Annotated in this window: 33 protein-coding genes and 2 tRNA genes; 24 read left to right on the plus strand and 11 right to left on the minus strand. The window is 68.2% G+C overall.

Annotated features, from left to right (window positions below; translation table 11 throughout):
- Positions 1 to 63 precede the first annotated feature (63 nt).
- From CA237_RS13700 to CA237_RS13720, 5 genes are all read left to right on the plus strand, one after another.
- Complete coding sequence (locus CA237_RS13700) at positions 64 to 2,178, plus strand: phage tail protein (protein ID WP_126014390.1); 2,115 nt, start codon at positions 64 to 66, stop codon at positions 2,176 to 2,178.
- On the plus strand, positions 2,175 to 2,675 hold the full coding sequence (locus CA237_RS13705) for a DUF2793 domain-containing protein (RefSeq protein WP_066690131.1): 501 nt from the start codon (positions 2,175 to 2,177) through the stop codon (positions 2,673 to 2,675). Before CA237_RS13700 ends, CA237_RS13705 begins: the two co-directional genes overlap by 4 nt.
- A 108-nt stretch (positions 2,676 to 2,783) precedes the next feature.
- A complete protein-coding gene (locus CA237_RS13710) occupies positions 2,784 to 3,902 on the plus strand; it encodes an OmpA family protein (RefSeq protein WP_066690133.1) in 1,119 nt (372 codons plus the stop codon).
- 281 nt (positions 3,903 to 4,183) lie between these two features.
- Positions 4,184 to 4,498, plus strand: a complete 315-nt coding sequence (locus tag CA237_RS13715; RefSeq protein ID WP_232307947.1) for a chloride channel protein — start codon at positions 4,184 to 4,186, stop codon at positions 4,496 to 4,498.
- Positions 4,499 to 4,506: 8 nt separating this feature from the next.
- The gene (locus CA237_RS13720; RefSeq protein ID WP_066690138.1) at positions 4,507 to 6,414 is read left to right on the plus strand and encodes a BCCT family transporter; all 1,908 of its coding nucleotides are present in this window, start codon (positions 4,507 to 4,509) and stop codon (positions 6,412 to 6,414) included.
- 100 nt (positions 6,415 to 6,514) lie between these two features.
- On the opposite strand, the gene CA237_RS13725 is transcribed toward CA237_RS13720, so the two are convergent.
- Positions 6,515 to 6,607: transfer RNA gene (locus CA237_RS13725), tRNA-Ser, on the minus strand.
- Between the two features lie 166 nt (positions 6,608 to 6,773).
- Between CA237_RS13725 and CA237_RS13730 the strand changes: the two genes are divergently transcribed.
- Entirely contained in the window at positions 6,774 to 7,499 is a 726-nt protein-coding gene (locus tag CA237_RS13730; protein ID WP_066690169.1) for a DUF1134 domain-containing protein, read from the plus strand.
- 263 nt (positions 7,500 to 7,762) lie between these two features.
- On the opposite strand, the gene CA237_RS13735 is transcribed toward CA237_RS13730, so the two are convergent.
- Positions 7,763 to 9,094 (minus strand): dihydroorotase, encoded by a 1,332-nt coding sequence (locus tag CA237_RS13735; protein WP_066690140.1) that lies wholly within the window; start codon positions 9,092 to 9,094, stop codon positions 7,763 to 7,765.
- A 45-nt stretch (positions 9,095 to 9,139) separates the two neighbouring features.
- Here CA237_RS13735 and CA237_RS13740 point away from each other — a divergent pair, with 45 nt between their 5' ends.
- Complete coding sequence (locus CA237_RS13740) at positions 9,140 to 9,883, plus strand: folate-binding protein YgfZ (RefSeq protein ID WP_066690142.1); 744 nt, start codon at positions 9,140 to 9,142, stop codon at positions 9,881 to 9,883.
- Between the two features lie 43 nt (positions 9,884 to 9,926).
- Positions 9,927 to 11,150, plus strand: coding sequence for a threonine synthase (locus CA237_RS13745; RefSeq protein WP_066690143.1), 1,224 nt, complete (start codon positions 9,927 to 9,929; stop codon positions 11,148 to 11,150).
- A gap of 1 nt (position 11,151) precedes the next feature.
- Here the strand turns inward: CA237_RS13745 and CA237_RS13750 are convergent, their stop codons facing one another.
- Positions 11,152 to 11,541: a MerR family transcriptional regulator gene (locus CA237_RS13750; RefSeq protein ID WP_066690145.1), complete on the minus strand. Its 390-nt coding sequence runs from the start codon at positions 11,539 to 11,541 to the stop codon at positions 11,152 to 11,154.
- A 103-nt stretch (positions 11,542 to 11,644) separates the two neighbouring features.
- Here CA237_RS13750 and CA237_RS13755 point away from each other — a divergent pair, with 103 nt between their 5' ends.
- Positions 11,645 to 12,334, plus strand: a complete 690-nt coding sequence (locus CA237_RS13755) for a glutaredoxin (RefSeq protein WP_126014405.1) — start codon at positions 11,645 to 11,647, stop codon at positions 12,332 to 12,334.
- 32 nt (positions 12,335 to 12,366) lie between these two features.
- Here the strand turns inward: CA237_RS13755 and CA237_RS13760 are convergent, their stop codons facing one another.
- On the minus strand, positions 12,367 to 12,999 hold the full coding sequence (locus tag CA237_RS13760) for a TetR/AcrR family transcriptional regulator (RefSeq protein WP_066690149.1): 633 nt from the start codon (positions 12,997 to 12,999) through the stop codon (positions 12,367 to 12,369).
- Positions 13,000 to 13,087: 88 nt separating this feature from the next.
- On the opposite strand from CA237_RS13760, the gene CA237_RS13765 reads away from it, so the two are divergent.
- From CA237_RS13765 to CA237_RS13775, 3 genes are all read left to right on the plus strand, one after another.
- Positions 13,088 to 14,551, plus strand: a complete 1,464-nt coding sequence (locus CA237_RS13765) for an efflux transporter outer membrane subunit (RefSeq protein ID WP_126014392.1) — start codon at positions 13,088 to 13,090, stop codon at positions 14,549 to 14,551.
- A complete protein-coding gene (locus CA237_RS13770) occupies positions 14,544 to 15,668 on the plus strand; it encodes an HlyD family efflux transporter periplasmic adaptor subunit (protein ID WP_126014394.1) in 1,125 nt (374 codons plus the stop codon). Before CA237_RS13765 ends, CA237_RS13770 begins: the two co-directional genes overlap by 8 nt.
- 148 nt (positions 15,669 to 15,816) lie before the next feature.
- Positions 15,817 to 17,343: a DHA2 family efflux MFS transporter permease subunit gene (locus tag CA237_RS13775; protein ID WP_126014395.1), complete on the plus strand. Its 1,527-nt coding sequence runs from the start codon at positions 15,817 to 15,819 to the stop codon at positions 17,341 to 17,343.
- Here CA237_RS13775 and CA237_RS13780 read toward each other — a convergent pair.
- The 3 genes from CA237_RS13780 to CA237_RS13790 are packed head-to-tail and all read right to left on the minus strand — an operon-like array spanning position 17,340 to position 20,799.
- Positions 17,340 to 18,611: a DUF3526 domain-containing protein gene (locus tag CA237_RS13780; RefSeq protein WP_066690157.1), complete on the minus strand. Its 1,272-nt coding sequence runs from the start codon at positions 18,609 to 18,611 to the stop codon at positions 17,340 to 17,342. The two genes, CA237_RS13775 and CA237_RS13780, sit on opposite strands and share 4 nt — an antisense overlap.
- Positions 18,611 to 20,047, minus strand: coding sequence for a DUF3526 domain-containing protein (locus tag CA237_RS13785; RefSeq protein WP_066690159.1), 1,437 nt, complete (start codon positions 20,045 to 20,047; stop codon positions 18,611 to 18,613). The genes CA237_RS13780 and CA237_RS13785 overlap by 1 nt, the downstream gene beginning before the upstream one ends.
- Positions 20,044 to 20,799 (minus strand): ABC transporter ATP-binding protein, encoded by a 756-nt coding sequence (locus tag CA237_RS13790; protein WP_066690161.1) that lies wholly within the window; start codon positions 20,797 to 20,799, stop codon positions 20,044 to 20,046. The genes CA237_RS13785 and CA237_RS13790 overlap by 4 nt, the downstream gene beginning before the upstream one ends.
- Before the next feature lie 124 nt (positions 20,800 to 20,923).
- Here CA237_RS13790 and CA237_RS13795 point away from each other — a divergent pair, with 124 nt between their 5' ends.
- Positions 20,924 to 23,023: a TonB-dependent siderophore receptor gene (locus CA237_RS13795; RefSeq protein WP_126014397.1), complete on the plus strand. Its 2,100-nt coding sequence runs from the start codon at positions 20,924 to 20,926 to the stop codon at positions 23,021 to 23,023.
- Between the two features lie 162 nt (positions 23,024 to 23,185).
- Here the strand turns inward: CA237_RS13795 and CA237_RS13800 are convergent.
- Positions 23,186 to 23,261 (minus strand) — tRNA-Thr (locus CA237_RS13800).
- Positions 23,262 to 23,421: 160 nt separating this feature from the next.
- Here CA237_RS13800 and CA237_RS13805 point away from each other — a divergent pair.
- Positions 23,422 to 24,549: a hypothetical protein gene (locus CA237_RS13805; protein WP_066688959.1), complete on the plus strand. Its 1,128-nt coding sequence runs from the start codon at positions 23,422 to 23,424 to the stop codon at positions 24,547 to 24,549.
- Between the two features lie 102 nt (positions 24,550 to 24,651).
- Entirely contained in the window at positions 24,652 to 29,265 is a 4,614-nt protein-coding gene (locus CA237_RS13810; RefSeq protein WP_066688958.1) for an NAD-glutamate dehydrogenase domain-containing protein, read from the plus strand.
- Between the two features lie 239 nt (positions 29,266 to 29,504).
- On the opposite strand, the gene CA237_RS13815 is transcribed toward CA237_RS13810, so the two are convergent.
- Positions 29,505 to 31,103 carry an alpha-L-fucosidase gene (locus tag CA237_RS13815; protein ID WP_232307877.1) on the minus strand — a complete coding sequence of 533 codons (1,599 nt, stop codon included), beginning with the start codon at positions 31,101 to 31,103 and terminating at the stop codon, positions 29,505 to 29,507.
- A gap of 173 nt (positions 31,104 to 31,276) precedes the next feature.
- On the opposite strand from CA237_RS13815, the gene CA237_RS13820 reads away from it, so the two are divergent.
- The 4 genes from CA237_RS13820 to CA237_RS13835 all read left to right on the plus strand — a co-directional run bounded on the left by CA237_RS13820 (position 31,277) and on the right by CA237_RS13835 (position 37,403).
- Positions 31,277 to 32,911 (plus strand): DUF5597 domain-containing protein, encoded by a 1,635-nt coding sequence (locus CA237_RS13820; protein WP_232307876.1) that lies wholly within the window; start codon positions 31,277 to 31,279, stop codon positions 32,909 to 32,911.
- Positions 32,911 to 35,763: a TIM-barrel domain-containing protein gene (locus tag CA237_RS13825; protein ID WP_066688952.1), complete on the plus strand. Its 2,853-nt coding sequence runs from the start codon at positions 32,911 to 32,913 to the stop codon at positions 35,761 to 35,763. Before CA237_RS13820 ends, CA237_RS13825 begins: the two co-directional genes overlap by 1 nt.
- A 119-nt stretch (positions 35,764 to 35,882) precedes the next feature.
- Positions 35,883 to 36,935 carry an aldose epimerase family protein gene (locus tag CA237_RS13830; RefSeq protein ID WP_066688950.1) on the plus strand — a complete coding sequence of 351 codons (1,053 nt, stop codon included), beginning with the start codon at positions 35,883 to 35,885 and terminating at the stop codon, positions 36,933 to 36,935.
- Between the two features lie 84 nt (positions 36,936 to 37,019).
- A complete protein-coding gene (locus CA237_RS13835; protein WP_066688948.1) occupies positions 37,020 to 37,403 on the plus strand; it encodes a hypothetical protein in 384 nt (127 codons plus the stop codon).
- A gap of 352 nt (positions 37,404 to 37,755) precedes the next feature.
- Here the strand turns inward: CA237_RS13835 and CA237_RS13840 are convergent, their stop codons facing one another.
- Positions 37,756 to 38,679 carry a TraB/GumN family protein gene (locus tag CA237_RS13840; protein ID WP_241215493.1) on the minus strand — a complete coding sequence of 308 codons (924 nt, stop codon included), beginning with the start codon at positions 38,677 to 38,679 and terminating at the stop codon, positions 37,756 to 37,758.
- A gap of 165 nt (positions 38,680 to 38,844) precedes the next feature.
- Between CA237_RS13840 and CA237_RS13845 the strand changes: the two genes are divergently transcribed.
- Together CA237_RS13845 and CA237_RS13850 are read left to right on the plus strand one after the other, a co-directional pair.
- Entirely contained in the window at positions 38,845 to 41,991 is a 3,147-nt protein-coding gene (locus CA237_RS13845) for a helicase-related protein (protein ID WP_066688943.1), read from the plus strand.
- 41 nt (positions 41,992 to 42,032) lie between these two features.
- On the plus strand, positions 42,033 to 42,797 hold the full coding sequence (locus CA237_RS13850) for an SDR family oxidoreductase (protein WP_066689037.1): 765 nt from the start codon (positions 42,033 to 42,035) through the stop codon (positions 42,795 to 42,797).
- A 116-nt stretch (positions 42,798 to 42,913) separates the two neighbouring features.
- On the opposite strand, the gene CA237_RS13855 is transcribed toward CA237_RS13850, so the two are convergent.
- Complete coding sequence (locus CA237_RS13855; protein ID WP_056456550.1) at positions 42,914 to 43,201, minus strand: 4a-hydroxytetrahydrobiopterin dehydratase; 288 nt, start codon at positions 43,199 to 43,201, stop codon at positions 42,914 to 42,916.
- 47 nt (positions 43,202 to 43,248) lie between these two features.
- Here CA237_RS13855 and CA237_RS13860 point away from each other — a divergent pair, with 47 nt between their 5' ends.
- The 3 genes from CA237_RS13860 to CA237_RS13870 form a co-directional block, all read left to right on the plus strand.
- Positions 43,249 to 43,644 (plus strand): metallopeptidase family protein, encoded by a 396-nt coding sequence (locus CA237_RS13860; protein ID WP_126014401.1) that lies wholly within the window; start codon positions 43,249 to 43,251, stop codon positions 43,642 to 43,644.
- On the plus strand, positions 43,641 to 44,204 hold the full coding sequence (gene ccmA, locus CA237_RS13865; RefSeq protein WP_066688939.1) for a heme ABC exporter ATP-binding protein CcmA: 564 nt from the start codon (positions 43,641 to 43,643) through the stop codon (positions 44,202 to 44,204). The genes CA237_RS13860 and ccmA overlap by 4 nt, the downstream gene beginning before the upstream one ends.
- On the plus strand, positions 44,201 to 44,721 hold a 521-nt coding region (locus CA237_RS13870; RefSeq protein WP_126014403.1), incomplete at its 3' end, for a heme exporter protein CcmB. The genes ccmA and CA237_RS13870, both read left to right, overlap by 4 nt.

Below are 44,721 nucleotides of genomic sequence, written 5' to 3' on the forward strand. Positions count from 1 at the left end.
GGCCGCCGCCGTAGGCGGTCCTGCGCCGTTGGGTGTCATGGCAGGCCGGTCAGGGGGACGAGGGTGCTGCCGACGCTGGGCGGCTCTGTGGCGGGGCCGGTCGGCGCGGCGCTGGGGCGTGTGGCGGGCGGGGCGGTGGACGGCGCGATCTTCGGCGGACAGGCGCGGCAGGGGCCGAGGCTGCGCGAATTGCAGGTGCAGCTGTCGAGCTATGGCGCGCAGATCCCCAAGCTGTTCGGCACGATGCGGGTGGCGGGGACGGTGATCTGGGCGACCGACCTGCGCGAGGCGGCGTCGACCAGCGGCAAGGGCGCGGGGCGGACGATGCAGTTTAGCTATAGCGCTTCGTTCGCGGTCGCGCTGTCGGGGCGGCCGATCCGGGGCATTCGCCGCATCTGGGCCGAGGGGAAGTTGCTGCGCGGGGCGGCAGGCGACTGGAAGACGCGCACCGGCGGCTTTCGCTGGTATCCGGGCGACGAGGCGCAGATGCCCGATCCGCTGATCGCGAGCCGGGTCGGGATCGCCGACGCGCCGGCCTATCGCGGCATCGCCTATGCGGTGTTCGAGGATCTGGCGCTCGCCGATTTCGGCAACCGCATCCCGTCGCTGACCTTCGAGGTGGAGGCGGATGCCGGGCCGGTGGCGGTCGGGACGATCGTCGAGGCGCTGGGCGGGGGCGCGATCCGTGCCGAGGATGCGGGTCCGCTGTTCGCCGGCTATGCGGCCAGTGGCGCGCAGGTGCGTGACGCGATCGAGGCGATCGTCGAGCCGCTGGGCGGGTGGTATGCCGCCGCGGACGACGGCACGGCGCTGCGGATCGGGGCGGGGCCGGCGCGGGCATTGCGCGATGCGCCGCTGCCGACCGATGCGCCGACGTGGCGTCGTCCGCCGATTGCGCCGGCCGATATCGTCATCGCCTATCACGATATCGCACGCGATTATCAGGCGGGGGTGCAGCAGATTTTGCGCCTTGGCGGCACGGCACGGGTGGTCCGGATCGAACTGCCCGCCGCGCTGGATGCGGCGACGGCGGCGCGGATCGCCGGCGATGTGGCGGCGCGGGAGACGGCACTGGGCGATGTCCGGACGGTCGCGCTCGACTGGCGGTCGATCGATGTGGCGCCGGGCGAGCGGGTGACGCTGTCGGACGTACCGGGCCTGTGGCGGGTGCGGCGGACGCGGATCGAGGCGATGCGGATCACGCTGGAACTGGTGCGGATCGCGGGTGCCGGCCATGCCGCGCGGCCGGCGACCGGGGTGCCGCAGCTGGCGGCGGACGTGCCGGCGGGACGGACCGTGATCCGGCTGGTCGAACTGCCCGGCGAAGATGCGGGGGCTGTCCCGGTAGTCCATGCCGTCGCCGCCGGCACAACGGCGGGCTGGCGGCAGGCGATGCTGTCGATCGGCGGCGATGCGACCGGCTGGCGCGAGATCGGCAGTACTGCCGCCGGCGGGGTGATCGGGTCGGTGACGGTGCCACCGGCGGCGGCGACATCGCTGGTCGAGGATCGGGCCTCGGCGATCGAGGTCACGTTGCTGCACGATGCGATGACGCTGGAGAGTATCGATGCGGCGGCGATGGATCGTGGCGGCAATGCCGCGCTGGTCGGTGAGGAGATCGTGCAATTCGGGTCGGCGGTACGGACCGGTCCCTGCCGCTGGCGGCTGTTGCGCCTGTGGCGGGGCGTGCGGGGCACCGCATCGGCGATGGCGACCCATCGCCCGGGCGAAGGCTTCGTGCTGCTCGATCCTGCCACGCTGCGTCCGGTCGATGGCGCGATGACCGGCGTTCCGATCGCAATGATGGCGGCCGGCATTGTGGACGGCGACGTGGCGAACGCGACGATGGTTCCGACCGGGCGATGGCTGGTGCCGCCGGCCCCGGTTCACCTGTCGATCATGGCCAGTCGCGACGGCCCGCTTCTGCGCTGGAGCCGCCGGGCGCGACAGTTCGCCCCGTGGCGCGACGGGGTCGACCAGCCGCTGGTCGAGGAGCGCGAGGCGTATCTGTTGACCGTGACCGATGCCGCCGGAACCGCCCGGTCGATCGAACTGACGGAGACGCAATGGCGTCCGGTCGACATCGTCGGCCGGGTGACGATCGAGCTGCGCCAGATCGGCACGAACGGCCTGTCGCCGCCGGCCACCCTGTCCTATTCCCCGGAGATGTCGCGATGAACGAGCTGACCCATCGTCTTGGCCTGCCGCTGCTTCACGTTGCGCAGGCGCACAAGGAAATGGCGCATAACGAGGCGCTTATGCTGGTCGACCTGCTGTTGCACGGATGCGTCGCCGGGGTGGCGCAGGACGCGCCGCCGGTGGCCGCGGCGCCCGGCCAATGCTGGATCACGGGCGCTGCGCCGAGCGGCGAGTGGGCCGGGCAGGCGGGACGGATCGCCGGCATGACCGAAGGCGGCTGGCGCTTCGTGTCGCCGCGCGAGGGTATGCGATTCTGGTGGACCGGTGGCGAAACGACCGTGGAGTTCCGCGGGGGTGCGTGGCGGCTCGGCGAAGTGTCCGCCCGCCGGATCGTGATCGCCGGAAACCCGGTCGTGGGAGCGCAGCAACCGGCGATCGCGGCCCCGCAGGGCGGTACGGCCCGCGACGAAGAGGCACGGACGGCGGTAACGGCGATCCTGGCGGCGCTGCGTGCGCACGGGCTGATCGCGGGCTGAAAAGCGTGTCTTTCCTGCAACAGCGCAGAATTTGTGCGCTTGCGTGGAAACTATCGCTTCGGTACTTGGTTTGCGCTGTCCGTAGGACAACTGTGAAAGGGGACTAGAATGCGGAAGCTTGCCGTCACTTTGGCGCTCGCGACCACTGCGCTCGCAACTCCCGCCCTCGCCCGCGACAACGCGTGGTATGTGGGTGTGGAAGGCGGCGCGATGATCGTCGAAGACATCGACTATGATCTGACCACGCCGGCCGGTGGCGTCACCACCGTCGACAGCAACTATGGCTACGACGTCGGTGGCACCGTCGGTTACGACTTCGGCGCGCTGCGCGTTGAAGCCGAAGTTGCGTACAAGAGCGCAACCGTCGACGAACTGCGCACGACCGGTTCGATCGCGACCGGCCCGACCACGGCGGTCGGTGCAGGCACCTACAGCGGCGGTGGCCGTACCTCGGCGCTGTCGTTCATGGCGAATGCCCTGCTCGACTTCGGTGACGACGACGCGATCAGCGGCTTCGTCGGCGGTGGTGCCGGTGTCGCTCGCGTGAAGGCGCACGACTATCGCGTCGTGAACAACTTCGCTGCGCTCGACGATTCGGACACCGTGTTCGCATGGCAGGCTCTGGCGGGCATCCGCGCGCCGCTGAGCGAAAATGTCGACGTGTCGCTGAAGTATCGCTTCTTCAACGCCGATGACGTCCGCCTCGTGAACGTCCGTGGCGTCGGCTATGACGGTCGTTTCCGGTCGCACAGCCTGCTGGGTGGCCTGACCTTCAACTTCGGCGCGCCGACCCCGCCGCCGCCGCCGCCGCCGCCGGTCGAAACGCCGCCGCCGCCGCCGCCGCCGGTCGAAACGCCGCCGCCGCCGCCGGTCGTCTGCACGCCGGGACCGTACATCGTGTTCTTCGAATGGGATAAGTCGGACATCACGCCGGAAGCGGCTGGCATCCTCGACAACGCCATCTCGAACTACCAGTCGTGCGGCAACGCGCAGGTCATGCTGGCCGGCCACGCCGACCGCTCGGGTTCGGCTTCGTACAACGTCGGTCTGTCGCAGCGTCGTGCTGACTCGGTCCGTGCGTACATGGAAGGCCGTGGCATCTCGGGTGGCGTGATCTCGACCGAAGCGTTCGGTGAAGGCCGTCCGCGCGTCGAAACCGCCGACGGTGTGCGCGAACTGCAGAACCGTCGCGTGGAAATCACCTACGGTCCGGGCGCGGGCATGTAATTCCACTTCTTCGGAAGTCGAATTTCGGAAGGGAGGTCGGGCAACCGGCCTCCCTTTTCGTTTGTCCGGGTGTCCGGGTTGTCGATGCAGCGAGGTGGTTGCTGTTGTCGGGCCGGGTGTTGGCGGGAGTGCGCCCGGCTCGGGAGATAGCGGCTCCGTGCCGTGCATTCCGATCGCCAACGTAAGGATCGTGTAGGCCCCGGTCCGTCGCCCCCACCAGATGGTCAACGACCGAACGGATCTCGGGCAGCATCACCGCCTGTTCGTCGATCGGGTTGGGAGTGCCGATCCCATCGGAGTGCGCATTCAGCGCAAGCGCCGTCGTGATCTTGCGTATGGGCGCCTATATCGTCGGTGTGGTCCGTGCGCCGCTGACCGCGGTCCTCATCCTGTCCGAGACGACGGCGAGCCGCGGCCTGATGCTGTCGATGTTCGCGGCCGCCTTCCTTGGGCGTTTCGCCAGCCGCCGGGTGTCGCGAGACGCTGTATCGCGGGCTGGTGCAGGCCTTTGCCATGCCGCCGGTGGCGAAACCCGGCTGATCGCAACCCCTTCCCCCGATCCGACGAAGGTCGTCAGCGCGGCTGATATGGGTTAGGCGGGGGTATGTCTGCCAGTCATATCAATCCGCGCGTCTTCTGGGGCGCGTCCGCCATCATTGCCGCCCTGCTGATCACGACGCTGGCCATGCCCGGCAGCGCCGATCAGGCGTTCAAGGCGGCGCAGGCCTGGGCGATCGATACCTTTGGCTGGTTCTACATCGCGTCGGTCGCGGTGTTTCTGGTGGTGGTGCTGTCGCTGGGCTTCGGACCGGCGGGCAGGCTGAAACTCGGTCCCGACGATTCCGAACCGGACTTTCCCTATGTATCGTGGCTGGCGATGCTGTTCGCAGCCGGCATGGGCATCGGGCTGATGTACTTTGCGGTCGCCGAGCCGATCCAGCATTATATCTCGCCGCCCGAAGCGGAAAGCGGTACGATCACCGCCGCGCGCGAGGCGATGGCGATCACCTTCCACCATTATGGGGTCCATGCCTGGGCCATCTATGCGCTGGTCGGCCTCAGCCTTGCCTATTTCACCTATCGCAAGGATCTGCCGCTGACATTGCGGTCCGGCCTGTCGCCGCTGCTGGGCAAGCGCATCAACGGTCCGCTGGGCGATGCGATCGATATTTTCGCGGTGTGCGGCACGGTGTTCGGGGTTTCGACCTCGCTGGGGTTCGGCGTGTCGCAGATGACCGCCGGGCTGGCCTATGAATATGCCGTGCCCGACAGCACCGTTACCAAGATCGCGGTCATCGTCATCGTGATGGGGGCGGCGACGCTGTCGGTGCTGAGCGGGGCGGATCGCGGGATACGCCGATTGTCCGAGCTTAATCTGGCGATGGCCGTCCTGCTGATGTTGTTCGTGCTGGCGCTGGGTCCGACGCTGTTCCTGCTGCGTGCGCTGGTGCAGAATTTCGGGCTGTATCTCGACCATTTCGTCCTGCGGACCTTCACGCTCTATGCCTATGAACCGCGGGCGTGGATGGCGGACTGGACGCTGTTCTACTGGGCGTGGTGGATCGCATGGTCGCCGTTCGTCGGCATGTTCATCGCGCGCATCTCGCGCGGGCGGACGATCCGCGAATTCGTGATCGGCGTGCTGTTCGTGCCGACCGCCTTCACCTTCCTGTGGATGACGGTGTTCGGCAACACCGCGATCTCGCTCGATCTCGGGACGGCCGCCGGCGGGATCGCCCAGGCGGTGCAGGCCGATCTGTCGACGGCGCTGTTCAAGTTCCTCGAATATCTCCCCGGCGCCAGCGTCACCGCGACCCTCGCCATCGCATTGGTCGGCATCTTCTTCGTCACCTCGGCCGATTCGGGTGCGCTGGTGATCGATACGCTGGCATCGGGCGGGCGGGAGGATACGCCGCGCTGGCAGCGCATCTATTGGTGCGTCCTGCTGGGCGTCACGGCAGCGTTGCTGTTGGTGATGGGCGGGCTGGGCGCGTTGCAGGCCGCGACGCTGCTTGCCGCGCTGCCCTTCTGCTTCATCATGCTGCTGCTGGCGGTCGGGTTGGTGCGACAGACCAATGCCGACCTCGCCGGCGTGGCGCTGCCCGACGAAGCGCCGATGGCCGAACGGCTCAAGCGCCTGCTGGTCCCGGCGCGGCGCGGCGAGATAGTGCGGCAGCTGGCCGGGAACGGCGACGCCGCGCTGCGATCGGTTCACGAGGCCTTGCAGAAGGAGGGGTGGGCCGATTCCACTATCGAGGTGCAGGACGATCAGCGCACGCTGATCCTCGGCGCGCAGAGCGAGCGCGCCTTCACCTATCGGCTGACGCCCCGCTCCCGGCCGCTCGCCGCCTATACCGCGCTGGAGGCGTCGGAGGAGCGGCGCAGCAAGGCGTGGTTCCTGGCGGCGGAGACGAACGGAAATGCGCGGTATCGCGACCTCACCGGCTTCACCGCCGAGCAGATCGCCGCCGATGTGCTGACTCAGCTGGAGCGATGGCGATTGGGCGCGTGAACTATGGGCGCGCGCATCGGTCGATCAATTGTCGAAAGTGGGCGGCAAAGTGGGCATCGCGCCCGAAACCGCCAGATTATCCAATGATGTCAAAAGATAATGGCGGAGACGGAGGGATTCGAACCCTCGGTAGGAGTAATCCCCCTACGGCGGTTTAGCAAACCGCTGGTTTCAGCCACTCACCCACGTCTCCCAAGCGCGCAGTACGGCTTGGAGAGGGGGCCTATAACGGGGGAATGGGCGGGGATCAACACCCTACGTTGATCGTAATTCGACGCCGACCGGCCGCGCGTTCATTGCAGGGACAGCTGCTTGGCGCCTATCGTGTGCGCGATGGGCAGGTTTGCGGGGAACAGGTGATGAAACGGTTGATCGGATGGATGGCGCCGCTGCTGGTGCTGGCGGTGCCGGCCCAGGCGCAGGTGCGGACCGTCGATCCCAATGACGCGATCGATGGCGATCTGGCCCCGCAGCAGGCGCCGGCGCCCACTCCGCGATCGACCGTGCCGCCGGCCTATCAGTCCGAGCCGGTCCCGCCGGTGCAGCAAACGCCGCCGCCGGTGCAGCAGTCGCCGAGCACGACCGCGACATCGGCGGCCAACGACACGTTCGAACGCGAGGACCTGATCGGTGCCGCCGAGGGCGTGTTCGGGCGCGGGGCCGAGGGGCTGGCGGGCATCATCGAAAACATCCTGAAGGACCAGGGCAAGCCCAATGCCTATATCGCTGGGCGCGAGGCGGCGGGTGCGTTCGTCGTCGGGCTGCGCTATGGCTCGGGGGTGATGAACCACAAGGTCGAGGGGCAACGGCCGGTCTATTGGACTGGGCCGTCGGTCGGTTTCGACGTGGGCGGCGATGCGACCAAGGTCTTCGTTCTGGTCTACAACCTGTATGACTCGCAGGAGCTGTACAAGCGCTTCCCGGCGGCCGAGGGGCGGGCCTATTTCGTCGGTGGTTTTTCGGCGAGCTATCTGCGGCGGGGCGATGTGGTGCTGATCCCGGTTCGCCTGGGTGTCGGTTGGCGGCTGGGCGCCAATGTCGGCTATATGCGGTTCAGTGAAAAGCAGAGGTGGCTGCCGTTTTAAGGCGAAGCGGGGCCGGCTCCTGCCGACTCCCGCAAGCCCGGCCGGCGGCTGCAAGCCGACCGACGACGCGGGCTTTGCCCGCGGCGCTGGCGCAGGGCGGCCCGCTCCTGCGGGACACGCCCCAGCCCGGCCGGCGGCTGCAAGCCGATCGACGCCGCGGGCTTTGCCCGCGGCGCTGGCGTGATCGGTTCGCGATAGAAGGAAGAAGCGGGACCCCGGGTCAAGCCCGGGGTAACGATGGTGGTGTATCGTCCTGATCCCCTTCACCCCCCCTGGAACGAAGTCGATTCGAACCGCACCGGCGCACCCTGCGCCTTGCCGACCAGCTCGGCTTCCCACATCGCGGTCCGGCCCCGCACGATCGTACCCACCGGGCGTCCGGTCAGCGTATCGCCGGTGAACGGCGACCAGCCCGCGCGCGAGGCGAGCCAGCTTTCCTCGATCGTCCAGCGGCGCTTCAGATCGACGACGGTGAAGTCGGCGTCATAGCCGAACGCGATCCGCCCCTTGCCGGCTAGGCCGAAGATGCGTTGCGCGCCGGCGCTGGTCAGGTCGATCAGCCGCTGAAGCGTCAATCGCCCTTCGGCGACGTGGTTCAGCAGCAACGGGAGCAGCGTCTGCACGCCGGGCATGCCGCTGGGGGTGGCGGGATAGGTCTTGGCCTTTTCCTCGATCGTGTGCGGCGCGTGGTCGGACCCGATCACGTCGGGCACACCCTGGTTCAGCCAGTACCACAGCCCGTTGCGATGCGCGCCGGAGCGGATCGGCGGGTTCATCTGCGCATAGGTGCCGAGGCGCGGATAGGCGTCCTCGCCCGCCAGCGTCAGATGCTGCGGCGTGACCTCGCACGAGGCGATGTCCTTGTTGGCGCCCAGCACTTCCAGTTCGGCCGGCGTGGTCACGTGCAGGACATGGACCCGGCGGCCCGCCTCGCGCGCGAGGCGCAGGATGCGGCGGGTGGCCAGCATCGCGCTCTCGTCGTCGCGCCAGACGGGGTGCGAGGCCGGATCGCCGCTTACCCGTTCGCCCTCGCGCGCGATCATCCGTATCTCGTCCTCGGCATGGATCGCCACGCGGCGCTGCCCGGAGCGGAGCACGCGCAGCAGGTCGGCATCCTCCGACACCAGCAGGTCGCCGGTCGACGACCCCATGAAGATCTTGACCCCCGCCGTGCCGGGCAGGCGCTCCAGTTCGGCCAGATGGTTGGCGTTGCGCGCGGTCGCGCCGACGTAAAAGGCATGGTCGCAATACATGCGGCCCTTGGCGCGCGCGAGCTTGTCGGCGATCGCGTCCTCGGTATCGGTCGCGGGCTTGGTGTTCGGCATTTCGAACACCGCGGTCACGCCGCCCATCACCGCCGCGATCGATCCTGTGGCGAGGTCTTCCTTATGCTCCAGCCCGGGCTCGCGGAAATGGACCTGCGTGTCGATGACGCCGGGCAGGATGTCGAGGCCGGTACAGTCGATCGTCTCGCCCGCATCGCCGGTCACGCCAATGCCGGCGATGCGTCCGTCGACGATGCCGATATCGACCTGTGCCGGGCCGGAGGGAAGGTGGACGGTGCCACCGGTGAGCTTGGTATCGAAGGTCGCCATTGCCGCCTCTTGTAGCCGGGGGGTAGGCCGTCCTACCTGTTGGCCATGACCATGAACACCCCCGAAACCCGCCCCGGTACCTGGCTGTCCGATCGGGCGGTGCTGCACATCGGCGGGGCGGAGGCGCGGCCGTTTCTGCAAGGACTGGTGACGCAGGATATGGGCGCGGTGACGCCGGAGACGCCGCAATGGGCGGCGCTGCTGAGCGCGCAGGGCAAGGCGCTGTTCGACTTCCTCCTGTGGGCCGATGGCGACGACATATTGATCGATTGCGAAGGCGAGGTCGCCGATGCGCTGGCCAAGCGGCTGACGCTCTATCGCCTGCGCCGTGCGGTGACGATCGAGCGGACCGACCTCGGCGTCCATTGGGCGGCGGAGGGCGGCGAGGGTGTTCCCGATCCCCGGCTGGCGGCGCTGGGGCGGCGCTGGCTGGCTCCGGCGGGCGACGCGGCGAGCGGATGGTTGGAACACCGGCTGCGGCACGGCGTGACCGAGGGACGCGCCGAACTGGGCGACGGGCAGACCTTGTGGATGGAATGTAATGCGCGCGAACTGCACGGGGTCAGCTTCACCAAGGGCTGCTATGTGGGCCAGGAGAATACCGCGCGGATGAACTATCGCTCGACGGTCAACCGCCGGCTGGTGGTGGTGCCCACTGACGTCGCGGGGCCGCGCACGCGCATCGTCTATCCCGATCTGGGGCTGGCGGTCGAGCATCGTCGGATCGACGATCTGGGCGCAGCGTTGCGGCCGGACTGGCTGGTGGAGGCGCTGGCGGAGCCGATCTGAGCGGGCGCTGGACCGGGGCGTCGGTGGCGCTACAAGGTTGGTCATGGACGACTATCTGACCGCCGATCGCCCGACCTTCGTCACCCATCTCGAATGTTCGATGACGGGCGAGCATTATCCCGCCGACACGCTGCATAATCTGTCGAAGGTCGGTCGGCCGCTGCTGGTCCGCTACGACCTGTCGGCGGTCGGCGAGGCACTGTCGCGCGACACGCTGTCGGCGCGCGATACCGATCTGTGGCGCTGGCGCGAACTGCTGCCGGTGCGCCGAGCCGAGAATATTGTCAGCCTAGGCGAGATCGAGACGCCGTTGATCCCCGTGCCGAAATCGGGCGGCGAGCGGGTGCTCGTGAAGGACGAAGGTCGCCTGCCGACCGGCAGTTTCAAGGCGCGCGGGCTGGTAATGGCGGTGGCGATGGCCAAGGAACTGGGCGTGCGCCGCATCGCCATGCCGACCAACGGCAATGCCGGTGCGGCGCTGGCCGCCTATGCCGCCCGCTGTGGAATCGAGACGATCGTCTTCTGTCCCGAGGATACACCCGAGGTGAATGTCCGCGAGATCGCGGCACAGGGCAGCCGGGTGTGGCGGGTCAACGGCCTGATCGACGATTGCGGCGCGATCGTCGCCAAGGGCGCGGCGGAAGGACGCTGGTTCGATTTCTCGACGCTGAAGGAGCCGTACCGGATCGAGGGCAAGAAGACGATGGGCCTCGAACTGGCGGCGCAGCTCGGCTGGCGGCTGCCCGATGCGATCTTCTACCCGACCGGCGGCGGTACCGGGCTGATCGGCATGTGGAAGGCGTTCGACGAACTGGAGGCGCTCGGCTGGATCGGGTCGAAGCGGCCGCGCATGTATGCGGTGCAGGCATCGGGCTGCGCGCCGATCGTCCGCGCGTTCGAGGCAGGGGAGGAGCATGCCGAACGCTGGGAGGACGCGCATACCGTCGCCGCCGGCATCCGCGTGCCGCGTGCGGTCGGCGACTTCCTGATCCTGCGCGCGGTGCGCGAAAGCGGCGGCAAGGCGCTGGCGGTCGGCGACCCGGCGATCCTGAAGGCGGTGGACGACTGTGCGCGCCGCGACGGCCTGCTGCTGTGTCCCGAAGGCGGGGCGACGCTGGCCGCCTACCGCCAAGCACTGCGGGATGGGGAGGTTGATGCGGACGAGGAGGTGGTGCTGTTCAACTGTGCCACTGGCCTCAAATATCCGCTGCCGCCCGCGAGCGCGACGCTCGATCGACACCAAGTGATTGATTTCGAAGCGCTTTAGGTCAGCGTTCGAATGCGGTGATGATCGGGCAGGGGCCGTCGCTACCGGCGCCGCATTGATCGGCCAGCTTCGCAAGCGCCTGCCGTGCCGCCTGCATTCGCTCGATCTGCGCATCGAGTTCGGCGATGCGCCGCCGGGCGAGGTCGCGGGCGCGGGCACGGTCGTCGGTGGCGTCGAGCGCCAGCAACTCGCCGATCTCCTCGAGCGTGAACCCGGCCGCCTGCGCCTGCCGGATGAACCGCAGCCGGTGCAGATCGTCCTCACCGTAGTGGCGAAAGCCGTTGCCGTGCGGGCGTTCGGGCACGGCCAGTAGCCCGCGTCGCTGATAGTAGCGCACCGTATCCACGCCGACGCCGCCTGCCTTTGCCAGCTGCGCAATGGTTTGTGTCATCGGGCCTTGACTCCGGACCATGGTCCAGACCCCATATAGGGTGCACGTTGCGAATGCCAGGAGCGCACCCGTGTCCGACCGTCCCACCGCCGTCCTTCACCGCATGGTCCTGCCCGGCCACACCTGTCCCTATGGCCTGAAGGCGCTCGACCTGCTCCGCCGCAAGGGGTTCGCGGTCGAGGACCGCCCGCTGACAACGCGCGAGGCGACGGACGCGTTCAAGGCGGCGCATGGCGTGAAGACGACCCCGCAGGTCTTCATCAGTGGCACGCGCATCGGCGGCTACGACGATCTGCGCCGTCATCTTGGCCTGCGCGTCGCCGAACCCGGCGCGACCAGCTACCGCCCGGTCGCCGCCCTGTTCGCGATGACCGCGCTGCTGGCGATGGCGGCCAGTCATGCAGCCTTCGGATCGCCCTTCACGCTGCACGCGCTCCAATGGTTCGGCGGGTTCAGCATGGCGATACTGGCGCTGCTGAAGCTGCAGGACATCGAGAAATTCTCGACCATGTTCCTCAACTACGACCTGCTGGCGCGGCGCTGGGTGCGCTATGGCTATGTCTATCCCTTTGCCGAGGGACTGGCGGGCGTGCTGATGGTGGCCGGCGTGCTGACCGGGCTGTCCGCCGCGGTCGCGCTGTTCATCGGGACGATCGGGGCGGTGTCGGTGTTCAAGGCGGTCTATATCGACCGGCGCGAACTGAAATGCGCCTGTGTCGGCGGGTCGTCGAACGTGCCGTTGGGCTTCGTGTCGCTGACCGAGAATCTGGGCATGATCGCGATGGGGCTGTAGATGCTGACCGGGATGTGATCCGCTTGGGTGGGTCAGGGCACCGCGAACAGCCGCAGGAAATAGCCGACGAACCGCCGTGCATGCGCGTCGATCATGTCGCTGTCGGCGGTTTCGATGCCCCATAGCCGGCGATTATGATGGACCGCGGCCATCCCGGTCAGCGTCCGCGCCATGTCGACCGCGCCCTCATTGCGCAGCCGCCCGGCGTCGATCTGCTGCGCGATATAGCCGGACAGGGCGCGTTCGATATGGCCCGCCGCCTCCTGGTAAAAGATCCGGCCGATTTCGGGAAAGCGGCCGCTTTCGCCGACGACGAGCCGCCATGCCGCCACCGCATCGGGATGCGCGGTCTTGTTCATGAATACGCGGCAGAAATTGACGAGCGTCGCCTCCATCTCGCCCGGCGTCAGCAATTCGCTGGTGACCTGTTGGCGGAAGGCGGCGGTGACGTCGGCGATGACGGCGGCGAACAGTTCCTCCTTCGAGCGGAAATAGCTCCACAAGGTCGCCTTCGACCCGCCCAGCGTCTTGAGCAGGCCCGACATCGACGTCGCGGCATAGCCCTCTTCGAGGAACGAGCGACGCGCAGCGGCGACGATCGCGTCGCGGCGATCCTGTTTGCGGGCTTCGCGCTTGCCAAGCGCCGGTTCTTCGGTGTCGGTCATAAACTGTACTGACGGGTACAGTTAATCGTTGACAGGCGCAAGCGGCAGGATCATGGAACGAAGCGTACCCACTAGTACGGTTTTCGCCATGATACGCCCGAGTCTTCGGCAAGCCCGCCGCGCGGCGCCGCTTGCGGTGTTGTTCCTGTCCGCCTGTGCCAGCGTGCCGCGTCTGGCCGATGCGCCGGCGCCGCGCACCCCCGACAGTTTCGCCGCCGATCGCAGCTTTGCCACGACGGGCGCGAGCGCGTGGCCGGCGCAGAACTGGTGGCAGGGTTATGGCGATGCACAGCTCGATGCGCTGATCGCGGAAGGCTTGGCCGGGTCGCCCGACCTCGCCGCCGCCACCGCGCGCATCGCGCAGGCCGATGGCTATGCGCGGCAGGCCGGGGCGGCGCGGCTGCCGACGCTGGGCGCATCGGGCAATGTTGGCCTGACCAAGCAGAGCTACAATAACGGCATCCCCGCCGATTTCGTGCCGAAGGGGTGGAACGACACCGGCCGGGTGGAGGGGGAGCTCGGCTTCGACCTCGACCTGTGGGGACGCAACCGCGCGGCCTATGCGGCGGCACGGTCGGATGCGGAGGCGGCACGGCTGGACCTGGTGCAGGCGCAGCTGACGCTGTCGACCAATATCGCCGATGCCTATGCCGATCTGGCACGGTTGTTCGCCGAACGCGCGGTGGCGCAGGCCGCGCTTCAGGTGCGGCAACAGACCGCGAAATTGACCGCCGACCGGGTGACGAACGGCCTCGACACCCGGGCCGAGGAGAAACAGGCGGATGCGGCGGTGCCGGCGGCGCGGGCCGATGTGGCGGCGACCGACGAAGCGATCGCGCTGACCCGCAACCGCATCGCCGCGCTGCTGGGCAAGGGGCCGGACCGGGGGCTGGCGATCACCGCGCCCGCCGCGACCATTCCCGCCCGCGGCCTGCCTGCCGGGGTCACCACCGACCTGATCGCCCGCCGCCCCGATATCGTCGCGGCGCGTACCCGGGTCGAGGCGGAAGCGAGCCGGATCAAGGTCGCACGCGCCGATTTCTATCCGTCGTTCAGCCTGTCGGCGGTGTTCGGCTTGCAGTCCTTGGGGTTGAGCAACCTGATCAACGGCGGATCGACCGCAGGCAGCGTGGGTCCGGCGTTCAACCTGCCGATCTTTCGCGGGGGCGAGCTGGACGGTCGCTACCGCGTGGCACGCGGCGCGTTCGACGCGGCGGTCGCCGATTACGACCGGACCGTCACCGCCGCCTATCGCGCGGTCGCCGATGCGGTGGTCAGCCAGCGCGCGCTGGCGACGCGCCTGACCGAATCGCAACGCTCGCTGGCCAATGCGCAGGCCGGGTACGACGTCGCGCGGCTCCGCTACGAAGGCGGGCTGTCGCGCTTCACCGACGTGCTGGTCGCGCAGGACCGGGTGTTGCAGGCGCGGCGGATCGTCGCCGACCTGCAATCGCGTGCCTTTACCCTCGACATTGCGCTCGTCCGTGCGCTGGGCGGCGGGTTTTCCGCCCCGGCCACCGCCGAGCAGAACAAGGATGTGACCCATGGCTGACGCCGATCCCGCGCCCGAAACCACCGCGCCGACGAAGCGCAAGAAGTGGCTGACCGGCATCGCCGCGGTCGTCCTGCTGGGCGCTGCGGGCTATGGCGGCTGGTATGCGATGGTCGGCAGCCATTATGTCGAGACCGACAATGCCTATGTCGGCGCGGAAACGGCGCAGATCACGCCGATGGTCGCCGGGCAGGTGATCGCCATCGGACCATCGGAAACGCAAGCGGTGAAGCGCGGCGACGTGCTGGTCCGGCTGGACGACAGCGACGCGCGCATTGCGCTGGCGAGTGCCGAGGCGGATCTGGCCAAGGCGCGGCGCCAGTTCGGGCAGACCGCCGCCACCAGCGGCGCCCTGTCGGCGCAGGTGCAGGCGAAGGGCGCGGAGATCGTCAGCGCCCGCGCGCGGCTGGCATCGGCGCAGGCGGCGTTCGACAAGGCGCAGGTGGACTATAACCGGCGGCAGCGGCTGGCGCCCAATGGTGCGGTATCGGGCGACGAACTGACCCAGGCGACCAATGCGCTGGCAGCGGCCCGCGCCGCGCTGGAACAGGCGCGGGCGGCGGTGGCGGAGGCTGCGTCGCAGCGCAGCGCGGCGGCGGGCAATCTGGCGGCCAATCAGGCGCTGATCCAGGGCGCCACGTCCCGCAGCGCGCCCGACGTGCTGGCCGCGGAGGCGCGTGTGCGGCAGGCGCAGCTCGACCTCGACCGCACCGTCATCCGCGCGCCGATCGACGGCGTCGTCGCCAACCGGACGATCCAGATCGGGCAACGCGTCGCGGCCGGCACGACGATGATGCGGATCGTCCCGGTGAACAGCGCCTATGTCGATGCGAACTTCAAGGAAGGTCAACTGGCCAAGGTGAAGCCGGGTCAGCCGGTCAAGCTCACCTCCGACCTGTATGGCGACGATGTCGAATATCACGGCCGGGTCGTCGGCTTTTCCGGCGGGACGGGATCGGCGTTCGCACTGATCCCGGCGCAGAATGCGACCGGCAACTGGATCAAGGTCGTGCAGCGCCTGCCCGTGCGCGTCGCGCTGGACCGCAACGAGTTGCAGGCGCACCCGCTGCGCGTCGGGCTGTCGATGACCGCCGAGGTGGATGTTTCGGGGCGGTAGCGCGTTCCCCGACGGCTGACCGTACCCCCGCGCAGGCGGGGGTCCAGCGCCCGATTGGAAAACGCTTCGTGCTTGACCCTGGACCCCTGCCTGCGCGGGGGTACGGCAGGCGATATTTCGTGGGACATCCCACAAGGGAGCAGTCGGCATGACCGGCCAGGACGATTTCAAACCCTATACCGGCGGCAAGCTGTGGCTGGCCGGGCTGGTGCTGGCGCTGACCAATTTCATGGTGGTGCTCGACACGACCATCGCCAATGTGTCGGTCGGGCATATCGCCGGGTCGCTCGGCATCTCGACCAGCCAGGGGACGTGGATCATCACCTCCTATGCGGTGGCGGAGGCGATCTGCGTGCCATTGACCGGGTGGCTGGCAGGGCGGTTCGGGACGGTGCGGACCTTCGTGACGGGCATGATCGGCTTCGGCATCTTTTCGGTGCTTTGCGGGCTGTCGACCAGCCTTGCCATGATCGTCATCGCGCGGATCGGGCAGGGCTTGTGCGGCGGGCCGCTGATGCCGCTGACGCAGACGATGCTGCTGCGGGTCTTCCCGCGCGAACAGCATGGGCAGGCGATGGGCATGTGGGCGATGACCACCGTCACCGCGCCGATCCTGGGGCCGATTCTGGGCGGGACGATTTCCGACAGCTGGTCGTGGCACTGGATCTTCTTCATCAACGTGCCCGTCGCGATCTTCTGCGTGTTCGGCGCGCTGCGCCTGCTGAAACCCGCGGAGACGAAGCGCGAGAAGCTGAAGGTCGACCGGATCGGCCTCGCTTTGCTGGTCCTGTGGATCGGTGCGCTCCAGATCATGCTCGACATCGGGCGCGAGCACGACTGGTTCGAGGACCCGACGATCGTCGTCCTCGCCATCGTCGCGGCGGTAGGTGCTGCGGTGTTCGTCGCGTGGGAGCTGACCGAGCGGCAGCCGATCGTCGACCTGCGCGTGTTCCGCCACCGCGGCTTCGCGGTCGCGGTCGCCGCCTTGTCCTTCGCGTTCGGCACCTTCTTCGCCTCGGTCGTGCTGATCCCGCAATGGTTGCAGGCGAGCCTGGGCTACACCTCGACCTATGCCGGCTATGCCACGGCCTTCAACGGCATGGGGGCGGTCATCATGTCGCCCTTCGTCGCGAAGATGCTCAAGAAGCGCGATCCGCGTGCGCTGGTGTGCTTCGGCATCTTCTGGATCGCGGCGTGCAACCTGTTGCGGGTCGGATGGACGACGGGGTCCGATTTCTGGACGCTCGCCTTTCCGCAGATGCTGCAGGGGTTCGGCATGCCGTTCTTCTTCATCCCGCTGACCACCATCGCGCTGGGCGCGGTCGATCCGAAGGAGACGGCGTCGGCGGCGGGCGTCATGAGCTTCCTGCGCACCATGGCCGGCGCGATCGGCACGTCGATATCGACGACGCTCTATGCCAACCACATGACGATCGCGCGCAGCGAGATGGTCGGGCGGCTGAACACCGATGCGACGCAACAGGCGCTGAGTGCGCAAGGCTTCTCGATCGATCAGGTACGCGGCGCGATCGAGATGACGGTGACGCAGGAAAGCAGCACGCTGGCGATCAACTACATGTTCCTGCTGTCGGCGATCATCTTTGCCGGTGCGGCGCTCATCATCTGGCTGGCCCCCCGGCCCCAGCGGATGGCCGGACCGGGGGCCGCGCATTAGCGCCGGGCGGATGCCCCCGTCGCGTCATCGAACGTCGGCGCCTTCGCGAACTCCGCTTTGCCGAACGGCCGGTCCCGGAACATATAGTCGTAATAGAAATGCCGCAGCCGCCGGTGGAACGCGCGGATGCGGTCCTGATAGGCGAGCTGCGCGGCAAGATCGGTATGCGCGAGCCGGGTGAGCAGCGCCTGCACCCCGACCGAGGGCAGCACCCAGCCCAGCGCATTCGCCGTCGCCGCCCGCCGCTTCAGCCCGCGGCGATAGGCGTCGACCCGCGCCGCCACGCTGTCGTCGCCATTCTGGTGGAAGGCGAAATACCATTTATAGTGGAAACCCTCCGGCAGCGGCGGTGAATCCGCCCATCGCGGGTTGGCGGCATAGAAGCGCCGCATCGTTTCCTCGCGCGGGATTTCCCAGGCGTGATGGACATTTTCGCGCTGGGCCAGCGCGATCTTGGCACCGTCGTCGACCGGGATGGCGCGGTTGATGACGACATGGGCGAGCGTGGGGAGCACCAGCACGAGCACCAGCCACAGCCCGGCCAGCGTCGCGGCATTGGCGGTCGACCCATGGCCCAGCCGCCCGACCAGCCCGGCCAGCGCGATCCAGAACAGCAGATACGCCGCCGCCAGCGCGACGATCAGCAGCAGCGGGCCGATCGCGACACCCGACAGCACCGCGCCGACGACGAAGGGGATGCCGAGCGCCAGCAGCAGCAGCGCGAAGCGGATCAGCCCGCGCCGCAGCCACAGCCGCCGCGCCCCCGGCATCGCCTCCAGCATCCGCGCGCGCCCGGCCTCCCGCTCGCCCGATTGCAGGTCGTGGAACAACGCGATGGCGAATAGCGGCGCAAGGAAGACGAGGACGAAGGCGAAGTCGAACCGCCCGGGCAGCGCCAGTTCGGGATTGAAGGTATCGCCGTCATAGATCTGCGCCTCCAGCCCCAGCGCGCGAACCCGCAGGATATAGGGGGCGACGTCGCGCATCCCCGTCGCGGCAAAGGCCAGCGGGGCGGGCGCGTCCCAGGTCGGGTGGAAGCTGTAATAGGCGGCGCTGCCCGCGTCCTTTTCGCGATCGACATAGGTCGCGACCGCGCCGATATCCTCGGCCTGCGCCGCTGCGATGGCGTCGATTGCCGCGCGCTGCCGCGCCATTTCGGCCATGCCGGCGGCGACGGCGGCGGTGCTGAGCACGGCCAGCAGGACCAGCGCGATCGCCGCCATGCGCGACCGCAGCAGCAGCCGGGTTTCATGCAGCCAGATCGCCATCACTTCGTCCCCAGCCGGCGGGTGGCGAACGCCAACGCGACCAGCGCCAGCATGAGCCAGCCAAGGAGGATGCCCAGCCCGGGCAGGCTGGCACGCACCAGCGATCCGGCATCGGGCGGGACGAAGCGGAATTCGGGCAGGCGTTGCCAATGGTCCGCGCCGATCCGCTTGCGCCGGTCGGCCCCGGCGTCCTTCGCCGTATCGTCGGCATAGCTGACCGCATCGGCCTGCAGCCGGTTGAGCCGCTGGACCAGTGCGTAGCGATAGGCCTCCGCCTGTTCGAGGAAGCGGCGATGCCCGGTAAAGTCGGTGCCGGCGGCGGCCATCGATGCCTGGCGCAGCGCGATGGTCGGGCTGAGCAGGCCGATCCCGGTGACCAGTGCATTCTGCGACGCGTGCGTCGCAAAGCTCTGCCCGGCATAGCGGTCGAACAATCTGCTGGTCATCGCTTCGCCTTCGAGGGCGAGGAGACCCTTGTAATTGACCGGCAGGTCCTCGACCCGCGTCACGCCATAGCGCTTCAGGGTCGCGGCCTTGAACTGCGCGAAATGCGGGTCGTCGGGATTGTGGCTGTCGCCCATCCGGCGCAGGTCACGGGCGATGGCGACGTCGGTCTGCAACCGGTTGGCCAGCGGATAGGCCTGGCCGGCGATATCGGGCGCGACGCGCGGCAGCAGCACGACGCTGACCGCCCAGAGGGCCAGCAAGGCGAGCAGCGCGTCGCGGCGACGGCGGACGAGGGTCGAAACGAGGGTGATCGCGACCACCCATAAGGCGAGATAGGCGGCATAGGCGGAGGCGATGACCGCCATCGGCCCGGCATAGGCGCCCGGCTGTCCCGAAATCAGGACGAAGCCGATCATCGCCGGCAGGCCGACCAGCGCCGCGACCAGCGCCAGTGCGCCCAGCTTCCCCCCGATGATCGAACCCGCCGATGCCCCCTGCAACAGCAAGGGCCGCAGCGTACCGCGTTCGGTCTCCCGCGCGACCGCGCCATAGCCGAGGAAGATCAGCAGCAGCGGCGCCACCGCCTGCAACACGAAGGCCGGCGTCAACTGGCCGAAGCGGACCAGCAGCGAGCTTTGCCGGACGTCGCCGAAATTGCTGGTATTCTGCCGATGCCCTTCGAGGAACATGGTGTTGCCGGTAAAGGCGTCGACGCCCGGATCGAACGCGGCGAGCGGTCCCAGCGGGCGAAAGATGAAATGGCCATAATGGACCACGCGATGCGGATGGCGGTCGGGCTGTGCCTCGAACGCGTGGTTCGCCTCTGCCTGATGGCGCGCGCGGCTGTCGGCAATGCCCTGTTGAAGGGTCCACGACGTGACCACCGCGACCAGCGTCAGGATCAGCAGCAGCGCGACGGCGGTGACCGCGACGCGGTTGCGCCGCATCAGCCGCAATTCGTCCCGCGCGATGAGCGAGATCGCGCTCATGCCGCCCCGGTTCCGGAGAAGCGGTCGTGCAGCGCCCGCACGTCGAACCGCGCTTCGCCCTCGGCCGCGACCTCGTCGACGATGCGACCGCGTTCGAGGAAGCCGATCCGGTCGGCGACATCGGCGGCGCTGAGCAGGTCGTGGGTGACCATCAGCACCGCGGTCCCCCGCGCGCGGACGGCGTGGAGCAGCGCGTTGAAATCGGCGGTGGCGCGCGGGTCCAGCCCGGAGGTCGGCTCGTCGAGCAGCAGCACCGGCACTTCGCGCAACAACGCGACGGCGATCGCGACCTTCTGCCGCATCCCCTTCGAAAAGCCGCCGAGCCGCTGATCGAACGCGCGGTCCTGCAATCCGGCCGCGGTCAGCGCATCGGTAATGTCCCCGCGCGACCGGGGCGTGCCCGACAGCGCCAGCAGATAGTCGGCATTCTCGACCGCGCTCAGATGTTCGTAGAGCGCGACATTCTCCGGCAGATAGGCGATGCGCCGCCGCGCCGCATCGGGGTCCGCCGCCGGATCGATCCCGCCGACCCGGACGCTGCCGCCATCGACACGCACGAAGCCGAGCAGCGCCGACAATGTCGTCGACTTGCCCGCGCCGTTGCCGCCGAGCAGCGCGTAGATCTCGCCGGCGGCCACCGACAGCGACAGTCCGTCGAGCACGCGGTGCGCACCATAGGCGAGTGACGCATCGGCGATGGCGATCTCGGGGTCGGTCCCGGGCAGACGGGCAGGGGGCAGCGGTGTTTGCATGGGCGGCTTCCTGCCTTTCCGGGGAGGGTATCGTCAATAGAGATGATGTATCATTGCATCATCCGCTTGCCCTCCGCTCGTTTTTGCGAATAGGGATCAATATCGAATCGATCGGGGGATCATCATGACGCCATGCCTGCGCCGGTGCGCACCGGCACTGCTGCTCGCACCGTTTCTGGCGGCGACCGGCGCCTGGGCGCAGCCGGGCCCCCGGACGGATTCGGACGATCAGGCCACCGATATCGTCGTCACCGGATCGCGCCTGGCGAATGCCAGCATCAACGGCCTCGACGTCGATCCGCTGCTGTTGCCGCAGAATGTCCGCCTGCTCGACGACACGCTGATCGACCGCACCGGCTTTACCGACCTGTCGCAGCTGTTCGATCTGGCGGGCGGTATGGCGCGGCAGAACAGCTTTGGCGGGGCGTGGGACGCCTATGCGATCCGCGGCTTTTCGGGTGATATTAACCAGGGTCCCGACCTGCTCGTCAACCGCTTCAGCGCCAATCGCGGGTTCAACGCGCGCCGCGACGTGGCGACCGTGGAGAGTTTCCAGGTGCTCAAGGGCCCGGCATCGGCGCTGTCGGGCAAGGGCGAGCCGGGCGGGTCGATCAACATCGTGACCAAGGCGCCCCTCGACCATGTCCATGCCGGCGGTGAGATCGGCTATGCCAGCTTCGACACGTGGCGCGGCAGTTTCGATATCGGCGGTCCGATCGCGGGCGGGATCGCGACGCGGGTGATCGGCGTCTATCAGGATGGCAACAGCTTCCGCGACTTCGTCCACAACGACCGCCTGCTGTTCGCACCCTCGCTCGGCTGGCGGGTGAGCGACCGGGTGCGCCTGCTCTATCAGCTCGAATACAACCTCGTACATTTCGTCCATGATCGCGGGCTGGTCGCGGTCGGAGGCGATGGTCGCGCGCTGCCCCGCAGCCGCTTTCTGGGCGAACCGAACGACGGGCCGATGACCCAGCGCACCGCGCAGCATCAGGCGACCGCCTATGTCGATCTCGGTCCCGGCATCGCGCTGGAAGCGGGGCTGCAATATCGTGACGGCGCACTGACCGGCCAGTCGACCCATAACGCCGTGCTGGTCGGCACACGGCTGCGGCGGCAGCTGCGCATCCATGACTATCGCTGGCAGGACCTGTCGGGTCGCATCGAACTGAGCCTCAACCGCACGCTGCTCGGCATCGGCCACCAGTTGCGCGTCGGTGCGGATGCGTTCGATTACGACCAGCGGCGCATCTTCTACCGCTTCAATCCCAGCGCGTCGCAGCCCTATGACATCGACGTGTTCCAGCCGGTCTATGGCCAGCGCAAGCCGGTGGCGCCGCTCAGCCAGAATTTGCTCGAACGGCTGCGCGGGCAGAGCGTCTATGCGCAGGACCTGCTGACGCTCGACGATCGCTTCTCGCTGCTGCTGGGGGTGCGGCACGACTGGATCGAACAGGACAATATCAATTATCGCACCGGCCGGACCGATCGCCAGTCGCCCCGCGCGACGTCGCCGCGCGCCGCCTTCACCTATGCGCCCAGCGATCATGTGTCGGCCTATGCCAGCTGGGGGCGGTCGTTCCGCTTCAACCAGGGCGTGGACGCCGCCGCCCGCCCGTTCGCACCGGAACGCGGCGAAGCGTGGGAGGGCGGGGTGAAGCTGGCGGCGCTGGCCAAACGGCTGACCGGCACGGTCTCGCTGTTCCGGATCGCCAAGCAGAATATCCTCGTCAACGACCCCGCCAGTCCCGGCTTCTCGATCGCGACCGGCGAAGCGCGCAGCCGCGGGGTCGAGGCGGACGTGAACTATCGGCTGGACGACCGGCTGACGCTGACCGGCGTCTATGCCTATACCGACGCGCGGGTGACGCGCGACACGCGGCCGGGGCTTACCGGCAGCGCGCTGTCGAACATCCCGCGGCATAGCGGCGCGGCCTATGTCTTCTGGCAATCGCACGGCACCGATCCGGGATCGGTCGGGTTAGGGGGCGGCTTGACCTATGTCGGTGCGCGCGCGGGCGACGATGTGGCGAGCGGCTTTCGCCTGCCCGCCTATCTCACGGCGCGGCTCAACCTGTCGGTTCAGCTGACCCGGGGATTGTCGGCGCGGATCGACGGCGAAAACCTGTTCGATGCCGATTATCTGGAAAGCAGCTATTCGAACGTATGGATCACGCCCGGCGCCCCACGCACGATCCGCGGGCGGATCGCGGTGGCGCTGTAGCGCGGGCGGCCGCCGCCGTCGGAACACGCGCTCGTGGCGTACCGATCGCGTCATGGGCTGCGGGACGGACTGCCGTAACAAGCGGATGGCAGCGACAACGGAAGTGGCACATCGACGTTCGCTAATTCGGCCGCGATGGCCGGATTCTGGAAATCTTGAGAGTGGTGCCGCTTACAGGACTCGAACCTGTGACCCCCGCATTACGAATGCGATGCTCTACCAACTGAGCTAAAGCGGCCCGGGACGCAATGCCGTCCGGAGGCGGGCGCTTACCAGCGGGTGGGGCGGGTGGCAAGGGGAATTGCGTTTCGCGGCATTAGCTGCGGATTTTACCGGACGTTTACCCTGTAGCGTCCACAACCCGCGCTCATCGGGCAGAGCGCCCATGGGGACGGATTATGGACATCGTGCGCGGACCGAACGAGCAGCCGGGCGACGACGATCGCGAAGGCGTGGGCGGCGACGTCCTGGTCGTGGGCACCGACGAGCGCCGGATGCATGTCCGCGCCTATAACCACTGGGTGTCGCTGCTGGGCGGGCGGCCCTGTCCGTTGATCGACGCGCTCGATCCGGCGGGAATCGCCGATTTCGGGCCGAACAGCGTGCTGCTCGACTTTACCGATGGCCATGACGACGGCGTCATCCGGTTCCTGGGCCATGCGTTGCGTGACGAAAGCGGTACCGATTCGTCGATCGTCCGGCTGAGCCAGGTGCCGCCGCGCTCGCTGCTGTCGCGGCTGACCGATCATTACATGCAGATCATCGCGAATCGCGCGCCGATCGGGTTCGAGGCCGAGTTCGTCGGCCATCGCGGCTTTCCGATGCTCTATCGCGGTATTCTGATGCCGTTTTCGTCGGACGGCGACACGATCGACTATCTCTATGGCGTCATCAACTGGAAGGAAGTGGTCGACACCGCCACCCAGTCGGCGCTGGCCGCCGAACTGGCCGAATCGCGCCGCGCCGCGCCCCGCCGTCCGATCCCGGCGGCGGCATGGGCCGATGGGCCGAGCGCTGCGCTCGGCGAACCGGCGGCCACCCCTTCGCTGACCGAACGGCTGGTCGAGGCGCGCCGCCTGGCCGACGCCGCTCGCGGCACGGCGGAAACCTCGGCGGCATCGATCGCCGCCTTGGCCGGTGCCTATGATTTCCTGCTGGCGACCGAACGCGATTCGGTGGGTTATGCCGCGATGCTGGTGGGGGCCGGCCTGACCGTCGATCCGCGCGCGCCGGTCGAGGCGCTGGTGCGGCTGGTGTTCGGCGATACGGCGGAAGCGCATGCCCGTACGCTCGCCCGCGCGCACCGCGCCGGGGTGGGCGAGGGCGAACTGGGCGACTGGATCGAACGGACCGCCGGGCGGCCGGCAGCGGCAACCCCGGCGATGGTGGTGCCGATGGCGCCGGGCGACGACGCCTATGTGCTGCTGCTGGGCCGCGCGGTCGATGCCGGATCGGTCGAAATCCTGGGGCGCGTCGATGCCGGTCCGGGGGAGATCGATGCGGCGCGACGGCAGTTGGGCGCCTGATATCGACCGGGCATGCTCGTAATATAATTACCGCACTGCGACATTTTGTTCGCAACTGCCACAAGGGTTGAGCCTGTCGGCGAGGCAGCGCATAGCCCGCGCATGACACCGCAAAGCAAGCTCGCCCGCCCCCTGGAAACGCTGCTGGTCGACAGCGCCCTTCCCGGTGAAATCGAAGGTCTGGACGCCGCGGCCCGTGCCGACGCGGCGCAGTTCGTGGCGGCGACCGCCGCCCACCGTTCGCCCGGCACGGTCAGCGTCGCGCTGGAAACGCTGACCCGGGGCGAGGCGCGGCGGATGCGCCTTGCGGTCATCAACGACGACATGCCGTTCCTGGTCGATTCGATCGCCAGCACGATCGTCGCCCACGACATCGCGATCGACCGCATCCTGCATCCGGTGATCGCCGTCACCCGCGACGCGGCGGGTACGCTGACCGGTCTGGACGGCGAAGGTCGCCGCGAATCGATGATCTATATCGAGATGGAACGGGCCGAGGCGCGCGTCCGGCACGCGCTGGTCGCCGAGATCGAGCGCAATCTGGAGCATGTCCGCGCCGCCGTGGCCGATTGGCGCGCGATGCAGGCGGCGATGCAGGCCGATGCCGCGCGGCTGACCGCGAATGCCGATACTGCCGAGGATGCCGCGCTGCTGGGCTGGTTCGTCGCGGGCAACCTGACGCAGCTGGCGCATGAACGCTGGTCGCGCGACGGGGTGGTGAGCGACCGGCTGGGCCTGTCGCGTGCCCGGCTGGAGGTGCCGCTGCTCGCCGATGCGTCGCGTCAGCGCGCGATCGAATGGTTCGATGCCGGCAATGTCCAGCCGCTGCTGCTGAAGTCCAACTGCATCTCGACCGTCCATCGCCGCGCGCCGATCGACCTCGTGCTGGTGCCGATCCGCGAGGGCGACCAGGTGACCGGCGTGTCGATCCATGGGGGGCTGTGGACCAGCGCCGCGTTGCAGGCCGATCCCGCCGAGGTGCCGGTGCTGCGCCGTAATCTGGCCGAGCTGCGGGCCAAGTTCGGCTTCGACCCGTCGGGCCATGCCGGCAAGGCGCTGAACCACGCCATTTCGACGCTGCCCCACGACCTGACCACCGCGTTCAATCCCGAATCGCTCGAACAGCTGGCGCTGACCGCCATGTCGGTTGCGGATCGTCCGCGTTCGCGGCTGGTGCTGATCAAGTCGGCGCTGGGGCGGCATCTGTTCGCCTTTGTCTGGCTGGGTCGCGACGACGTGACGACACAGCGTCGCCTGTCGATCGGCGACATGCTGGCGCAGGCGGCGAACGCGTCGATCCTCAACTGGTCGATCGCGATGGAGGATGGCGAGGCGGCGCTGATCCGCTACGTCCTCGACCTCAGGCAGGACGGGCGGATGCCCGATACCGCCGATCTCGACCGGCGGATCGAACGCATGGTACGCGGCTGGCGCCCGGCGGTCGAGGGGGCGCTGAGCGAAATGGTGCCCGAAGGAGCGACCCGGATGGCGCTGCGCTTCGCCAATGCCTTTCCGGCCAATTATCGCAATTCGAACCTGCCCGACGAAGCGGCCCGCGATATCGTGCGCGTCGCGGCGCTGACCGACGCCACGTCGCGCTCGGTTCGCATCCTGTCGGCGCCGGGCGAGCGGATGCGGATCAAGGTGTATCGCCGCGGCGGCGCGCTGCCGTTGTCGGATGCGGTGCCGGTGTTCGAAAATTTTGGCTTCCGCGTGATCGAGGAATTGCCGACCCGGCTGGAGGATGAGGAGAAGAGCTTCATCCATGACTTCGAGGTCGAGGTGGCGTCGGGCGCCGCGCCGAAATTCGACGTGGCGGTGGTCGAGCGAGCGATCGAGGCGGTGCTGGAAAACCGTGCCGAAAACGACGCGTTCAACCGGCTGACGGTCGAGGCAGGAATCGCGCCGGCCGCCGTCGTCCTGCTGCGCGCCTGGTTCCGCTATCTGCGCCAGACCGGGGTCAGCTACAGCCTTGCCACCGTGGTCGACGCGCTGCGCCGGGCGCCGGGTGTCGCCACCGCGCTGATCGAACGGTTCAATGCCGCGCACGACCCGTCGCGCAGCGACCGCGAGGCGGGCGTGACCGCTGCCGATACCGCGATCGAGGCGGGGCTGGACGCGGTCTCGGCGATCGACGACGACCGCATCCTGCGCAGCTATCGCGGGGTCGTCGCCGCGACGCTGCGCACCAACGCCTTTGCGCCCGCCGCCAACGAGGCGCTGGTGTTCAAGCTGGACAGCGCGAAGGTGCCGAATCTGCCCAAGCCGCTGCCGTGGCGCGAGGTGTTCGTCTATTCGCCTCGGGTCGAGGGCATCCATCTGCGCGCCGGTCCGGTGGCGCGCGGCGGCCTGCGCTGGTCGGACCGGCGCGACGATTTCCGCACCGAAATCCTGGGGCTGATGAAGGCGCAGCGCGTCAAGAATGCGGTGATCGTGCCGACCGGGGCCAAGGGCGGCTTCTACCCCAAGCAGCTGCCCGCGCCGTCGAACCGCGATGCGTGGATCGCGGAAGGGACGGAGAGCTACCGCATCTTCATCCGGTCGCTGCTGTCGATCACCGACAATATCGTCGAGGGCAAGGTCGTCCATCCCGATAGCGTCGTCATCCATGACGGCGAAGACCCCTATTTCGTGGTCGCCGCCGACAAGGGAACCGCGACGTTCAGCGACGTCGCCAATGCCCTCGCGCTGGAGCGGAAGTTCTGGCTGGGCGATGCGTTCGCAAGCGGTGGCAGCGTCGGGTACGACCACAAGGCGATGGGCATCACCGCCAAGGGCGCGTGGATTTCGGTGCAGCGCCACTTCCTCGAACTGGGCGTCGACGTGCAGACGCAGCCGATCGACGTGATCGGGTGCGGCGACATGTCGGGCGACGTGTTCGGCAACGGCATGCTGCTGTCGAAGGCGATCCGGCTGAAGGCGGCGTTCGACCATCGCCACATCTTCCTCGACCCCGCGCCCGACGCGGCGGCGAGCTGGACCGAGCGCGACCGGCTGTTCCAGCTGCCGCGCTCCAGCTGGGCCGATTACGACCCGACGCTGATTTCGGAGGGCGGCGGCGTATTCCCGCGTACCGCCAAGACGATCCCGCTGAGCGATGCGGTCCGCGCGATGCTCGGCGTCGCTGAGCGCGAAATGGAGCCGACCGCGCTCATTTCCGCGATCCTGCGCGCGCCCGTCGACCTGATCTGGTTCGGCGGCATCGGCACCTATGTGAAGGACCGCAGCGAGAGCCATCTCGACGTCGGCGATCCGGCCAACGACCGTATCCGCGTCGATGCCCAGACGCTGCGCGCCAAGGCAATCGGCGAGGGCGCGAACCTGGGCGTCACCCAGGCCGCGCGCATCGCGTTCAGCGCCCATGGCGGGCGGATCAACACCGACTTCATCGACAATTCGGCCGGCGTCGATTGTTCGGACAACGAGGTGAACATCAAGATCGCGCTGAACCGCGAAGTGATCGAAGGGCGCCTTGCGCAGGACGATCGCAACGCGCTGCTGGCGCGGATGACCGATGACGTCGCGCATCTGGTGCTGGAGGACAACCGGCTCCAGACGCTGGCGCTGTCGGTCATGGAGAATGACGGCCCCGTCGCGGTCCCGAGCTATGTCCGCGTGATCGAGATGCTGGAGGCCGCCGGCAAGCTCGACCGCGTGGTCGAGGGCCTGAGCGCCAACGACGATTATGTCCGCCGTGCGCAGGACGGGCGGGGCCTCACCCGCCCCGAACTGGCGGTACTGCTCGCCAGCGTGAAGCTGGCCCTGCAGGAGGCGATCGAGCACGCTCCCCTAGCGACCGATCCGGATATGGCAGGCGATCTGCTCGCCGCCTTCCCGAAGGAAATGCAGGAAACCCACAAACAGGCGATCCTCGACCACCGTCTGCGCGGGGAAATCGTCGCGACCAAGCTCGCCAACCGCATCGTCAACCGGCTGGGTGTGCTGCACGTCTTCGAACTGGCGGAGGAAGAGGGCGAGGCGCTGGCCGATATCGCGGCGATGTTCGTCGCCGCCGAACGACTGTTCGACATCGACGCGCTCTACGACCGGATCGAGGGTGCCGATATTTCGGAGCGGGCGCGCATCGCGCTGCTCGACGAGGTGGCGGTCGGCGTGCGTTCGCAGATCGCCGACCTGCTGCGCGCCTTCCCGGCGGGCACCACCCCGGCCCATGCCGTCGCGCACCTGCAAAAGGGCGTGGCGAGCCTTGCCGGACAGACCAGCTCGCTGCTCCGCGCCGAGGCGGCACAACAGCGCGACCGGATCGCCGGCGTGTTGCAGGATGCCGGCGCGCCGCAGGAACTGGCCGGACAGGTCGTGCGGCTGTTCGAACTGGACGGGGCGGTCGGCCTTGCCGATCTCGGCCGCCGGTTGAAGCTGGACGAGACGCGGCTGACGCTGGCCTTCACCCATCTCGGCTTCGCGCTGGGGCTGGACTGGGCTCAGGCGGTGGCGGCACGTATCCAGACCGGTGACCCGTGGGAGCGGCTGCTGATCGCCGGCCTGGCGCGCGATTTCCAGCAGCTGCGCTTCGACTTCCTCAATCGCAATGCCGGCAAGGACCCGCAGGCGGCGGTCGAGAAGTGGCTCGAGGCCAATCGCGACCGCGTCGCGCAATTCGCGGCACTGGTGCATCGTGCGCGGCAGGCCCCGGTGGCAGGTGCGGCGATGCTCGCACAGATCGCGGGACAGGCGCGGGTGTTGCTGGCGCGGTAGTCGCTCCCCGCTCACGCGACGTATCCCCGCGCAGGCGGGGACCCAGGGTGAGTGTCGCTGACGTCGGCCATTGGCGCCCTGGACCCCCGCCTGCGCGGGGGTACGGATTGGGCGGCAGGCAAAGCCCCTACGTCACCCCAGCGCAGGCTGGGGTCTCCTGCGGCGAGGTGCGCGCTTCGTTACCGGGAGATCCCAGCCTGCGCTGGGATGACGTTTGTGGTGAGCAGGCAGGGGCGGCGCTACACCAACCCCGCCCCCTCCAGCCGCACCACCGGCAGCATCGCGCCCGCCGGTGCCGGTGGCAGGGTCAGCGTCAGCCCCTCAACCGTCCGCTGCATCGTCACGCTCCCCCCGCCGAGCAACGTCGCCCGCTCGATCCGCCCCGCCGCGCGCGTGCCCAGCGCCGCGATCGTCGCCGGCCCCTCCGGCCAGCCCAGAAAGATCGCGTTCAGCCCGCCGCCGCCCGCTGTAAACCGCACGTCGCGCGCGCCCAGCTTGTCGACCTGCCCTTCGTTGAACATCCCGCCGGCCAGGTCGGTCGGCCCCTGGCCGAACGTCCGCCACGGCCGCGTGCCATAGATCGCCGACCCGTTGACGCGCAGCCAAGCGCCGATCTGGTCGACGATGCGCTCCTCTTCGCTATCGATCGATCCGTCGCCGCGTACCGGCACCGACAGCAGCAGATTGCCGTTCTTCGACACGATATCGGCCAGCCGCTGCAGCACCGCCCGCGCGGGCACATAGGATTTCTCGTCGAAGCGGCGGCGGTTGTAATGCCATTCGCCGATGCAGGTGCAGGTCTGCCACGGCTCTGCGCGCAACCGGTCGGAAAAGCCGCGCTCGATATCCTCGACCAGTGCCTGGCGCTGGAACGCGGTCAGTTGCTTGGCGGTGAGCACCACGTCGGCACGCCCGGACCGCTTGGCGGCGTGGTTGTAGAAATGGGCGATCGCCTCCAACCCGACCGGGCCGAACGGCACCCCGAAATCGTCGAAATAGACGAGATCGGGGTCGTAGCGCTCGACCAGCGCCTTCTGCCGCGCCAGCCAGTTGGCAACGAAGCGTGGATTGGCGGCGGGTGCGAATTCCATCCACCGCCCGCTGGTCGCGCCGGCCCATGCGTCCATCTGCGCCCTGGTGGTAAAGCCGTCGGGCGCGGCCAGCGTTTCGCCGGTGTACAGCTCCTGCGGGTCCAGCCCGTCCCACCATTTGCCGGCACCGTCCGCCTTGGTCAGCCGCGCGGCGTCATAACGCTGCCCGGCACGCGGCCCTTCGGGATCGTAATTATACGCGACCTGATACCAGTGCCACGCATGGCTCGCATGGTTGCTCACCCCGAAGCGCAGCCCTTCCGCCCGCGCCGCGTCGCGCCAGCCGGCGATGATGTCGCGCTTCGGGCCGACGCGGGTGCTGTTCCACGCATGCGGGCTGTCGAACAGGTCGAAATTGTCGTGGTGGACTGCCATGCCGACGAAATATTTCGCCCCCGCCGCCTTGTAGCGTTTGACCAGCGCCGCCGGGTCCCAACGCTCGGCACGCCACCTGCCGATAATGTCCATGAAGCCGGTATCGGCGGGATGGCCATAGCGCTGGACATGCAGGTCGTACGGCCCACGCCCCTGTTCGTACATCTGCCGCGCATACCAGTCGCCGGCCTCGGGCACGCATTGCGGCCCCCAATGCGCCCAGATGCCGAACTTCGCATCGCGGAACCAGTCGGGCACCGCATAGCCATCGGCGAGCGACGACCAGTTGGGTGCCAGCGGCGCAGCCCGTGCCGCGACCGGCCCGGCGGCGGCAAGGGCGGCGGTGCCGCGCAGGAATTGGCGTCGTTCCATGGACATCCCTCCCGAATGGCGGCCGGTCGTTCCGGTCCGCGGTCGCCACGCATGATAGTGCTAAGAACCAATTGTATGACATAGATATCGTGGGTAAAGAGACGTGACAACGCTGTCGGATATCGGGTCGACCGATCCTCGAAACGGCGACGGGACCAGCGGGAGAGGGCGGTATGGCGGCGTGGCGCAGTTGGGCGATGGCGGGGGCGGCGCTGGCGATGCTCGCGACGCCGGTCGCCACCGCGAAGCCGGGCGACGCGCCGGTCTTGGTCCGCAAGGACGGCCGCCACGCGCTGCTGGTCGATGGCAAGCCGTTCCTGATGCTGGGCGTACAGGCCAACAACTCCAGCAACTATCCCGACATGCTGCCGCAGGTGTGGCCGATGGTCGAACGGCTCCACGCCAATACGCTGGAGATTCCGGTCGCGTGGGAACAGATCGAACCGGTCGAGGGCCGGTTCGACTTCAGCTATCTCGACGCGCTGCTGCCGCAGGCGCGTGCACATGGCGTCAAGCTGGTGCTGCTATGGTTCGGCACGTGGAAGAACACCTCGCCGGGCTATGTCCCCGCGTGGGTCAAGACGAACAACGCCCGTTTTCCGCGGATGCGGACGAAGGAAGGCAAGACCCATTACGCGCTGTCGCCGCATGGGCAGGCGACGTTCGAGGCGGACCGTAAGGCATTCGTCGCGCTGATGCGCTACCTGCGGGACCACGACCCCGACCATAATGTCATCATGGTCCAGCCGGAGAACGAGACCGGCGTGTACCAGCAGGCGCGCGACTATTCGCCCGAGGCGAACCGCCTGTTCGCCGGCAACGTGCCGCCCGAACTGGCAAAGGCGACCGGCAAGTCCGGCAGCTGGACCGCGGTCTATGGCGACAATGCCGAACCCGCGTTTAACGCCTGGTACACCGCGCGTTACATCGACCGCATCGCCGCGGCGGGGAAGGCGGTGTGGCCGCTGCCGATGTACGTCAACGCCGCGGTCGGCGGTCCCTTCGCGCCGCAGGGCAAGTCGGGCGGCGCCAGCGGTGGCCCCGATTGGCAGGTGATCGATGTGTGGAAGGCGGCGGCACCGAGCATCGATGCGGTCGCGCCCGACCTCTATACCCGCAGTGCCAAGGACTATCTGAAGTTCCTTGAGCACTACGCGCGGCCCGACAATGCGCTGCTGGTGCCCGAAACCGGCAACGCCGCCGACTTCGCGCGCTTCCTGTGGCCGACCATCGGGCGGGGCGGCATCGGCTGGGCGCCGTTCGGCATGGATGCGACCGGCTATTCCAACTATCCGCTGGGCGCGGTGACGCTGGACGATGCGACGATCGAGGCGTTCGCCAGCAAATACCGGTTCCTGAAACCCATGGCGCGCGGCTGGGCGACGCTGGCGTTCCGGCATCCCGGCTGGGGAACGGCCAAGGGCGCGCCGGATGCCGAACAGACCAGGGTCATGGGCCGGTGGAGCGTATCGGCCAAATATGGCGAATGGCAGTTCGGGTCGATGGATTCGCCGTGGCTGAAGGCCGAACCGCCGGCCGCCGCCGCGCAACCGGTCGGCGGCGCGGCCGTGTTGCAACTGGCGCCCGACCAGTTCCTCGTCACCGGCACCGATGTCCGCGTGTCGTTCGACGTGGCGGACAAGGCGAAGGGCGACACCGCCATGCTTATCAAGGTCGAGGAAGGGACGCTCGCCGACGACGGCAGCTTCCGCGCCCGCCGGGTGATGAACGGCGACCAGACCGATTACGGATTGAACTTCACCGCCCAGCCGATGCTGCTGCGCGTGACCATGGGAACGTACCGCTGATGAAGACGCTTCGCTGGACCCTGTTGTCGCTGGCCCTGTCGGCCTCGCTCCCGGCGCTGGCCGCCGATGTGGCGAAGGTGCCGGGCGGGGTGGTCGTCACCCCCGATGCCGGCCCCGCCAAGCGGGTGCGGGTGCTGGTCTATGGTCCCGACCGGTTCCGCGTGACGGCGGTGCCCGATGCCAGCCTCGACACGCCCGACAGCCTGATGGTGACCGCGAAGCCGGCGGGCGACTTCACCGTGACCCAGACGCGTGGGCTGGTAGTGGTGAAGGCGGCGGGCGGATCGGCCGAGATCGACCTCGACGATGGGCAGGTGCGCTTCCGCGATGCGGCGGGCAAACTGACGCTGGAGGAAGCACCACGTGCCGGGTTCACCCCGGTCACCGCCGGTGGCGAAACATTTGTCGCCGTCCGCCAGCAGTTCAATCGCGGCACCGACGAAGGATTCTACGGTCTGGGCCAGCACCAGAACCGGCAGATGAATTACAATGGCGAGGACGTCGAACTCGCCCAGCATAACATGGACATCGGCATCCCGTTCGTCGTGTCGACGAAGAATTACGGCGTGCTGTGGGACAATAACGGCATCACCCGCTTCGGCAATCCGCAGGCATATCGGCTGGTCGGCGACGGCATGAAGGTCATGTCGGGCGGCAAGCCCGGCTGGCAGGCGCAATATTATCTGGGCGACCGGCTGGCGGTGACGCGGACCGAGGCCACGATCAACTATCAGTTCATCAAGGATCAGGCGAACTGGCCGGCGGCGGCCAAGGCGCAGACGGTCGCCGCGACCACCGGACAGAATACCGCCGGCAATGCGGTGCAGACACAGAAGGTCGTGTGGACCGGCACCGTCATGCCTTCGGTCACCGGCGTCCAGAAATTCCGTCTCTATTCGTCGAGCTATGTGAAGGTCTTCGTCGACGGCAAGGAGGTGCTGAACCGCTGGCGGCAGAACTGGAACCCGTGGTTCCACAATTTCGACCTGCCGATGACCGCGGGCAAGGCGGCCGAGGTCCGGATCGAGTGGGAGCCGAATGCCGGCTATATCGCGCTGTTCCAGAACGATCCGCTGCCCGCACCCGACCGCCATTCGCTGTGGTGGTCGTCGGACGTCGCCCATGCGCTCGATTATTATTATGTCGGCGGCAAGGACATGGACGGCGTCATCGCCGGCTATCGCGCGCTGACCGGCAAGGCGGCGCTGATGCCGCGCTGGGCTTACGGCTTCTGGCAGAGCCGCCAGCGCTACAACACGCAGGACGAACTGCTGAACGTCGTGCGCGAATATCGCAAGCGCCGCCTGCCGATCGACAACATCGTGCAGGACTGGTTCTACTGGCCCGAGGACCAGTGGGGCTGCCACTGCTTCGACGGAGAACGTTTTCCCAACCCGCAGCAGATGGTCGACGAAATCCATGCTTCGGACGCGCGGATCATGATTTCGGTGTGGCCCAAATTCTACCCGAACACGAAGAACGCGCAGGAACTGAACGCCAAGGGCTATTTGTATCAGGGTAACCTGATCGCGAAAGAACGCGACTGGGTCGGCAAGGGTTATTTCAACACCTTCTACGATCCCTATGCCCCCGAAGCGCGCGCGATCTATTTCCGGCAGATGAAGGAGGCTTTGGTCGACAAGGGCTTCGATGCATGGTGGATGGACGCGACCGAGCCGGACATTCATTCGAACCTGTCGATCGAGGAACGCAAGGACCGGATGGGTCCGACCGCGCAGGGGCCGGCCGAGGAGTTCTTCAACAGCTATCCTTTGGTTCATGCCGAGGGCGTCGCGGATGGCCTGCGTCAGGCGAAGCCCGACGTGCGCCCGTTCATCCTGACCCGGTCGGGCTATGGCGGTATCCAGCGCGCCAGTGCCGCGCTCTGGTCGGGCGACGTCGCGTCGCGCTGGGACGATCTGCGCGACCAGATTTCGGCGGGCGTCAACCTGTCGATGTCGGGCGTGCCCAACTGGACGCACGATATCGGCGGCTTCGCGGTCGAGGATCGCTATGCCAAGAAGGACCCGGCGCATCTGGCCGAATGGAAGGAACTGAACCTGCGCTGGTTCCAGTTCGGCGCGTTCAGCCCGCTGTTCCGCAGCCATGGCGAGACGCCGTTCCGCGAAATCTATGAGCTCGGCGCCAGCGATCCGGCGCTCTATCAGGCGCTGGGCACCTATGATCGCCTGCGCTACCGGCTGCTGCCCTACATTCTGTCGCTGGCAGCCGAGAATTGGCACCGCGACGGCACGATGATGCGCGGGCTGGTGATGGACTTCGCCGCCGATCGCAAGACCTGGGGGATCGACGACCAGTATATGTTCGGGTCGGCGTTCCTGGTAGCACCGGTGACGCAGTTCGGCGCGCGCAGCCGGCAGGTGTACCTGCCCGCCGGGGCCGACTGGTATGATTTCTCGACCGGCGCGTATCTGAAGGGCGGACGGACGATCACCGCCGCCGCGCCGCTTTCCACCATGCCGCTCTATGTCCGCGCCGGATCGATCGTGCCGACCGGTGCCGAGGTGCAGTCGACCGCCGAACAGCCCGATGGGCCGTATGTGCTGCACGTCTTCACCGGCAAGGATGGCAGCTACACGTTGTTCGAGGATGATGGCCTCAGCGAAGGCTATCGCAAGGGCCAGTCGGCGCAGATCCCGGTGACGTGGAGCGAGGCGACGAAGACGCTGACCATCGGCGCGCGGCAGGGCAGCTTCCCCGGCATGGTCGCCCAGCGCGCGATGTCGGTGCGGTTCCACACGCCGGGCAAGGCGGTCGCGCCGGACTTTGCCGACAACAAGGCGACGGCGTTCGTCTATGACGGGCGGGCAGTGCGCATGCCTCTCAAGTAACGCGACGGTATCCCCGCGCAGGCGGGGATCCAGGGTTCCACGCGGACAGCCTGGTTGGCTTGGCTCTGGACCCCCGCCTGCGCGGGGGTACGGTAGCGGCGAAACGGCGGAGAAATTACATGACGAGCGCACAACGGATCGCCTTCGGCACCCTCGACGGCCAACCGGCCGAAGCGATCGAATTGACCGCCGCCACCCTCTCCGCGCGCATTCTGCCGCTGGGCGCCACGCTCCAGTCGCTGTGCGTCCCCGACCGCGACGGCACGGTAGCCGACATCGTCCTCGGCTTCGACGACGTCCAATCCTATCGCGACCGTCCATCGTGGTTCGGAGTGACGGTCGGCCGCTATGCCAACCGCATCGCGCACGGGCGCTTCAGCCTCGACGGGCGGACCTACACACTCGAAACCAACAACACGCCGAACCACCTGCACGGCGGATCGGACGGCTTCGACCAGCGATTATGGGACGTGGCCGAGGTCGGGCAGGACGATGGCGCAGCATGGGTCCGCCTGACGCTGACCAGCCCGGACGGCGACGCCGGCTATCCCGGTACGCTCCACGCCAGCGCAACCTACACGCTGACACCTGAGGCGCTGACCATCGCCTATGCCGCGACGACCGACGCACCCACGGTAGTCAATCTCACCAACCACGCCTTTTTCGATCTGGGCGGGCAGGGGGAGGCGATGCGCCACCTGCTGACCATTGAGGCGGTTCAGTTCCTGCCGGTCGACGCGACCTCGATCCCTACCGGCGAGCGGCGGGCGGTGGCGGGCACGCCGTTCGACTTCCGCTCGCCCCACGTCATTGGCGATCGGGTGCGGGACGGCCGCGACGAACAGATCGCGATCGGGCGCGGCTATGACCATAACTTCATCGTGCGGGGGAAAGTGGGCGTGCTGCGTCCGGCGGCGGTGCTGGCCGATCCCACCTCCGGGCGGGTGATGGACGTGGCAGTGACCGCGCCCGGCCTACAACTTTACGCCGGCAATTTCCTGAACGGGGCGCAGGCCGGCAAGGGCGGGCGGCTGTATCGGCAGGGCGATGCCGTCTGCCTCGAACCGCAGGCGTGGCCCGATACGCCCAACCGCAGCGACTTTCCGTCTGCCCGGCTGGACCCCGGTCAGCGCTACGAAAGCGTCATGCGCTTCGCCTTTTCGGTGCGATAACGGTGTCGGCTGCACCGCCGCAACGATGTTGCGCGGCGCACAACGCGCCTTGACGAAATCGGTTGCGTTTGCGAACGACCGCTCATGAAGACCCCCCTTCTCCTCGCCGCGACTGCCGCGGCCTTCGCCCTTTCGGCCTGCGGTCAGCAGCAGCCGGAACAGCTCGACACCCGCGCGCCCGATCCGCTGGCATCGCAGCTCGCCAACCGCGCCCCCGTGGAACTTCCGCCGCCCGTCAAGGCGAGCGTGACCTTCCGCTGCAAGGACAACAGCCTCGTCTATGTCGACTTCTTCGAAGGCGACACCCAGGCGAACTTCCGCGCCAAGCAGGGCGACATGCCCGTCCGCCTGAAGGCCGAGGAAAAGGGCAAGCCCCTGACCGGCGAAGGCGGCTACAGCCTGACCGGCAGCCCCAAGAGCATCACCCTGACCCAGCCGGGCAAGGGCGCGCAGACCTGCAACGCCTGATCCGATTACCGGTGGCGGCTAGCTTCCGGGCCGCCATCGTTCGACAGACTGACGGCCGGCGGAGCGATCCGCCGGCCGTTTCTTTTTTGGTGCTGGACTTCGCCCAAAGCCACCTGTCACCCCGGGCTTGACCCGGGGTCCCGCTTTCTTGCCGTGACGGGAGAAAAAGAAGCGGGACCCCGGGTCAAGCCCGGGGTGACGGTGTGGGGGGGGAGTTTGCTGTCCTTCCCAAGGACGTCACCTCAGCCCAGGGTGAGGTCTCTCGCGGCTCCTGCCGCGCCCGATTACCGGGAGACCCCAGCCTGCGCTGGGGTGACGTATGCGGCCGGCGGGATGTGCGTGAAAGCAGCCCTCAATACTTCACCCGCGTTGCGCGAAGCTTGTAGCGCTTGAGCGCGTCCTGCACGCTGCCGCTGCCCGCCAGATGGCCGGCACCTACCGCGACGAACACCGTGCCCGGGCGCTTCATCCGCTCCTCGATCCACTTGGCCCAGCGGGCGTTGCGATCGGTGAGCAGCACGCGCTTCAACTCGGGCGAGACGGTCATCTCCTCGTTCATCGTCGCCGCCAGCGCGTCCGGGTCGCCGCGGCGCCACTGGTCGACCATCTTGTCGATCGACTGGCCGGCGGTCGGCAGTTCCTTGATCGTCTCGGTCAGGAAGGTGACCTGTGCGGCATCCGACAGCGAATCGAAAAAGCCGAACTGCTGCTCCAGCGTTTCCAGCCCGGTAACCGGCTTGCCCGCCGCCTTGGCCGCCTGCGAGATCGCCTGTTCCGCGCCGCTTGCCGGATCGTAGCCTTGTTTCTGCAGCGTCACCAGCGTCAGCGTCGACGCGGCGAACCACGGGTCGAGCTGTTCCAGCGCACCGGCGGGCAGGCCGGCATCGGCCACCGCCTTGGCATAGGCCGGGCGCTCCGCCTCGGGCAGCTTTTCGCTGAGCTTCGGGCCGGTCACGTTCACCGCCGACTTCATCACCGCCGCCTGCGCTTGTTCCTGCGTCGGCATCGGGATTTCCAGCACGACCTCGTTCGATTTGTCGAACGCGCTACGCACGGCTTCGTCGAACCACGACAGGCCGGGCTTCAGGACGTGGATCGTCCCGAACAGATAGATGGTCGTGTCCTTGTCCTTGACCACCCACAAAGCGGGATCGGCCTCGCCCGCCGGCAGGTCGGCGATCGGGGTTGTCGGCTTGGGGGCGGCCTGTCCCCAGACGGGCGCAGCGGTCAGCAAACTGAATGCGGCGGCGAAACGCAGCAGGATCGAGGACATCATCGTCTCCATGGCGCCGGCAGGGCCGGCAGTTGCACCGTCATAGCAGCGCCGCCGGGGACGCGACACAAGATTTGCCGTTCATCGATAACGCAGGAACGTCCGTGCCGCTCCCATCGTTGAGGCCGTCCATATCCCTGATTTCAGGGCCTTGCCGGGAATTCCGCGATGTCGAACGCCTCTGCCCCCGATCCGTCCGACAACAAGCCGCGGCGGGTGCCGATCGGTCCCCTCGCCGCCGCGCTGGCCAGCAAGGTCGAGGCAGCGTCGCTGCTGTTCATCGCATCGGACGAGGTGCGCGCGGCGGCGCTGGCGGACGTGCTGGCGGCTTTCGCGCCCGATGCAACGGTCGTGCACCTGCCGGCAAGCGACGCCCTGCCCGGGGACGATGCGCCGGCATCGCCCGGCAATGCCGGCGCGCGGGTCGCGGCGCTCCGCCGGCTGCGGATCGCGCATGGCGAGGGCCGCGCGGTAGCGTGCATGACTACGCCGGAGGCAACGGCGTTGCGCATCGCTGCGCCCACCGATTTCGATGCCGCGCCGCCGGTCTTACGCGTCGGCGAGGCGATCGACCTGTCCGACATGGCCGCGCGGGTGGAGGAACTGGGGTATGTCCGCGACGACCGGGTCGACGAACCGGGCGAGGTCGCGGTGCGCGGCAGCGTGATCGACATTTTTCCCGCCGATGCCGAACAGCCGATCCGCGTCACGGTGGAGGAGGATCGCATCGCATCGATCCGCAGCTATGATCCGGTGACCCAGCGCGGGCATGCCGAGCTGGGCGAGGTCACCATCGGTCGTGCGGCCGAACCGCCGGTGGGGAAGGGCGCAACGCTGCTCGACCACCTGCCGGGTGCCGCGGTGGCGATGGATGGCGATGCCGCCGGACGGCGCGAGCGCTTCCTCGACCTTGCACAGGACGCCACCCGCCGTCGTCGTCGCGATGCCGCATCGCTGGTCGATAGCGCGAGCTGGGATGCGCTGCTCGGTGAGCGGGAGCGGATCGCATTGCCCGAAGCGGTGGCTGAACCCCCTCGCTTCGTCACCGCCCGTGCCCCTGCGCGTGCGTTCGGCAAGTTCGCTCGCCAAGTACTGGAGGAACAGCGGCTCGTGTTGGCGGGCAGCCCGCGCGACCTGCGGTTCCTGCGCAAGAAGCTGGCGAAGCTCGCCCGGACCGAACCGGTGACGATTACGTCGTGGGATGAAGCGGTAGCGGCCAAGCCCGGCACCGCGATGCTGCTGACCGCGCCGCTCGATCGCGGGTTCGTGATCGACGGCGTGACCGTAGTGACGGGCGGCGACCTGCTGGGCGGACGCGCGCGCGGCGACGAACTTGCCGGTGCCGGCGCCAATCCGCTGTTTGCCGAGGCGGGCGAACTGCGCATCGGCGACGTGATCGTGCATGAGGATTTCGGCATCGGCTGCATCGCCGGGCTGGAGCAGCTGCCGGGTGAGGCGGCGGGCGACGCCATCGTGCTGACCTATGCCAAGGCCGCGCGGCGGCTGGTGCCGGTGATGGAGGCCGACCGTATCTGGCGCTATGGCGCGGACGGCGATGCGGTGACGCTCGATGCGCTGGACGGGGCGAGCTGGCAGAAGCGGCGCGGGGCGATCGACACCGCCATCGCCGACAGCGCGCGCGAACTGGCGGCCATTGCCGCGACACGGGACCAGCAGCGGGTCGCACCGATCGAGGTCGACATCGCCGCCTATGAACGCTTCGCCGCCGGATTTCCCTTTACCGAAACCCCCGATCAGGCGCGCGCCATCGCCGCCGCCCGCGCCGATCTGGCCGCCGGTCGCCCGATGGACCGGCTGGTCATCGGCGATGTCGGCTATGGCAAGACCGAGGTGGCGCTGCGCGCCGCAGCGATCGTCGCCTTGTCCGGGCGGCAGGTCGCGATTGCCGCGCCGACAACGGTGCTGGTCCGCCAGCATGTCGAAACCTTCCGCCGCCGATTCGAGGGCACGGGGATCGAGGTTGCCGGCCTGTCGCGTCTGTCCGATGCGGCGGAAAAGAAACGGGTGAAGGCCGGCCTGGCCGACGGATCGATCGGTGTGGTCGTCGGTACGCAGGCGGTGGCCGGCAAGGGTGTCACCTATCACGACCTCGCCCTCACCGTCATCGACGAGGAACAGCGATTCGGTGCGAAGGACAAGGCGCGCCTACGCGAGATGGCCGACCATGTGATGACATTGTCGGCGACGCCGATCCCCCGCACGCTGCAAAGCGCGTTGATCGGCCTGCAGCAATTGTCGGTCCTCGCGACCCCGCCGGCCCGCCGCCAGCCGATTCGTACCGCCGTCGCCGCGTTCGACGAGGTGACGGTGCGCACCGCGCTGCTGCGCGAACGCTCGCGTGGCGGGCAGAGCTTCGTCGTGGTGCCCCGGATCGAGGATATTGCCCCGCTGGAGGAACGGCTGCGCAAGCTGGTCCCCGACCTCGACCTGATCGTCGCCCATGGCAAGATGCCGGCGGCGGAGATCGACGCGGCGATGGTCGGCTTTGCCGAGGGCGAGGGCGACGTGCTGCTGGCGACCAACATTATCGAGGCGGGGCTGGACGTGCCGCGCGCCAACACGATGATCGTCCACCATGCCGACCGCTTCGGCCTGTCGCAGCTCCACCAGCTGCGCGGGCGGGTCGGGCGCGGCGGGCGGCGCGGGCAGATATTGCTGCTGACCGATCCGGACCAGTCGATCGCGGACGCCACCCTGAAACGACTCCGCACCTTGCAGGCGTTCGACCGGCTGGGCGCGGGCTTTGCCATCAGCGCGCGCGACCTCGACCTGCGCGGCGCGGGCGACCTGGTGGGTGAGGCGCAGGCCGGGCACATGAAGCTGATCGGCATCGACCTGTACCAATATCTGCTCGGCCGCGCGCTCCGGGCCGAACGCGGCGAGAATGTCGACCGGGTCGTGCCTGAACTCCATGTCGGGATCGCCGGTCGCCTGCCGGAGCATTGGATACCCGAGGCCGAAGTGCGGCTGATGCTCTATGGCCGGCTGGCGCGGATCGAGGAGGAAGGTGCGCTCGATGCGTTCGAAGAAGAGTTGGAGGACCGGTTCGGTGCGCTGCCCGACGAGGCGCGGCTGCTGATCGAACTGGCCCGCGTCCGCCTGCTGGCGCGAGGGGCGGGCGTGGCGAAGGTCGATGCCGGCCCCGCGGCGATCGCACTGACCCCGCAGCATCGCGGGGACGCGCCCGAGGGGCTGACCGAGAAGAACGGTCGCTGGATCATGGCCGCGCGGATCGACGATGCGGAGGAACGGCTGACCAAGGTCGGTGAGGTATTGGAGGCGGTGGCGGCATAACTTCGCTGGCGTTGGCGGCGATCCTGTCCGATGCTGTCCGCATGACGAAAGCGATCTTCATCACCGGCGGCGGATCGGGCATCGGGCGGGCCGTCGCGCAGTTGTTTGCCAGCAGGGGCTGGCGCATCGGCCTTGCGGATGTGAACGCCGCCGGCCTGGCGGAAACGGCGGCGCTGTTGCCGAACGGTGCCGCGACGTTCGTGTTCGACGTGACCGATCGCGCGGCATGGGACGCGCCGCTCGCGGCATTTGCCGATGGCGGCGGGATCGACGTGCTCTTCAACAACGCCGGCATCGCCTCGGGCGGTGTCTTTGCCGAGATGACGCCGGACGCGGTCGAGCGGACCATCGCCGTCAACCTGACCGGTGTGGTGCACGGCGCCCATGCAGCCCATCGCTACCTGAAAGCCAGTGGCGGGTGCCTGCTCAACACCGCGTCGGCCGCCGGCATCTATGGCACCGCCGGTGCGGCCGTCTATTCGGCAACCAAGTTTGGGGTGCGGGGGTTGAGCGAGGCGCTGGATGGCGAATGGTCGGCGGATGGTATCCGCGTGCGGTCGCTGATGCCGGGGTTCATCGACACGCCGCTGCTCGACGCGTCGCTGGCCGGGACCAATTACAATGTCCGGCAGCAGGTCCGCGCCGCCGGACTGGAGTTCACGCCCGTCGAAATCGTCGCGCAGGCGGCATGGGACGCGGTGCACGGCGACGCCGTCCACACGCCCGTCGGGCCGACCGCGAAGCGGATGCGCTTCGCCGCGCGGTGGCTGCCGGGAAAATTGCGGCAGCAGATGCGGCGGCGATAGGCTCCGCACAATCGTCATCCCTGCGAAGGCGGGGATCCATAGCCGCTGACCTTTGCGCCTTTATCGCGACGCTGGCGTGTATGGATTCCCGCCTGCGCGGGAATGACGAATTTTGGCTATTCCACCAGCGCGTCGATCGCCTGCGCCATGTCGATGTCGCGGTCCGACAGCCCGCCCGCGTCGTGCGTCGTGAGCAAAATGTCGACGCGGTTGTAGACGTTCGACCATTCGGGATGATGGTCCGCCTTTTCGGCGAGCAACGCGACCTGCGTCATGAATGCGAACGCCTGGCTGAAATTGTCGAAGGTGAAGCTGCGGACGATCGCGTCGCGCCCGGCGTCATGGTCCCAGTCGGGCAGGCCGTCCAGCGCATCGGCGCGCTCTGCCTGGCTCAGCGGTTCCATCGTCCCTCCCTTGTATCTGCCTCGGCGCAATGCCTATGGTTTGCGCCATGTCCGATCAAGCGCGAACCGCCCCGAGTGCCGAAGCAATGGAAGCGCTCGCCCGTGCCGCGCTGGCGCGCATTCCCGAACCCTTTGCCGGCCACCTGTCCGACATCGTGCTGCTGGTCGAGGAATTCGCCGACGACGATACGCTGGCGGCGATGGAAATGGAGCCGTACGAGCTGACCGGCCTGTACCATGGCAGCCCGGTCGGCGAGAAGTCGGCGTTCGACGGCATGCGCCTGCCCGACCGCATCCATTTGTATCGCCAGCCGCTGCTGGCCGAATGGTGCGAGACCGGGGTCGATCTGGGCGATCTGATCCGGCATGTCGTGGTGCACGAGGTCGGCCATCATTTCGGCCTGTCCGACGACGACATGCACGCGCTGGAAGACTCTGTTTGATCCTGTCCCTTGCGCACGTGACGGGCCGGCGCGGCGGGCGGGCGCTGTTCCGCGACCTGTCGTTCGACCTTTGCGCGGGCGAGGCGGTATTGGTGCAGGGGCCGAACGGCGTCGGCAAATCGACGCTCGTACGGATCGCCGCCGGACTGTTGCCGCCGGCGGAGGGCAGGGTTGCGCGCGACGGTGCGGTCGCGTTGCTGGCCGAGGCCGCGGCGCTGGACGCTTCGGTGTCGCTGGGGACGGCACTGGACTTCTGGGCGGGACTGGACGGCGCGCGGGACCGGCTGCCCGCCGCGCTGTCGGCGATGGACATCGCTTCGCTGGCGGACGTGCCGGTGCGGATGCTGTCGACCGGGCAGAAGCGCCGCGCCGCCATCGCCCGCGTCATCGCCAGCGGCGCGCCGCTGTGGCTGCTCGACGAACCGGCCAACGGGCTGGACGCGGCGTCGCTCGACCGGCTGGAGACGGCGATCGCGCGCCATCGCGACGGCGGCGGGGCGGTGCTGGTCGCCAGCCATGTCGCCGTGGCGCTCCCGCACGCGAAGGTCGTGACGCTGTGATCGCGCTGATCCTGCGCGAACTGCGTATCGCGTGGAGCGGCGGCGGGCTGTTGCTGCCGGTCGCCTTCTTCCTGCTGGTCGCGACGCTGTTCCCCTTCGCGATCGGTCCCGATGCGGCATTGCTGGCACGGATCGGCGGCGGGGTGGCGTGGGCGGCAGCGCTGCTGGCCGCGTTGCTGCCGCTCGACCGGCTGGTCGCGCCCGATATGGAAGCCGGGGTGGTCGATCAGCTGGTCTTACGCGGATGGAGCGAAACGAGCGTCGCCGCCGCCAAGACGATCGGTCACTGGCTGGGCTTTGCGCCGGCGGTGATGCTGGCGGCGGCGCTGTCGGCGGCATTGCTGGGGATGGACGGGCCGACCTTGGTCGCGCTGGAGATCGGGTTGCTGCTCGGCACGCCGGGGCTGGCGGCGCTGGGCGTGGCGACGGCGGCACTGACCGCCGGCCTGCGTGGCGGGGGCGCGGTGGCGGGCCTCGTGATGCTGCCGCTGGCGCTGCCGCTGGTGATCTTCGGGGC

Origin of the sequence: Sphingomonas sp. ABOLH (assembly GCF_003951715.1) — a bacterium.
Taxonomy (GTDB): Bacteria; Pseudomonadota; Alphaproteobacteria; order Sphingomonadales; family Sphingomonadaceae; genus Sphingomonas; species Sphingomonas hankookensis_A.

What these genes read in the sequence shown, in the direction of transcription:
- CA237_RS13790 (WP_066690161.1), bottom strand. Translation starts at nt 20,799, where the DNA reads ATGCAAACACCGCTGCCCCCTGCCCGTCTGCCCGGGACCGACCCCGAG.
- CA237_RS13740 (WP_066690142.1), top strand. Translation starts at nt 9,140, where the DNA reads ATGACCATGAACACCCCCGAAACCCGCCCCGGTACCTGGCTGTCCGAT.
- CA237_RS13815 (WP_232307877.1), bottom strand. Translation starts at nt 31,103, where the DNA reads ATGGAACGACGCCAATTCCTGCGCGGCACCGCCGCCCTTGCCGCCGCC.
- CA237_RS13835 (WP_066688948.1), top strand. Translation starts at nt 37,020, where the DNA reads ATGAAGACCCCCCTTCTCCTCGCCGCGACTGCCGCGGCCTTCGCCCTT.
- CA237_RS13750 (WP_066690145.1), bottom strand. Translation starts at nt 11,541, where the DNA reads ATGACACAAACCATTGCGCAGCTGGCAAAGGCAGGCGGCGTCGGCGTG.
- CA237_RS13845 (WP_066688943.1), top strand. Translation starts at nt 38,845, where the DNA reads ATGTCGAACGCCTCTGCCCCCGATCCGTCCGACAACAAGCCGCGGCGG.
- CA237_RS13820 (WP_232307876.1), top strand. Translation starts at nt 31,277, where the DNA reads ATGGCGGCGTGGCGCAGTTGGGCGATGGCGGGGGCGGCGCTGGCGATG.
- CA237_RS13755 (WP_126014405.1), top strand. Translation starts at nt 11,645, where the DNA reads ATGGTCCTGCCCGGCCACACCTGTCCCTATGGCCTGAAGGCGCTCGAC.
- CA237_RS13825 (WP_066688952.1), top strand. Translation starts at nt 32,911, where the DNA reads ATGAAGACGCTTCGCTGGACCCTGTTGTCGCTGGCCCTGTCGGCCTCG.
- CA237_RS13760 (WP_066690149.1), bottom strand. Translation starts at nt 12,999, where the DNA reads ATGACCGACACCGAAGAACCGGCGCTTGGCAAGCGCGAAGCCCGCAAA.
- CA237_RS13840 (WP_241215493.1), bottom strand. Translation starts at nt 38,679, where the DNA reads ATGATGTCCTCGATCCTGCTGCGTTTCGCCGCCGCATTCAGTTTGCTG.
- CA237_RS13830 (WP_066688950.1), top strand. Translation starts at nt 35,883, where the DNA reads ATGACGAGCGCACAACGGATCGCCTTCGGCACCCTCGACGGCCAACCG.
- CA237_RS13860 (WP_126014401.1), top strand. Translation starts at nt 43,249, where the DNA reads ATGTCCGATCAAGCGCGAACCGCCCCGAGTGCCGAAGCAATGGAAGCG.
- CA237_RS13775 (WP_126014395.1), top strand. Translation starts at nt 15,817, where the DNA reads ATGACCGGCCAGGACGATTTCAAACCCTATACCGGCGGCAAGCTGTGG.
- CA237_RS13730 (WP_066690169.1), top strand. Translation starts at nt 6,774, where the DNA reads ATGAAACGGTTGATCGGATGGATGGCGCCGCTGCTGGTGCTGGCGGTG.
- CA237_RS13720 (WP_066690138.1), top strand. Translation starts at nt 4,507, where the DNA reads ATGTCTGCCAGTCATATCAATCCGCGCGTCTTCTGGGGCGCGTCCGCC.
- CA237_RS13785 (WP_066690159.1), bottom strand. Translation starts at nt 20,047, where the DNA reads ATGAGCGCGATCTCGCTCATCGCGCGGGACGAATTGCGGCTGATGCGG.
- CA237_RS13705 (WP_066690131.1), top strand. Translation starts at nt 2,175, where the DNA reads ATGAACGAGCTGACCCATCGTCTTGGCCTGCCGCTGCTTCACGTTGCG.
- CA237_RS13850 (WP_066689037.1), top strand. Translation starts at nt 42,033, where the DNA reads ATGACGAAAGCGATCTTCATCACCGGCGGCGGATCGGGCATCGGGCGG.
- CA237_RS13710 (WP_066690133.1), top strand. Translation starts at nt 2,784, where the DNA reads ATGCGGAAGCTTGCCGTCACTTTGGCGCTCGCGACCACTGCGCTCGCA.
- CA237_RS13770 (WP_126014394.1), top strand. Translation starts at nt 14,544, where the DNA reads ATGGCTGACGCCGATCCCGCGCCCGAAACCACCGCGCCGACGAAGCGC.
- CA237_RS13805 (WP_066688959.1), top strand. Translation starts at nt 23,422, where the DNA reads ATGGACATCGTGCGCGGACCGAACGAGCAGCCGGGCGACGACGATCGC.
- CA237_RS13735 (WP_066690140.1), bottom strand. Translation starts at nt 9,094, where the DNA reads ATGGCGACCTTCGATACCAAGCTCACCGGTGGCACCGTCCACCTTCCC.
- CA237_RS13855 (WP_056456550.1), bottom strand. Translation starts at nt 43,201, where the DNA reads ATGGAACCGCTGAGCCAGGCAGAGCGCGCCGATGCGCTGGACGGCCTG.
- CA237_RS13795 (WP_126014397.1), top strand. Translation starts at nt 20,924, where the DNA reads ATGACGCCATGCCTGCGCCGGTGCGCACCGGCACTGCTGCTCGCACCG.
- CA237_RS13745 (WP_066690143.1), top strand. Translation starts at nt 9,927, where the DNA reads ATGGACGACTATCTGACCGCCGATCGCCCGACCTTCGTCACCCATCTC.
- CA237_RS13765 (WP_126014392.1), top strand. Translation starts at nt 13,088, where the DNA reads ATGATACGCCCGAGTCTTCGGCAAGCCCGCCGCGCGGCGCCGCTTGCG.
- CA237_RS13810 (WP_066688958.1), top strand. Translation starts at nt 24,652, where the DNA reads ATGACACCGCAAAGCAAGCTCGCCCGCCCCCTGGAAACGCTGCTGGTC.
- CA237_RS13780 (WP_066690157.1), bottom strand. Translation starts at nt 18,611, where the DNA reads ATGGCGATCTGGCTGCATGAAACCCGGCTGCTGCTGCGGTCGCGCATG.